This window comes from Clostridium sp., assembly GCF_036646415.1.
In the GTDB taxonomy this organism is placed as follows: domain Bacteria; phylum Bacillota; class Clostridia; order Clostridiales; family Clostridiaceae; genus Clostridium_J.
The window spans coordinates 1-57671 of record NZ_JAVXMF010000016.1; the positions used below are offsets into that span (position 1 = coordinate 1).

Genomic DNA, 57671 nt, shown 5'->3' on the forward strand with positions numbered 1-57671 from the left:
GTGAGTAGATAATTATAAGGCTAGTAGGGAGTAAAATCCTTGCTAGCCTTATTTTTATACTTTACATTATTTACTTATATTTAATGTAAGACCATATTTATACTAAAAGAAGGAATTTTGTATATTGTGTCGAACGTATAATAAAGTAAAAAATAAACCACTATGACGGCTAAATCAACAGTGGTTTAAGACTAAATATGCATTTATAATCTCGTTATCTCTATTATATAGAAATAAGTTTATGAGTGCAACAATATAATGGGGGAGTTTTATTATGAATTTTGAAGGAAATGTTATTATTGAGAAAGTTATTATTCATATATTAAATCATAAGGAAAATATACATAAATTAAGTGAATTTGAAATTTCACTTAATAACAAATTAAATTTCTTGTTACAGAGTTATATTAATGATTCAATAAGAAGTCCTTCTCGGGTGTTTGCTAAGTTTAATGATATAGATAATGTTGTTAAGAATAGTAGTATAAAGATTTTACAAGACGATAATGAGTTTATAGAAGAATCTAAAAAAATATCCAGGCAATTATTCAAATCTATGAAGGGAACTAATGCATCAGCTGCAAATTTGTTGGTAGTTAAATATAGACATGGATTAGAAAAGGCTATAGGAGTATTTAAAATAGATTTCAATGATAGTTTTTTAACAGAAGAAAAAGAAGAAAAAGGTAAGATTAAAATTGTAATAAATACAATGAATAATGGATTTAGTATTACTCAAAAACTACAAAAGTGTGTTCTTATTTATGATGATATAATAAATGAAGCGGATAGTAGTATATTGCTATTAGATAAGCAAGATGACAATGTAAGTGATTATTTTGTATCTAGATTTTTAGAGTGTGAATTATTAAATAATAGTAAAAAAAGTACTAAATCTATGATAAAAGGTATACTGGAAATTATAAATAATGAGTATGGAGATGACCCAATTGAACTGATAAATAAAACTCATAATTTAACTAGTTTATTTGATACAAGTAAGAAATTTAAACTAGATATAGCTATTAAGCAAATATTTCCTACAGAAAACTTACAGAAAAAAGCAACGGATATAATTAATAAAAAGAAAATAGATAATACATTTGATATTAATGAGGATCAAGTGAAAAAACAATTAAATAGAAGGTCTATAACAACAAGTAATGGAATAAAATTGAAGGGAAAGGCATCGTTGTTTAATACTAATGAAATTAGTGTAGGAGAGTCATATGAAGATGGTACTGTGGATATAATTATTAAAAAAGTGAAGATAATAGAAAATAAGTTATAAAATACTATATTTGAAGGAGGAAGGTATGGAGAAGATTTGTAATCTGTTTAGTTTACTACAAGATTCATGTGAAATAAATGAAGAAATGGATATTGTGTCAATAAAAACTGTGTATGATGAATATACATCAAAAATCTTTAATTATACACAACTAAAAGAGTTAAAAGAACTGTATAAATCTTTTTTAGATATTTTCGTTTCTTCAAAGGTTAATAATGAAATTAATATTTTTAATTTCTTAGACAATGAAGAAGAGCTGCAAGAAGAGATTAATGATATGAATTTAAATGAAACGTTAGTCACTATAACATTTAATAAAATAAAATATATAAGAAGTACATTAAATATACCAGATAATATTAATTTGATATTTGTTGTCCAGGAAAAATTCTTAGTAGAATTGTTAAAAAATAGCGTGCAATCTTTAGAAAATATAATGTTTTCATTTTCAAAAAAGACTGTTATAGTATTAGCGGATTCTGATATTGATGAAAGCAATGAATTTTATAATATAATCGGATTTAACAAATTAAGAAATAAAATTTATAGCATAGAAAGTTCATATGTAAGGAACACAAAAAGAGTAATAGATATTAGAAATGAATACTGTAATTGGATAACAAGTACTGAATATATAACCCCTGATGAGTTGTATATTAATTTTGCTAGCGGCGAAATTATTACACCAATAGAACAGCGCATATGCAAAATTACAGTAGATAGTTGTATAGCATTCTTAGCAAACTTTACAGGTACAATTCATGATGAATTTGTAAGTATTATTAATGGGACTAAAAAAATAAAGATTGAATATGATTTGTTGATAGAGGACTATACTAGGGAAAGCTATGAAAATATTTATAATATATATAAATGGGTGTACCATGAATATTCACCCAATAAGATTTACATATGTAGAAACGTAATCAGTATACTAATATCAGCTAAATGTCAAGGATCTGTATATAAGACTATACTTAATAATAGCGATTGGATATTAGAATCTATAAAGTCAAACTATGAAACTTTTTTAACAGAAAATGTAAATGATTTTTTTAAACAAAAAACTGCATTGGCTGAACAAATTAGAGAAAAGGTAGAAAATATACATTTTCAAATTAATGATATAACTAAAGTATTAGTAAACAATTTTACTTCTCTCATTGGAATTAGTATTACAGCAGTGCTTGGATATATTAGTAAGGGAAATTTAGGTTTAGTGAAAATTTTAGCTCTTTTATATTTAATTTACATAGATTTTAGTGCATCATTTAGTTTGCCGTTAGTTTTCATAAGATATAGTCAAGTTAAGAATGATTTTAATAAGAAAGAAAATGATTATGTAAAAACTTATATTGAAGATGAATTTACAAGGAATATAGAAAAAAGGTTTAGCTCAAATAAGAAGATATTTTGGTGGTACTTTGTGTTAATAATAATAAGTATTATAATATTAAATATTGCTATAATAACATTTATAGCAAGACCAGATATCTATAGGAATGTGCTTGAAAAATTATACATTACTAAGTAATGATATTTAGATATAAAATAAGAGCAAGGCTAAACACCTAAGCTCTTTTCTTTCGTGTAAATATTAGTAGTAATTTAAACTGTTTAATGTTATGATAATATAAATTAAAAAAACTGAATATAGAGGAGGTCTAGTTATGATGTCGAATAGGACACCATATGTTCTAGCAAAAATGGCATTGAGCTTATCAATTTTAAGCATGGTAAGCAACATTGTGACAGTAATGCTAGTAGCATTTATTATATCAAGGTTATTATAGTAAATGCATTACAGAAGGGAATCTAATTATATCCAAGAGGTATGTGAGGTAAAACTCACTTACCTTAGAGGATATAAGATATCATAACTAAAACCTACAATATATTAAAAATGTATTGTAGGGAAACTCCTTAAAAATAAGAAAAGCAGATAGATTTCTAGAGATAGAGATCTATCTACTTTTTATTTGAAACAGTTTAAACTGTTGATAATACTACTGTTAGGGTAATACATGTATGAGTTAATAAATAATAACTGAGTAAAAAATACAATTTGAAAAAATATCAAATTGTAAGATCTATAAAAGCGTTTAAGCTAATTTAAATAAATCACTAGAAATTATGGAAAAAGTTATATAGTAATAGTGCTTAAAATCAATAAATAAGTAGAGTTAGGGGTGTTTTAATCAAATAATTAAAATTTAATTTACAAAATATCAAATAAATAAATTTATTTATTTTACTTTAAATGCAACTAAAAAGCAGTGAAAATAATTTCACTGCTTTCTTATGTTCAGGTTCAATATGAAAAATAATAGTAAAAAGAGGAGTAGTACTTTTTACTTGGGTTACTATCTAAATTATGTACAGAAATTTAGAGTGTATACATTAATTATAAAAAATAAAATTAGTATGTAAATATTATTCAAATATTGACAAATTGTAAATGTATTATACAATTAGATATGGAATACATATTCAAGGAGGATAATTATGGGAAATAAGGTTAAAAAGAAATTTTATAAAAAATGGTGGTTTTGGGCTATAATAATTGTAATTGTAATTGCAGCTATAAATGGTAGTGGGTCTAGTAAGGATAAAGGTAAAGTAGCGACTGATAATAATACAAGTGTAGCACAAGGAGAAAATAACAAAGATACCGCTAAAGAAAACACACCTGTAGAAACACCAAAAGAAGAAGTTAAAGATACTAAAATTAAAGCCGGTACTTATAAAGTAGGCACAGAGCTAGATGCTGGTGAATATTTATTTATAGCAAAAGGTATGGGGTATATACAATGTTCTACTGATACCACTGGAGCTTTAGAGAGTATATTATATAACGATAATGTAAAAGGACATAGTTATATTACAGTTAATGAAGGGGAATACATTAAGGTTCAAGGTGGGGAAATGTACCCAGTAGCAGAAGCACCTTCAGTAGTACCAGCAGACGGATTATATAAAGCTGGAATGTATAAAGTTGGACAAGATATACCAGCTGGAGAATATAAAGTTGCACTGAAGGACACAATGGGGTATATAGAAGTAGCTACAGATAGTAGACATCAATTAGAAAGTATAGTTACAAATGAAAATATTCAAGCAGATTCTTATATAACTGTTTCTGAAGGACAATACCTAAAAATTCAAGGTGTAGAAATTCAAAAGTAGAAATTACAAAAGCCTAGGATTCGCTCCTAGGCTTTTTCTTTTGCCGTCAAAAATTCGTCAAAAATAATTACAGATTTTATTCTATATTATTCTAAAGATAAAAATAATAATTAGTATGAAATCATTGTAATTACTGTGGTTTGGCAAATTGTTCTTGAATTTTAATTCTTCGAACATATTCTTAAATTGAAAGTGGGTTTTAATAATTAGTATATTAAGAAAATTTCTATACTTGTTGAGGCTCTGAGTTTGCTGTATCAGTTTTTATAGCATATTCAAAGACATGATTTGTATCTTCATATTTCTTTATGTCAGGAAAAATTTCAGAATTATCACAGCTATAATTATTTTCTTCACTGTTATTAGAGCCTAAAATATCCTCGTAGTCATTGTCTAAAAAGTTACATTGGCAAGAATCAGATGTTTCATCTTCAGTAAAATCTTTATCAATCATAGATTTACTTATTGCTTCAGTACTTTTATTTGAAACCGCATTTACTACCTTATCAACAATTACAACACCACCAACTACGGCTAAAGTATTAGTTATTAATTTTTTTAAGTTCATACTATCATTCCTTTCTTAAGATTCTCATTTAGTTTGTGTATATAATGAGAAATTATGTTGTTATATTTATTGAAAACATTGAAAAAATTAGAAGAACTAGTTTTCACAAGCTTTAAGCTTTTTCATTATAGTTTCCAAAATAAACATCTGAGTTTGAAGTATATTAAGATTTTTTCCTAAGGATACATCCTTAGTTATTAGTGAGTTAAAAAGTTCAACTTCCTTCTCATTTAAAGATTTCTTAAATTCCAATTGTTTGTCATAGGGAAGTTTTTCAAAGACTACAACAATTTCATAACAAAATTCTAATAAGTTATTGTTAATACTAGTGGCTCTATTTTTATAGTTCTTCTTACACACTAAAAATCCAATAATAATTATAATGATTAATATAAGGTATTGATACATATTATAACCGTCTCCTTTTGTAATAATACATCATAATAAGTATAGTGTACATGACTACCAGTGTAAAGTTATTTATACTAGTATCTTTTAGATTATACAAATATAGTATTAAATATATGCTATGTAGATTTATTGAAGTTTCTAGAACAAGTTAATCTAGAGAATCTGGATAAGCATCTTTATTGCTACAGCTAGGGACATAGTTACAAATATAGGTTTAATAATCTTTGAACCCTTAGTAATTGCAAGTTTTGTGCCAAGCTTTGCCCCTAATATCATAAAGAAGCAAATAGGGATTCCAACTAGATAGTTGATTTTCCCACTAAAAGCAAAGGTTACAAGAGCTGCAATATTACTAACAAAGTTTAAGACCCTTGCGTTGGCAGAAGCTTTTAGAAAGTTAAATCCTAAGATATTTATAAGTCCAAATATCAGGAAAGAGCCGGTACCAGGACCAAAAAAACCATCATAAAACCCAAGGGAAAATGCAAGAATTATAGAAAAAGCTATATTTTTCTTAGTAAATCCCTTAAAATTATCTTCCGCACCTATAGATTTAGAGAAGAAGGTATAAACACCGATACATAAAACTAACACTAGAACTAGAGGCTGAAGAAAACTATCATCTAGAAGTAGTACTGTCTTAACTCCAAGGATTGAACCTATTAAAGTAAAGGGAGTTACTATCTTTAGAAACTTAAAGTTGCAGTTACCTGACTTTATAAAACTAAGGGAGCTAGTAAATGAAGCTGTAGATGCAGTAAACTTGTTAGTTCCAAGTACCATATGAGGAGGAAGTCCAGCCATCATATATGCAGGAACACTGATTATTCCTCCACCCCCTGCGATGGAGTCTACAAAAGCTGCTAAAAACCCAGCAAAACATAGGAAAATAAAAGTAAATGTATTCATAAGTCCTCCCTAAAATTCGAAATTATCATTAGCTTATATTATAAGGGTAAAATAGGTAAAATGGAATTGATTTTAGTAAAATCATATAGAGATGGTGCGTTTTAGAGGCTGGTTAACCTTAGTTACATGTAAATGATTTAATATAGAGTGATTTTTAAAAGCTTTAAATAAACAAAAACCCTAGATAAAAGCATGGTGATAATATATAATTAACTAAGTAAATTTTAACATTAAATATATAAGATAAGTGTAAGGAGATACAATATGAGAAAAAGAAAAGAATATGAGTTTAATATAGAAACTACAGAATTCCCTGGGAAAGGTGTTGCTTTCTATGAGGGAGAAAAGGTTGCTATAAAAAACACTCTACCAGGTCAAAAGGTTAGAGCGAGAGTTACAAAGAAAAACTCTAATGGAATAGAAGCAAAGCTAGTTGAAGTTTTAGAGGATGTAGATTATAAAGTTGCTCCAGCTTGTGAAAACTTTGGTGTATGTGGGGGATGTAGCCATGGAGATTTATCAATGGATACTCAACTTAAATTTAAAGAAGATCAAGTTAAAAGCCTTTTAGATAATAAGGGAATAAAGGATTATGAATATCTAGGAATTGAAACTAGTCCAGATGACTATGAATATAGAAATAAAATGGAATTTACCTTTGGTGATTTTGAAAAGGGCGGAGAACTAGAAATTGGAATGCATGCTAAAAATAAAAGCTTTGCAATTATATCAGTGAATAATTGTAAAATAGTAGACGAAGATTTTAGAACAATATTAACAGCAGCTATAAACCACTTTAAAGAAGCAAACCTTCCTTATTATAGAGTATTAAAGCATGAAGGATTCTTAAGAAACCTAGTGGTAAGAAAAGCTATAAACACAGGAGAAATTCTAATTAATATAGTTACTACAACTCAAGTAGAGTACGACTTTAAAGCTTTTGAGGAACTTTTAAAAGGATTGAAGCTTAAGGGAGAAATCACAGGAATAATCCACACTCTAAATGACTCTCTATCAGATGTAGTTCAAGCAGACTCTATAGAAGTTTTATATGGAAGAGAATACATAATAGAAAATCTTTTAGGTTTAAACTTTAAAATAAATCCATTTGCATTCTTCCAAACTAACACAAAAGGAGCAGAGAAGCTTTACTCAATAGTTAGAGACTTCATAGGAGAATCAGCAGATAAAGTAGTATTTGACCTATACTGTGGAACAGGAACTATAGGACAAATCGTAGCTCCAAAGGCTAAAAAGGTTATAGGAATAGAACTTATAGAAGAAGCTGTAGAAGCTGCAAAAGAAAATGCGAAAATGAACGGTTTAAATAACTGTGAATTTATAGCAGGAGACGTAGCAGTAACAATAAAAAATGTAACAGAAAAACCAGACATCATAATCCTAGATCCACCAAGACCAGGAGTACATCCAGTAGCGCTAGATTATGTTATCAAGTTTGGAGCAAAAGAAATAATATACGTTTCATGTAACCCGAAAACACTAGCTGTAGATCTAGAAGTACTAGTAGCTAATGGATATAAGGTAGAAAAAGTTAAGGTAATGGATATGTTCCCTCATACACCACATGTTGAGACAGTCGTTAAGCTTACGAAGAGCGCAGCGATGAAGTAAGCTTTACGAATGTCCATGCAAGGGCTCCCCAAGAATCCTAGCGAAGCGACGGATGATTGGCAGGAGACTACTGCTGAGACTAGTGTTTACAACGGTTCATGCACGGGTTCACCAAGAGGCATTAAATTCTTAGTAAAAACGAACGTAGTGAGTTTGAACTTAGAATTTAAGCCCATCTTACGACTGAAAGGAATAAGATGTTCCATAGAAAAAGAGGATGATTGGCAGGAGACTACTGCTGAGACGGTGGTTAAACTGGCATTGAACTTAGCGAGAAAGCCCGCATTCCGGAGCTTGTCGGAGGAATGTGTTCCTTTTCAAACAAGTCTGGTATCAAAGGTGTTAAAGTAAGAGTCGGTATTTGATAGGGAGTAAGGGGATATGTTGTTGTAAATTTAATATAAAGTAGAAAAAGACTATGAAGAGCTGTTATGGCTGAAACTTCATGGTCTTTTTGTGTTTTATAAGAGTGCATATTGGTAAATTAATGTTTATTTTATATGTTGATGTAAAATATAAATATAATGGAATATTTAGTGAAATTTAAAAGGTATAGATAGAAGTTTGTAGAATATTATAATGAATTGTTATTTTGAAGAAATAAGTTAGTAGGTAAAATTATCAGTTTTAGATAGTTGTTCAGTTATGTTTATAATGGGAAGTTGAATTAATTATATATCTCAGTAATAAAAAGTAATGAGACAAGAATTTATTGCAGTATTAAAATTACTTAAAGTGACACATTGAATAGCCGTTTGTTGGTGACAATATTGGGACTAGAAATAAAAAAGTTATGAAGGGGTGATGTAATAATTGTCATATAAGATTGAATCTACTGAGAGGTTGCGAAAACCGGGTGCTGAAATGGAAACTAAAGCACTGTTATATTTAATGAATTTTCGTAAAGATAGCGATGAAATACACTATTTTGTTGTTGATTTTTTTAATGATTTAACAGGTATGGATAGAGCATCATCAAAACTTTGGGATATGCAGTCTAAGGGGGCTTCTAACTCATCCCCCAAGTCCATAGGGAAAGAACTGGTAACTCTTTATAAAAACTATCTTAGCGATTTGACTTTTAGTTTTCTTATTCTTTTTTTGGGTGGGATTTCTAATACAGTAAGAATTGATGATTCTAAAAATACTTTTGGATTTGAAAACATAAAAGCAGATGCATTAAAAAAGGTAATTGAAGGTTTGAAAGAAGAAAGTGAAGCTAAAACATATATAGATTCAAGTAAAATAACAGATTCATCCATCAATGCTTTTTTAGAAAATGTAATTTTTGTTATTGACGACAAATCACCAGCTGAGTACGTTAAAGCTATTATAAAAGATCACCCTCACATTATACCTGAAGATAAAGTTCTTAATGCAATCTTTAATGAAATTAGGGATGAACAATCAAGCAAAAAAAACAGTCATGTTATAGAGGGCCTTATTATTTCTACAAGTGATGAAGCTTTGAACTGTTATCGGCATTTGACTAACAATGAAATAAGATTGATGACATTGCAAAGGATTATTAATCGTGATCCTTTAGCGCAAGGATTGCCTTTATCATTCATACCAATTTTAAACCAGTGTCCACCAGAACGACAAAAAGATATGATTGATGAATGCCAAAGCTCGTTATGTAGAGCATTATTTAATAAAAACGCAGCACAGTGTTTTTGGTCAATATTTGAGCAAATATATTTTATAATACTTAATAACCCTACTGATGACCTTCAGCATTTGTACAGAAAAGTAGATTCAGAATTAATTAAAAGTTGTCCTGATTTTGATACATTATCGGTAAAATACTTTATTTCAGTTGTAAAGGATGGGATTCAAGTATGATTATTAAAAAAATAGCTGTAGGAAATGTAGAAGAATCTTTTGTAGAAGATTCTTTTTCTAAAGGATTTAATATAATTTCAAGCGATGATAATAATAAAGGTAAAACTATAATAGTTCAGTCGTTAATGTACGCTTTAGGAAATGACCCAACATTTCCGTCGTCTTTTTCTTATAAGAATTATTATCATTTCGTTGAATTTGAGGTGGATGCAATTACATATTGCATATGTAGAAGAAATGAAGGCTTTGTGCTAAAAACTACATCTGCTCTTATGTTATTTGATAATGTCTCTGAGTTAAAAAGGTACTGGACAAAAAATATTTATAATTTGCCAGAAATACATAAAAATGAAATGTTGAGAATAGTAGATCCTGTTCTTTTTCTGCAATTGTTCTTTGTAGGTCAAGATAAAAAAGCTACCCACAATATTTCTAATGTAGGCTATTATAATAAAACTGATTTCATAAACTTGTTATTTAATTTTTTTGGTTTAGGATCCTCACATTTAAGTTTAGAAGATGTAATGATTACAAAAAAACAAATTTCTAAACTAAAGGAAGAACGGACTAATCTGCTAAAACAACATAAAATACTAAAATCATCTAAAACTGCCGTTAATTATTTAAGTGCAATTAGTGATAAAATATCTTTTAATGAAAAGATACAACAGTTAGATAAGATTAGTGCTAAAATAGCTGAGTTACGAAAAGAAAGAAATATTGCAGCAACGCGAAAATCAAGATGGGAAACAACCCTTAAGGAACTCAGGTCTTTAAATAGAACTATTGATTGTGGAGAATTGCACTGTATGGAATGTAATTCGACTAATATTTCTTTCAGTACAGCTAAGAAATCATCCTATACCTTTGATGTATCTACGGTTGCTATGAGAAATGAAATAATTACTTCAATAAATGAAAAAATTGCATCATATGATGAAGAAATTGAAAAGATTACTTCTTTAATAGGCAAAGAACAGGGATACTTACAAAACTTGATGTCTGATGACAACATTTCACTTGAATCAATAGTTGCATATAAGAATCAAATATTTGATTCGTCAGATGCTGAATATAAAATAAAGGAAATTGACTCACAATTAGAAATACTAAATAATTCCATTCATTCAAATGAAACTAGAACAAAGGAACAAAAGGAGCAACAGGAAAAATTGATAGATGCTATTGTTTCGATAATGAAAGAAATATATATAACTGTTGATCCGAATAGTAATTCAACTATTGATGGAATATTTACTAAAAAAGATGCAGTATTCTCTGGTAGTGAAGCTACGGTTTTTCATCTTGCAAAATTGTATGCCCTTCAGATAAACACAAGTCATAATTTCCCAATAATTGTTGACTCTTTCAGAGCTGAAGATTTATCAACATCAAAAGAAAAAATAATAATAGATTTATATAAAAAAATAGAAAACCAAAAAATTTTCACAACAACACTTAAAACAGAAGAACTTGGCAAGTATGATAATTTGAGCTATATAAATAGCATTGATTACAAAGAACATATGCCTAGTAAGATGTTAAATGCTTCCTACAATTCGGAATTTAGAAAGTTACTTTCAAATCTATTAATCGAACTAAGCTAAAAATGGATGTAAGCTTAATGGAGCTAATCATCTGAAAAGACTAAGCAAAAAGAACGGAAAGAAAATGAACCATGTTATAAACGAGTATTCAAAATCTTAGCAGGAGGAGAACATTCCTTAAAATTTCAAAGAAAGATTCTGTTTTCACTTTCGATTATGTTTATTATGTATGAACTAAAATGCATATTAGGAACAAGCTCTTAATGTCTATAATGGGAAGCTAAAAAAAATTTATTGAAGATTAAAGTACATGAATTATATTAAAATTATTTTAAGATGTCGATAGAGTAGATAAAGAAGTTATTGGAGAGAAATCATAGAGTTAATCAAACGAAAAGCCAAGGCAGAATTAAGTAATGCAATTACTTTACTTATGGGTAGAAGATTATAGAAGATTATAGAGGGGTGAAAAAAATTGGATTCAATTTTAGTCCAAGACATAGATTTGAATATATTATGAAGGATAGTATTATAAAATATCATCAGGATAATGAAATTGTGGATGTTTTTTTTAGAAAAGATAAAAATAGTGGTAGAAATGGAGTAGATAATTTAGCGCTAGTTATTGTAAATAATGGTGCAGGAAAGAGCACTCTACTTAACTTTATATTAGATGGTTTTACTATTGAGAATACATTAATTCAAGGAATATTTATATTTTCAGATGATAATAAAATTAAAATTTATTATAACATTCCAGATGAGGCGTGGTTAGAGTATTTTACAGACAAATATAAACGGTATAAAGTACTACAAAACATGATGGGAAAATTAGAAAAATATAGATTGAAAAACTTAGAATGTTTTGTTGGACACAATGATAAGGCTATTGACAAATGTATTAATGATTTACAAAAAACGCATTTTATATTTTACTCAAATATATTTACAGATAAGTATTGGCGGGTAGTAAAAGCTAAAGGAGTAAGCAATATATCTACAGTAGGTTTGATAGAAAGTGATATGAGCTATGCGTATGAGATGTGATTTATTAATTTAAATAAAAACCCAAATGTGAATTTTTTTAATCACGATTTTTTAAGGCAAATACAATTTGTTTATAATTATAAAAATCTTAAGGATCATATTCCATTTAATTTACCAGAATATGCTTATATAGAATTTGCAAATGTACAACCTATAATGAACAAAATACATAAAATTTTGGATTATAAATTTGATCTTAGTATGTTTAAAAAATATATTAATGAAAATGATAAGAACAATGACATTAAAAAAATTATTATGCAACATACTAAAAACTTACAATTTTATGAAAATTTTCGTTAAAAACCAATACGAATCAAAAAAATTATCTAGTGACGAAGTAGAAGTTCTCGATTTTGGAACTAAATTAATAAGGGGAATATTTACTGAAGTTTTATATAGTATTATGCTGAGAACAGTTGGTAGAAATGACAATAATAAATATAAAGATATTAACACAAGTATTAAATTAAAAATACTTGATAGTATTAACTCAATAAAAAACCTAAATGACTTGTTTGAAGTTGTGATAAATTTTTGTAAAGAGATACTACTAAAGTTTAATATAGATAGAATTACTCAATACATGGATTCTATACTTAAATTTAAAGAGTGTATGTCATTGGAGTTCACTAAAAGTATATTATATAATAGCCTTAATGGAATCTTTAAATTAAAGGTTAATAGAGAAAATAATGAAAAGCGAAAATGAATGATTTAGAAACATTTTTTGAAGTTTATAAACTCATCAAACAAAAACATTACACCCATAATCATTTTAGATGAAGTACAGTTTCTTAAAAATTCATCTCTACATATTATTATAGGAAAAACATCCTTTGGAAAATTTGTGTGTATTCCAAATTATAATGTTGGATGCTATTTATCAAGATTCAACGATTTATTTTGGAATAGTGAAAAATTATCAGAATTAATGGGGGAAGTAGACGGTGTAACAGCTGCTACAGCAATAAAATTTATAGAGCATAAATTATTACTTTGGGACTGTTTTTAGTCCCATTTTTTATTGCAAAGTAAAGATATAATAAGTTGACTTTTTATCGAAAATACATAAGTCAAATTAAAATATAATGGATAAAATATAGTAAATCAAGATAATTTAATTTGGCTTTTGAAGGCTGGAATAATTCGCCGTATAACAGCGTACTAATGTATTTTGCTGTGATGCAGGTAGCCCTTATCAAAAAGGAGCTATTGAAGTAAATCATGAATTAATACGAAGGATACTTCCTAAGGGTAGAAGTTTTAATAATCTTACACAGGAAGATATCAACTTAATGATGAACCATATCAATTCATACAAAAGAAAAAAGCTGAATAATCGCAGTCCATACGAAACATTCAGCTTTTATCACGGAGAAGAAGTTTTGCATAAACTTGGATGCGCACCGGTTACAGCCAGTGACATAATGTTAAAACCTACTCTTCTAAAAAAATAATAAAAATGCGTGCCGCCAACCACTAAGCTATCTAAGAAATTAAGGGGTGGATTCTCCGATTACAAAAAAATCGAGAGGGAGTCGGCCTCCATTTGGCATGCTTATTTTTAATATAATACTTCAATAAATGTGAAAAATCAAACTGCATTTTGGTTACAAAAAATGCATCTCATTTACAAAACATGCATTTCAGATACAAAAGTGGCGTTTCCCTTACAAATATTCAGTTGTCAATTACAAAGATTGCTTTTCAATTTACAAAGTGGCATCTTGTGTTACTATTGAGTTTTTGATTTTGGATTATATCAGAAAAGTGAAGAATATTCAACTATTAAGAAGATAAATTCTTGCATACGTGAAGAATATCTCTTGTTTTCAATGTAGAATTATGGTATGCTTACAGAATAACCTGAATAATAGTGTTCTTTTTATAATAGAGAGGTGACGACAATGGAAGTTAGTTATAAAAAATTATGGAAAATCCTCATTGATAAAGATATGAAGAAGAAGGATTTGCAATCAAATGCTGGTATTAGCTGGGCTTCTATTACAAAACTTTCAAAAGGCGAGAATGTGAGTATGGATGTATTAATTAAAGTATGTAAAGCATTAGAATGTGATTTTGGTGACATTGTTGAGCTAATTCCTACGGGGAATGATTCTTCAGAAATGTGAGGTGTTAATATGGCAAGTAGTAATAATTCAAAAACAATTAGTGATGCTCATCCTCATACAATCAAGAAGTTTGAATTAATTGAGACATACATAAAATCGTGGGCGCAGAAATTAATGTTAACTGAAGGTTGTATAGGAATTGTCTTTATTGACTGCATGTGCAATAGTGGTGTGTATAAGGATGATGACGGAGAAAATGTATACGGAACGCCTACACGCGTTGCCAAGGCTTTGCTTGATGTAGCTAGAACTTATCCAGATAAACAAGTACATTTGTACTTCAATGATTATGATAAAAAGAAGATCGAGGAGCTTGAAAGGCATTTACCTTCTGAAGAAAGAAACTACAAGATAATTACAACTACACGAGATGGAAATGAACTTTTGAAGTGGATAGGTCCGCAACTTAACCAAAATAGCCATATGCATTTCTTTTTACTATATGATCCTTATGATGCGTCTATTGATTGGGATGCATTATTGCCGTTTTTTAGAAATTGGGGAGAAGTGTTAATTAATCATATGATTTCAGATTCAGTACGTGCTATACCGCAAGTTAAACGAGAAGATAAAAAAAAGAAATATGAAGGAACATATCGTGTACATAATATATCTGAATTAGTCCCATATGGTAGCAACCAGGCTGCTTATGAAAAAAGAATATTAGAAATAATTGACTATATGAAGGGGTCAGCAGGAAGAGAATATTATGTATCTGCATTTCCGTTTTTTAACACAAAAAATGCATTGGTTTATGATCTTGTTCATTGCACTAGTCATGAAAAGGGATTTAAGTTGTTTAAGTCAACAGCATGGAAAACTTTTGGTGACAAATCTTCATCTAAAAATAAACAAGGAAACAATGGTCAGCTTTCTTTTGATTTTCTCACTGGTGAAGCAGTTAGTATTATTTCTGTTGATGAATACTGCTACGATGTATTAAATATGGCTGCATATGTGCAGAATAATTTCAAAGGTCAAATTGATGTTCCTTTAGAAAAAATATGGAGATTATTAGATGAACATCCGGTTTTTCCTTCGGAAGGATATAAGAAGGAATTAAAAAACATTTTGAAGAAAGATTACGGCGCAAAAGTATCAACAAAGAGTATTACTTTTGTGGATAGGAGAGGTTAATATGCCTGAAATAGAGGAATATATACAACGGAAGACTATGCTCTATAAAACAGGCGTAGAATACGGAGATTACACAATCAATTTTGTACAAGGGTGTTCGCATGGATGTAAGTATCCTTGTTATGCATATACAATGAAGAAGCGCTTCGGTGTTGTGAAATCTTATGATGAATGGTGCAAACCTAAACTAGTTGAAAATACACTAGAGTTATTGGATAAAGAAATCCCAAGACTTAAGGATAAAATTGAATCCGTTCAGCTCTGTTTTGCAACAGATCCTTTTATGTTTGGATATGAACAAATCAGTAATATGGCTATTGAAGCGATTAAGAAGCTTAATGATGCTTATATAAAATGCACTGTGTTGACAAAGGGAGTTCTTCCAATTGAACTAGCACAGTTTTCTAATGAAAATGAATATGGTATCACGCTAATTACATTAGATGAATCATATAGAGAAAAAATGGAGCCTGGTGCAGCAACATGCAGAGAAAGAATTAATGCTTTACGCATGATTCATGATGCTGGATGTAAAACTTGGATAAGCATGGAGCCGTATCCTACGCCCAATATACATGATCAAGATTTGCATGAATTACTAGAAGCGATAAGCTTTGCAGATAAGATTATTTTTGGAAGAACGAATTATAGCAAAGAAGCTAGCGCATATAAAAAGCATAAAGCATTTTATAATGAAAAAGCAGCAGAAGTAATACGGTTCTGTGAAGCGCGTGGAATAGAATACCACATAAAAGATAAGACAATTACGGAAGTTTGAGGTGAATGTTGTGGCATTATTACAAGATTTAATCCAACAGATTGATGATCCTGCTCTTAGGGATAGAATTCTGAAGGAAACAAATAAATTAGTAAAGAACAAAAAATTCGGTTTGGTATTCGAAGATCATTTACCAGAATGCACACCTTTATATGATGTGCCTATTCGAGTGGGTTCTAAGGTAGCTTTGAAAATTGGTAAAGTTAATGATTTTTATGTTGTTCAGCGAATTCAAGGCGAAGCTGTATATTGTGATCACAGGGAAACGCATGAAATAAAAACTTTTGCTATAAATGAATTAGTTGTTATTGCAGAGTTTGGGGAACCTATTTACCCTACGTTAAAACCAATAGATTATGTGGAAAATGCCCCTGAAAGTGATTTGTGGCATACTTTAATTGAGGCAGACAACTACCATGCATTACAACTTTTAGAGTATCTATATGCTGGGAAAGTAGATTGTATATATATTGATCCACCATATAATACTGGTGCGAAAGACTGGAAGTATAATAATGATTATGTTGATAGTAGTGATTCATATCGTCATAGTAAATGGCTTTCCATGATAGAAAAGCGTTTAAAGTTAGCAAAGAAACTTTTGAATCCGAAAGATTCAGTTTTGATTGTCACCATTGATGAAAAAGAATATCTCCACCTTGGTTGTTTGTTGGAAGAAATATTTCCAGAAGCCGCTACTCAGATGATTACAGACGTCATTAATCCTGGGGGAACAAATAGAGAAAATGAGTTTTCACGCGTGGAAGAATATTTGTTTATCTGTAGGTTTGGAGATTGTTCAATTACGAAAATGAATCAAAATATGTTAGGAAATACAGATGAAACTAATAAAGCTAGAGTGTGGTATTCATTTAACCGTGGGAACAATTTACGAGAAAGTGCTAATAACCAGTTTTTTCCGATTTATATAGACGAAAAAAGTAAAAAAATAGTGAAAATCGGTGAACCAATGCACCCGAATGCTGAAATAAATGATTTCCCTCAGTACCAGGGCTTGATATCAGCATTTCCGATAAATGATAAAGGAAAAGAGTGTATTTGGAGAGGTGTATCTAAAACAATTAAAGAGTGGACGGAAAAGGGATATATAAGAGTTAGCAAGTATGACGAAAAGTTGGAAAGGTGGACTTTGTTATATATTCCATCCGGACTACAAAAAAGAATAGAGTCAGGAGAGATAAAAGTTGAAGGAAAAAGAGATGATGGTTCTCTTGATATTAATCACATTGACTCGTCTAGTGAATTGGTTTCTCCGAGAACAGTGTGGAATCAGAAAAATCATAATGCAACAGATTATGGTGCTTCAGTGTTAAAGAAACTTGTTCCAAATCATCACTTTTCATATCCAAAATCACTGTATTCTGTAAAAGATGCAATTAATTTTTTTGTTTTTTCAAAACCCAATGCTTTAATTGTAGATTTTTTTGCTGGCTCCGGAACAACACTTCACGCAGTCAACTTGTTAAATGCTGAAGACAATGGGAGCAGAAGGTGTATTATGGTGACGAATAATGAAGTGTCTGATGATGAAGCAAAAAATCTTTCTAAAAAAGGATTTCAATTTGGTGATCCAGAATGGGAAAAGCTTGGAATTGCACACTATATAACATGGCCGAGAACAAAATACAGTATAAAAGGTTTTAGAGATGATGGGACAGAAATTGATGGAGAATATATATCAGCTACGACAAAAACAATTAATAAATCACGAAACGTTACTCAAATTGGATTTGTTAAAACGTTTTCTGAAATGAAACTTGCTGATAAGAAGCAATTATTATCTATTTTATCTAAAGGAAATGTTCCGCAAAATTTAATAGAAACAGATACACGTTTTATTGTTTCTGATGATGATAAACATATTGTTTCAGTATTATATGATGATACAGCAGCTGATGAATGGCTAGAAGCGCTTGAGGATATGAATCAAATTACTGAGTTTTATATAGTTACAGATAAAAAACAAAAATTCAATTCTATAAAACAAAAAATAAATGATTTGCTTGGGGATATAGTTTCACAAGAACAGATTAAGATTCCAATGAGAAACGGTTTTAAAGCCAATGCTAAGTTTTTTAAATTAAGCTTTTTGGACAAAACGTCCGTAGCTCTTGGTAGACAATTTAAAGAATTGCTACCAGTTCTTTGGATGAAAGGTGGAGCTGTTGGCAAATGCCCTGAGCTAGTAGAAAATACACTTCCTGAAATGCTGGTTCTTAAGGAAAATAAGATGGCAATTCTAATTGACGAAACATACTATCCAGAATTTGATGACAAATTAAAGGGGTGTCCTGATATTCAGACAGTTTATATTGTAACTGACTCTGAGAGTGCTTATAGAGAAATGATTCGTTCCCATGAAGATAAGGAATGCTATCAACTTTACAGAGACTATTTGGATAATTTCCGAATTAATACAGGGAGGTAATTATGAAAGTAGAATTATTTTCGTTTCAAAAAAAAGCCCTTGCTGATATGCGAATGAAGACAGCAGAAGCACTTGGTAGCTATCATAGGACACATGCGCCTCAGGTAGTTTCCTTTACAGCTCCCACAGGAGCGGGTAAAACAATTATAATGGCTTCTCTGATAGAAAGTATTTTTTTTGGTGATGAAACATATTCAGAGCAGCAAAATGCAGTGATTATTTGGTTATCTGATTCACCCCAGCTTAATGAGCAATCAAAGTTAAAAATTGATTCTAAAGCTGATAAAATCCGTTTAGGACAATGTGTCACCGTTACGGAAGATTCATTTGATAAAGAAGCTTTTGAAGATGGACATATTTATTTTTTAAATACACAAAAGCTTTCTAAAACTTCTAATCTAACGAAAAAAGGTGATGGTAGAAGTTATACAATTTGGGATACTTTAGATAATACAGTGCGAGAAAAAAGTGATAGACTTTATTTTATTATTGATGAAGCCCATCGTGGCATGCAGGGTAGAGAAGCTGGGAAAGCAACCACAATCATGCAGAAATTTCTCAAAGGAAGTGAAGAAGACAGCATCCCACCTATGCCTGTAGTAATTGGTATGTCTGCAACAACGCAACGATTTAATACGTTAGTAGAAGGTACATCTTCTACTATACATAAATCTGTCGTTTCAGCTGATGAAGTACGCGCATCAGGGCTGTTGAAGGATCGTATTGTCATTACTTATCCTGAGGAAGGTTCAGTCAATAATGATATGGCTATCCTACAGGCAGCTGCAGATGACTGGAAAGAAAAGTGGGATCACTGGTATCAGTATTGCTATGAGCAACATTATGCTTATGTAAATCCTGTTTTTGTAATTCAAGTATTAAATGGAAGTGGAAATAAAATATCGAACACAGATTTAGATGACTGTTTGCAGAAAATTGAGGAACGTACTGGTTTCCGTTTTGAAACAGGACAAGTTGTACACACCTTCGGCCAAACAAATGCATCGATACCTGTAAATGGGATTGATGTCCGTTATGAGGAGCCTTCACGTATTTCAGATGATAGAAATATTCGAGTTGTATTTTTTAAGGAAAATTTATCGACAGGATGGGATTGTCCCCGCGCGGAAACTATGATGTCATTTAGACATGCTAATGATGCTACGTATATTGCGCAGCTTCTTGGACGCATGGTAAGAACTCCTATGCAGAAGCATATACAAGTGGATGATGTTTTAAATGACGTACATCTATACTTACCATATTTTAATGAAAGTACGGTTAAGGACGTTGTTGAAGCACTTCAAAGTGCAGAGGGTGGGAATATCCCTACAGATATTTATGGTGAATCAATTGGTGGTAAGACATTTGAAACTTTAACGGTCAAAACTAGAAAGAAAAAAGAATATACTCCTGTTCCAGGACAATTGACACTTGATATATTTGGAACTCAAGATGAGACTCCTTTAAGTACCGATGAGGTATCACCTAGATCTGAAACATCGGATTTTTCAAACAAGAATGACAGCGTGCAAATTGAACAACAAAAACCAGAACTCCAAAATCAATCTGAAGTTATGAATTCAAACAGTCAAAATCCTATTGTAGATAATTCGAGTGTGGCAGACACAAATGATTATCAAGACGAATCTTCAAGTGAGGAAGAAGAGGATTTATTTGATAGAGAAAGTGTTATGAAATTTATAAATGATGCTGGTTTACTTTCCTATAATATAAGGTCGCTTAAAATTAACAATTATTTGAAGTCACTATTTGAAATGGTGCATTTACTTACAATTTCTGGTCTGTACCGAGAAGCAATTCGTGAAGTGCAAACAGAAATTGCATTAATGATTTCAGAATATATCGAAAAATTAAAATTAGAAGGAAAATACGAAGAGCTTGTAAATCTGGTAAAAGAATTTAAGTTGGCAACACAGATCTTTGATGCTTTTGGTGAGACTGTAGACAACTACTCAGTGCATGATTTATTTACTTCTACAGACACAGATATAGATAGACAATTCCGCGTAGCTGAAACGAAGCTTGGTAATGAAGGTATTGGTATGGTCTATGGAAATAAGTATATAGATATTAATAATCCTAGCGCCTTTAAAGTTGACGTGATTTTATTTGTCGCGGATGATGAGTGCATGAACAATTTGCATAATTATGCGCAAAAGAGATTCCATGGTTTGAATGATGATTATCGTAAGTATATTGCGACCGTTGACTATGATAAAATCCGTAGTAAATATGACCGGATTGTTTCAGATGGAGATGTTGTAAGTAAGCACAATTTCAGATTACCTGAAACTATTCAAGTCCCTCATGAAGATGGAGGAAAAGAATATAACAATCATTTATTTGTAAATGATATTACTGGTATAGCTAAATTAAAACTTAATACATGGGAAGCGGGAGTAATTGAGGAAGAGGAAAAACGTGATGACTTCGTATGCTGGATTCGTAATCCTTCTAGAGCATCATGGGCTCTTTGTATCCCATATGAAATCGACAATGAAACAAAACCAACATTTCCAGACTTTATTGTTGTTAGAAAAGATGAGCGTTTAGGTTATGTGATTGATTTGCTTGAGCCACACAATCCAGACTTCAAAGACAATCTTGGCAAGGCAAAGGGTTTTGCAGAGTATGCTAGACAGAATCCAGGCGTTGGACGTATTCAATTAATCCGCATGGGTAAAGATGCTGCTGGAAAAAACAAGTTTAAGCGTCTAGATATGTCAAAGAGTGCAATTCGTGATAAAGTGTCTCATGCTATGACTATAGATGAACTTGACCATATTTTTGATACAGATGGTTTCTTTGCGTAATTACTATGTAAATTTATGGATTTAACTTAATTAAGGAAAAAGACAACAGCACCGGTTAATTTTATCGGTGTTGTTGCCTTTTTCTTAATCCTTTTTATAAAATTCTGTTTCATATCCATCAGCTCGAAGTAAAATATCCGACATCCACGAAGGACTTCTTCCCATTTGATCACAAATAGTCTCTAGAGTAACATCTTTACTGCATTCAATAATAAGTTCATCGTGAACATGCCCAACAATAAAGCAATGAGAGAAGGTATGTATAGCGTTCATAAGTATATTTCGACTTACAGCTTGTACAATATTCTCCACAAACTTTGGACCATAGCTCTCTAAGCGTTCCCATTTCTTAGTGCTACCGACACCTTCATAAGTTACAGATTCGCTGCCAAATATATTCTCACTAATCTTTGGCTTAACGTAGGAAAGGTTTCTGCCAGAAGGAAGGTGAATAAATAATATACCGCTTTTATACATGAACTTTATGCCATTTACTTCTGTAAGCGTTCTAGTCTTGATGGTTGTTTTAACTGCAGAATCCACTGCCCACCAGAACTGTACGATGTTAGGGTTAGATGTACGCCATGCATCTACCAGTGGTTGAAGCTCATTTTCAGATAGACCCATTTCAAGAGCTCCCATTGCTTTTAAGGCACCAACGCTACCACCGTATCCAAGTGCTAATTCAGCAATTTTACCCTTTTGACGTAGCTGTGAGTTAATACCATGCTTCTCAACAGGAACATGAAACATCTGACTAGCACTGGCACAATAAATATCTTTTCCATCTTTGAAAACATTAGCTCGCCAGGATTCTCCTGCTAAATGAGAAAGGACTCTTGCTTCAATTGCAGAGAAGTTACTAACAATAAACTTGTACCCTGGTTTCGGAATAAACGCAGTGCGTATTAACTGTGATAGGGTGTCAGGTATATCATCATATAATGTTTCTAGCATATCATAGTTACCACTACGAACCAGTTCTCTTGCCTGCTCTAAGTCCGACATATGATTTTGCGGGAGGTTTTGTAATTGAATGATGCGTCCAGCCCAGCGGCCTGTACGGTTGGCTCCGTAAAAGAAGAACATTCCACGAGCACGGCCATCGCTACAGATTGAATTTTCCATAGCTTGAAATTTTTTAATGCTACTTTTAGCAAGCTTTTGTCGAAGGGATAATATTTCGGTTAACTCATCTGGTACAGTTTTTATTATTTCAGATACCGGTTTTTTATCAAGAGAATCGGTTTTAATTCCGTTATCACATAGCCATTCCTTCATTTGTAACGGTGAGTTGGGATTATCAATACTGGTCATATTCTTTATTTGGTGGGTAATTTCACTTTTGGAGCGTTCGTCAAATGCAATGGCGTGTGTAACCACATCCATATCAGTTCCTATCCCGCGGTCGTTTATTTCTTGATCTAGGTGATATTCTTCCCAGATAAATTCTGGTAATGGGAACTTGGCGAGCTTTTGTTTTATAGACATTTCTACTTCAACGTCACGAATGTTATAGGATTTAAAAAGCTCCCACTTATCAGGTGCGTGTTGTGGAAGGTTACGAATCCTACCACCATTTGTTTTTGTAGGTTTGCAAGGAATACAGAAGTAACGGATAAGGTCTTTACCTTCTTTCATTTTTTGTTCTTCTAAACCAAGTACAGCACCAACACCCTCCAGTGAAAGTGGTAATCCCATATAAGCGGACCAAACAAGAGTGCAGCGCCATGATGAAGGGTCCAGGTAATTTGTAACGGTATCTTCTGGTATGCTGTAGCTTCTGAAATATTCAGGGCAGTTCTTTCTTAACCAGTTAGATAAACAGATACGTTCAAAGGAAGCGTTGAAGGCCCATTTGATTACGTTGTCGTCAATAATAGCAGCAATGATTTCTTGAGGCAGCCTTTCACCAGAAGCCAAATCATAAACGGTTACAGGTCCAGCGTTAACTGACACTGCAAATAATAATATTTCAAAACTATCTGATTCCGAGTATTTGTATACCCCAGATTTTTTTATATCCACATCGGAATATGTTTCTAAATCAATTGAAAGTTCTTTGATTTCCATGTGATTGTCTCCTTATATAAAAATAGGGCAGCAGCAGGAGTGCCACCGCCCAGAATGTTAGTTGTTGTCAGCTTTTTTAAGAGCTTCTTTTCTTTCTTTTTCGCGTCTGTAGTCATCGCGGATGCTGGTATAAACCATGTGTCCAAAGCCGATGAATACAAGCACTAACCATGCAAACGCGCCGATTGTAAGAAATAAATCTGAAATATGATTGTCCTCGCTTTCTTAGATTTTCGCAGGTGGCAGCTTGGCCACCTGATTAATTGTCATTGGTTACTTATTGTATTAGCTTAAGAAATCGTCATCTGTATCAGTTACAAAGTCGTCTTCAGCTCTAGTTTTACCGGCAAGAGGCTCACCGTCAACAATACCAGGTGCAGAAGCAGAGTTGGCGTTGATAAAGTAGCTATTTGCATAAGCAGGGTCGTCAGGTCTTTCAACGTCACCGTCTCTCAAAGGGTTCTTGATAATAGAAAGTGCAGGTACGCTCTTTCCGTTACCTTTAAGCTTAGACTTGCCTTCTTCGTATGCAGCTTCGATAGCAGCATTGATTTTTGCAACAATAGTAGTGTCGTATTTAGGGATGACAAGGGATACACTGTACTTAGGCGCGCCTCCATTGATGGATTTTGCATCCCAGACATTTGCATAGCTCCAACGGGTATTTACTCCTGTGATTACTTTTGTAGGGTTCTGAATCTTAGACATATTATTTTTCCTCCTTAAAATTTTCCTTAAAATCGTCTTGTGCTGTATTTATCGCCGGTCTTATATCGGATTTCAGTACGAGTGCAGGTTTTCCAGGCGGTTTATATATGAGCTCGCCAAGCAGCTCTTCAAAACGTTTTTTACCAAGAAGTGTAGTCATGGCAGTAACGCCAAGGACTTTCTTTTCGTAAGGATCAAAGCCGGACTTAGTAACAGCATTTGCGACTACAACTTCGTCTGTATATTTGCGATTGCTACGGCCTTCCACAACTTTGAATCCCTCATAATGAGTGCCTGATTGTGCTTGTTGCAGTGCATAATCCTTGATGTCGTTACCCTAGGAGATTAACTGGTCAATCTTTGGCAGAATTGCTGCTATTTCAATATCATCCAAAGTGGCAGGCATTTCAAAGTCATATTTTGCAAGCTCTAGATTATGTTCTGCACGTTTGCGTCAGGTAGCTTTTACTTTGCAAAATTGGCAGTGGTCACCAGCATTAAATTCACCTTTGCCTTCATAGGCAAGTTTTGCTGTTGGTGCAAGGACTTCATTTGCCCATGTAAGAAGCTCGTCCTTACTAATAGAGAATGTATCAACGTTTCCACGTCTTGGCTGGAAAATACTCATCTTGACCTCATTGATGTCATAAATGCCATCGAAGATTTCTAATGCACCAATCGCATAACAGAAAAGTTGAGAATTGTTCTGGGCCTCAATTAAAATTCCAAGCTCATGTTTATAGTCAATTATGTGAAGAACATCATCAGCCACAATCACACAGTCGCCGGTACCAAAGCCATTCTCTACAAAACGAGAGAAGTCTAGTCTTTGTTCTACAATGACTTGTGGATCCTTGCAGTGGACTTTTGCTTCTTCTAACCGTTCCAGTACAAAGTTACAATACTCCTCTGCATAGTTTTGCATCTCTACATTGTAGTAGGAGAGATTCGGTGTAGGGTCTTTAACATCCTGTCCTAGCGCCTTTTCAACAAGGTAGGTACATAATTCATGACAGTCGGTACCTTCTTGAGCGTAGGTAGATGTATGATCTGGAAGTGCTTCACATAGCTTAGCGCTAGGTGGACAGTTTAACCACCTATGGCTAGCGGAAGCAGATAAAAAAGCATGTTTAGCCATTTTCGATTACCTCCGCTTCAGCTACAACAGCTGCATAGTCACTTGGGCTTAATGTACTAAGCTTGTCAGCACCATATTTTGCAAGTAGGGCTTTAACTTCTTTGCCATAACCACTTGCAGATTTACCAGATAAGATACCGTGCACGTCTTCTTTAGAGTATTTTTTTCTTCAGAATGCTCTTCCTTAACAGGCAGTGACCTTTCCCTAGCCATTGTTACAGCTTTGGGTTCTGGTAGGTTGCCTGTTGAAAACATATCTTTTAATTTTTTAGCTGCTATAATCATTCCTTCGCCACAGGTAGTTAAATCCTGGACTGCTTTCAGGATGCCTTCGCCGCAGATAATCATCTCATCGATTACCATAGATAATTCACTCATCTTACTCACTTGGGTTTTCCTCCTTTTTCTTATTTGGTTGTCTGAGTTTGTTGGCCAGTATTTTTGATACAACGCTTATGGCGATAAGAACATCAATGAGTTCTTCGTCGGTTGATGTATCAAGCTGGCTTTTGTCATTCATGTCTGACTGCATCTGCATCACATCCATTTCCGAAAGAATTTGTTTCCTTTCTAATTTCCTAAGTGGATTTGGGAGATCATTTTCCAGTTTAGTAGAAAATTTTCTTTAGTTTTCTGTGGACCCTGGATTTTTGAGCTCATCTCTTACACCTTCCTAAGTAGCTTGGAGAAGCAGTTTTCCGGTGAAAAATAAAAAAAGTCCGAGTCTGTTTTCGCTTATATAAGGAAGCGATAGCAGCTCGGATTATTTTTGATGAATACAAAGAAAAGGACCAGCAAGTGCCGGCCCCTAAAGGTTTATTAATACATAATACTATGAGGTTTATTTGGAAGTATATTTATGGTTCCGTCTATACATTTCATACAACTAATGTTGCCTGAGATTCTTTGCTTAGTTGTACTAAAATCATTAGCAAATGTAGCGATAATGAATCGCGTATCTTGTTTTCCAAATCGTTTGATGTACTTACGAATGATTCTTCTTATCATCTTGTTACTCATTGTTGTTCCCTCCTTATTTTAGTTTGTAAGTGGCTCTGCGTCCGTATTTACCCATATTTACAAATTCGATTCCTAGGTCTGGATTATCTTCGATGTAGTTATAGAAGTTTTTTCCAAAGACACCGGCTGGTCCACGTTCGATTGTCCACTCATCGCCATATACATCGGGGAGAGTGAACTCTTTGTTTTTGAAATCTCCTTGCTGGATTCTTTTTACAGCCTCTTCAGGTGTGAAGATGGTGTTTATTTGGAATAGAGTATTGCGAATATAATCTTGAATACTTAAATTTTCATCTTCAGCCATTTGCTTCAGTTTTTGATAATATTCTTCGTTTAATGCAAATCTGATTGTTGGCATAACGCACCTCCGTATAATTCATTACATTAAGAGCACTGCTCTATGATAACAATATAACATGCAGTGCTTTCAATGTAAAGTGGTTTTTGAAAAAAAAATTATTTGGACCAGAAAAAGCGTCACCACCTGTACTTAGGAAGTTAGAAGGAGTTTATCTTCTTACTTTCTATAGAAACGAGGTGAAGCTTTATGGGATAAGTTACAAAAATCATGAAGGCTATGCAGATCCAACAGCATACCAGGCTCTTACACAGATAGAGAATGAAACGAGAAATAAGCAAGTATTTTCCAAGGAAAATACTAAAACCCTGAGGGTTTTAAATGTTTCCAGAGACAAGCAGCTAATATAACTTGTGGGAAATTCCGACAAGTTGCAAACAATGGAAGTCAGTATAAGGATGAATTTTATATTCTAGAAATAGTTATAGACGTTGGGGTTATAGGAACATCAGTCGTTCCTCCATCAGAAATATCCCACAGTAATTCACCGTAGGCATATATGGTACATTTAAATTGTAGCTTCTTTTAGTTAATAGAATAGTTAAATTAAAAAATATAGAGTTGTCTCAAAATTAAATTTTGAGGCAGCTCTTTTTAAAATACAGACTTTAAATTTTATCATAGTTACTACTGCCTGATTCTTTAAAAAGTTTAATAGATATAAAAGTTCAAATAAATTATGAGAATCACAATGTTTTTATGTTCTTATGTTCTTATGTTCTTATGTTCTTGGAGGGTTCAAAGCTTAGGGGTAACTGGGGTTGAGGCTCTTAGAGAAAATTTAAAATTTGAAATTTTAAATTGCAAATTATTGCGAAAATCATTGTAAAAAAATCTCATAATTGCATATATAGTATTTGAATGGGTTTCGAGGGGAAAAATACATATTTTAAGGGGAGATCATTATGAAATATACAATTATGGGTTTTAGACAAGAGAAGTTAGTTCAATTGGGCCTTGATACTTTGGATGCAACTATCCTTAGATATTTTATTGATTTTAAAGAGTCTAAGGGGATGAAGGTTAAAATTGTAGATGGACAAGTTTATTATTGGATTCGCTATGATGGAGTTTTGAGGGAGCTACCTATATTAAATATGAAAAAATGCACTGTGCAATGTAGATTTTTCAAATTAAGAGATGCAGGAGTACTTACCCACCAGGTTATAAGAGAAGAATGGTACGTATTCCTACTTTGGCATAGGTGAAAAATATACAGAGCTAATAACTAGTGGTCTAAATATAGAAGATGATAATAGATTATTTGAACTTGCAAAAAAGAAACTTTTGATTTTCTAGGATTTACTCATATAAATGGTAAATCAAGATTGAATAAATATCTTGTAATCCATAGAATAAGCAAGAAGAAACTGAAAACTAAGAAACAAATTGCTAAGGAATGGATAAAAGAAAATATGCAAAGTCTATTATCAGAGATAATAGAAAAGCTAAACCGAAAATTAGTAGCTCATTATCGTTATCATGGGATAATCAATAATATAAAATCTTTAATACAATTTTACCGCTATGTAATTATTCAATTGTATAAGAAATTGTTAAGAAGAAGTCAACGAAAGAAACTAAACTTCAATAAGTTCATTAGTTTATTAAAGTGCTATGGTTTGGAAGAACCAAGGATATTTGAGTTAAGGTATAGGTTTTGCGTAGAAGGTATAAATACTATTACAAAATTAAATTCTATAACTCTGTTGATATTTATATAGAATATGGATATACTATATGTATAAAAAAATAGATATAAAATATTAAATCTATATTTTGGTGGTGAAAAAATGACTGATGAAAGAATTAAAAATATTAAAACTCTTTTTTATGAATATGGACCAATTATTAAGGCTGCAATATTAAGAGAAAACAAAGTGTGTAGTCGAGATATTATGGAGCTTATGGATAAAGGTTATGTGGTGAAAATAAAAACAGGATACTATTACTGGAACTCTGGATTTGACGACTTAAATGATTTTGAAATAGTGCAGTCAATAATACCAAGTGGAGTTATTAGTATGTTTTCAGCGGCAGTAATACATGAAATGACCACAGTTAATCCTATGGATATTAATATTACCATTGCATCTAGAATGATTAAACCGAAGCTACCAGATTATCCACCTGTAGAACTTTTTTTTACCTCAAATGAAAATTTAGATTTGGGAATAGAAGAGCATATAATGGAGCATATGAAGGTTAGGGTTTATAATGCAGAAAGGACGGTATGTGATTTTTTTAAATATTCCTCAAGAGTTGGAAATGATGTGGCATTGGAAGTTATAAAAAATTACATGCTTAGAAAAAATAAAAATTTACAGCTCCTTTTTGAATATGCAACAAAACTTCGAGTTAAAAAATATATAAAACCATATGTGGAGGTGCTTTTGTAATGAACTCTGATAGTATAAAGGCTAAATTAAAGAATATAGCAGTAAAAGAGGGAAAACAGTTTGATTATCTTCTTACTTTATATTTAATTGAAAGGTTACTATATAGAATATCAATATCAGAATATGCAGATAAATTTATATTAAAAGGTGGAGTGCTGTTATATATAGTCTTGGAGGAAAAGGCTAGAGCTACTAAAGATATAGATATGCTTGCAAGACAATTAAATAATTCATTAGAGAACGTAGAAGCAATTTTAAAATCTGTGTGTGAAATTAAAGAAGATGATGCTATTGAATTTGATTTGGATACACTTACAGTAGAAAAAATTAAAGAAGATGCTGATTATGAGGGGGTTAGGGTAAAGGTAACAGCTTTTATTGACCGTACTAAAAAAGTATTGCAAATGGATATTGGTTTTGGGGACGTTATAGTACCATGTGCTACTGAAATGGAGTATCCATCTCTTTTAGAAATGAAAAAACCGCTGTTAAAAGCTTATTCAATGGAATCTGTAATCGCAGAAAAATTTGAAGCAATGATATATTTAGCAGAAGCAAATAGTAGGATGAAGGACTTCTATGATATTTGTATTTTATCAGAAAAATACAATTTTGAAGGTCAAGTGCTTAAGGAAGCTATACAGACTACTTTTAATCACAGGCAAACACCCATTCAATTAGTTCCTACAGTGTTTACAAATGAATTTAGAGAATCTAAGGAAAAGAAACAGCAATGGAATGCATTCAAAAAGAGAATTTCGTCTAAGGAAGAATTAGAGTTTTTTCAGTGTATAGATAGGCTTACGATATTTTTAAAGCCAATTTATGATTCTATAATTGAGAGTAAAGAATTTTCGCTAAGGTGGAATTTACAAGAAGGTATATGGAGATAATGGAAGGCTATTAGGAAGTTAAGCAAGGGGGGTACTATAAAATTGCAAAATAGAAAGTTGAAGTTAAGTAACTACAAGGGTTTGTGGTTGCTTTTTTTATTGCCTAAAAGTTCATTGAAATGAGCAACTCATATGACTGATTATGATAAAGAGAAAATAAGAGAAAATAAGAGAATTAAGATTAAAAGGCATTGCAAGCCTTATAGGATTATCCAGGGATAGTGTTAGAGGGTTTTGTAAGCGCAATGGTTTAGATGGTAGTTCATGTGTTGTTGCTTTAAATGTTGAAGAAAAAATACAGAAAAATATACTTTGTAGCTGGTGTGAAAAACCTATTAAGCAAAAGCCACAAGGTAGAACTAGGAGATTTTGCTTCGATGAATGTAGGCGTAAATGGTGACCAATTAAGTATTAAAGCAATCTTGTCAAGGCCCACAGCGGGGAAGTTATGACAAAATAAATTGGATTAAAGGAGAAATGAAAGAGTGGAAAAAATAAAAAAACTTTATGGTGCATATGGCTCAAATATGAATTTGGAGCAAATGAGTCATAGGTGTCCTAAAGCTAAAGTTGTAGGAAATGGAACACTTGAAGATTATAAGTTAACTTTTAGAGGAGGATATAAAGGGGTTGCAAATATTGAACCTTGTAAGGGTAGAGCAGTACCAATATGGTAGCAGCTCCTATAGAATATTATTTTAACGTAATTGCTAGAGGGTATTCTGATAACGGAATTGATTTAAAACCACTACAGATTGTATATTCAGAATGCTTATCTGAATTAAGGTAGCGGAGGTAATTATGGATAAATTTTTTACTCAGAAAACATGTGATAGATGTGGTGGCTCTTTAGAGAAAGGCCGAATAATGTCAATGTTTAATAAGGATTGTATTTGCATGGATTGCTCTGAAAAAGAGAAAAAGGATAAGGATTATGAGAAGGTGGTTAAGGCTGATCATGAAGAAATCAAGAAAGGTAATTATAATTACAAAGGCATTAGATGTTAAATAGAAAGTTATGTTAAGGGTCTACAAATTGTAGGCTCTTTTCTTGCGATAAATTTTAAAGATTGGGGGTGAAACCTATGGCACAAAGAGGAAGAAAGCCAAAGCCAACGGCAGTAAAGGAACTTGAGGGCAATCCAGGGAAAAGACAACTTAATGAATTAGAGCCAAAGCCTAAGAAAAAAGCTCCGAAATGTCTGACTTGGCTTGATGCAGAAGCTAAAAAGGAGTGGAGAAGAATAGCAAAACAGCTTGAGGAACTTGGCATATTAACAGAAGTAGATATGGCAGCCTTTGCAGGATATTGTGAAGCTTATGCACGTTGGAAGGATGCAGAAGAGTTTATATCAAAGCATGGAACTATTGTAAAAACACCAAGTGGTTATTGGCAGCAAGTGCCACAGGTATCCATTGCTCAAACTTATCTTAAAATAATGATTAAATTCTGTGAACAGTTTGGACTTACTCCATCCTCAAGAAGTAGAATTGTTGCTGATAAAGGTTCTAATGATAATTTAGATCCTATGGAAATGATGCTAAGGGGAGAGATGAAATAATGTATGATGAAGCAAAAGCACAGCGAGCTGTTAATTTGCATACAAAAGGTCAATGGAGAGGTGTTCCATTTGATTTACTTCCTTGGCAAGATAAAATTATCAAAGATATATATGGTAATGTTAAAGAAAATGGATATCGTCAGTATAATACTGCTTATGTTGAAATTCCTAAGAAGAATGGAAAATCTGAACTTGCAGCGGCAATAGCACTACTAATGACTTGTGGTGATAGTGAATGGGGAGCTGAGGTTTATGGCTGTGCTTCTGATAGACAACAAGCATCCATAGCATTTGATGTTGCAGTTGAAATGGTGGAGCAATGCCCAGCACTGAAGAAAAGAATTAAGCCTATAATGTCAATGAAAAGACTGGTGTATAAACCTACTAACAGTTTTTATCAGGTGCTATCAGCTGAAGCGTATACAAAACATGGACTTAATGTACATTCTGTTGTTTTTGATGAACTTCATGCCCAACCAAATAGAGATTTATTTGATGTAATGACTAAAGGCTCTGGATATGCAAGACTACAACCATTGTTTTTTCTTATAACAACAGCCGGCACTGACAGGCATTCTATATGCTATGAACAGCACCAAAAGGTAGTAGATATAATTGAAGGGAGAAAAATAGATCAAACTTTCTACCTAGTTATTTATGGTATAGATGATAATGCTGATTGGGGGAGCGAGGAGAATTGGTATAAAGCTAATCCGTCCTTAGGTCATACTATTGATATAGAAAAGGTTAGAAATGCTTATAATAGTGCTAGAGAAAATCCAGCTGAAGAAAATATATTCAGACAGCTAAGATTAAATCAATGGGTAAAACAATCCACTCGTTGGATGCCAATGCATGTATGGGATGAATGTGATTTTAATATAGATATAGACTCATTAAGAGGCAGAGAATGTTATGGAGGACTTGATCTTTCAAGTACTACAGATATTACTGCTTTTGTTTTAGTATTTCCACCAAGAACATCAGATGAAAAATATATAATAATTCCTTACTTTTGGATACCAGATGATAACCTAAAGCTAAGAGTAAGAAGAGACCATGTACCTTATGATGTGTGGGAGAAGCAAGGTTTTGTAAAAACTACTGAAGGCAATGTGGTCCACTATGGATTCATAGAAGCTTTTATTGAAGAATTAGGTACTAAGTATAATATAAAAGAAATAGCTTTTGACAGATGGGGAGCAGTTCAAATGGTACAGAACCTTGATGGTATGGGGTTTACAGTAGTACCCTTTGGACAAGGATATAAAGATATGTCACCATCATCAAAAGAATTAATGAAACTAACTCTTGAGAAGAAGATAGCACATGGAGGGAATCCAGTACTTAGATGGATGATGGATAATATTTATGTTAAAACTGACCCAGCTGGAAATATTAAGCCTGATAAAGAAAAAAGTACAGAGAAAATTGATGGGGCAGTGGCTTTGATAATGGCATTAGATAGAGCAATAAGAAATCAAGGTAGTTGTGGAAGTGTTTATGATGATAGAGGGATTTTAATATTATAAATATATAAAATTTTAATTGTAGTAATAAAACAATTATTTCACAAATAGCTATATAATAATAGAATTTATATAGGAGGAGTGTGTTGAATGATATCAATACAAACAAACAAAATTTTAACAAAGTATGGAATGGAAGTTGTTGAGAAGGAGAATGGGGGATTTGCATTTAAGAAAAGTTATGATTTTTCTAAAGAACTTTCTGATTGGGAGAATACTACTTCACATAGTGAATTTTCTTTTATGAAGCGAAGTGACTTGCAAAAAATTTGTGAGTCTGAAAATTATATTTTAAATAGTAGGCATAATGAAAGTCCTACTATAAAAGAATTTATTAATATAAAAGAACAAATATTCCTTGATGGCAGAGTAGAAATGAATAATGGAAGCTTTTATATTGATATAGATGCAGTTCATATTCCACTTGAATATGATAATAATAAATTTAACAAAATATTAAATAGTATTGGGTATTGTGCAGATAGTATAGAAAAGAGAACTGAAAACTATAAAGATTATTTATACCTTTGGTGGGATTAGTATATAGTAATATACAAAATTTAACAATTAATTAAAGCATCTGCTAATAACAGGTGCTTTTTTCATACCCATTTTTAGGAGGTAAACATAATGAAAATACCAATAATATCAAGACTTTGGGAGCCTAGAGCAGGCCCTAAAAATAATTTTTGGGGTAGCACTTATAGTTTTTTCTTTGGTAGTACCACTAGTGGTAAAACAGTAAATGAAAGAACAGCAATGCAAACTACTGCAGTTTATGCTTGTGTTAGAATACTTGCTGAAACAATAGCTTCATTGCCGCTTCATACTTATAGATACACAGAAACTGGTAAGGAGAAAGCTTCAGAGCATCAAATATATCATCTTCTTGCAGATGAACCAAACCCTGAGATGACCTCATTTGTGTTTAGAGAAACACTTATGGGTCATCTTTTATTATGGGGAAATGCATATGCCCAAATTGTAAGAGATGGAAGAGGCAATGTGATGGCTTTATATCCGTTAATGCCAGATAAAATGGCTGTAAATAGAACTGATAACGGTGAAATTTACTACGTTTATAGCAAAGAAGGACAGAGTTATCCTCTTAGAAGTGATGAAGTTTTGCACATTCCTGGTCTTGGATTTGATGGTTTAATTGGCTATTCTCCAATAGCTATGGCTAAAAATGCAATTGGTATGGCAATAGCAACTGAGGAATATGGTTCTAAATTCTTTGCAAATGGAGCTAATCCTGGAGGTGTACTTGAGCATCCAGGGGTAGTAAAAGACCCCGCAAGAGTTAGAGAGAGTTGGAACAGTGTGTATCAAGGCAGTTCCAACGCACACAGGGTTGCAGTTTTAGAAGAAGGCATGAAGTTTCAAAGTATAGGTATTCCACCAGAACAAGCACAGTTTCTACAAACTAGAAAGTTTCAAATTAATGAGATAGCAAGGATATTTAGAATTCCACCACATATGATTGGAGACCTTGATAAATCAAGTTTTTCTAATATAGAACAGCAATCATTGGAATTTGTTATGTACACACTTGACCCTTGGGTTGTTAGGTGGGAGCAAGCTATTAAAAGAGCCTTGTTTACTGAAAGTGAAAAGAAACAGTATTTTGTTAAGTTCAATGTGGATGGATTACTTAGAGGTGACTACCAAAGTCGTATGAATGGCTATGCTGTTGGAAGGCAAAATGGTTGGTTATCAAGCAATGATATAAGGGAACTCGAAAATCTTAATAGAATACCAGAGGAGCTTGGTGGAGATTTGTATTTAATTAATGGGAACATGACAAAGCTTGCTGATGCAGGAGCATTTGCTAATAAAAGTAATACAGGATTGGAGGTAGGAAAATGAAGTTTTGGAACTGGGTAAAGAATGAAGAAGGCAGAACACTTTATTTTGATGGGTACATTGCACAGGATAGTTGGTTTGATGATGATATTACTCCTAAGCAGTTTAAGGCTGAACTTACAGCTACCGAGGGAGATATATCAGTATGGCTGAATTCTCCAGGGGGAGATGTCTTTGCTGCAAGTCAGATTTATAACATGTTAAAAGAGTATAAAGGCAAAGTAACAGTAAAGATTGATGGAATAGCAGCTAGTGCAGCATCAGTTATTGCTATGGCAGGAAGCGAAATATTAATGTCACCTGTGGCAATGATGATGATTTATAATCCATCTACAGTTATTTTTGGAGAAGCTGAAGATCTACAGAGTGGAATTGATATGCTGTCAGAAGTTAAGGAAGGCATAATTAATTCCTATGAACAAAAGACTAGACTTCCTAGAAATAAAATATCAAAAATGATGGATGCAGAAACTTGGTTTAGTGCTAAAAAAGCTGTGGAACTTGGGTTTGCAGATAAAGTGTTATATGAAGAATCAAAAGCAGAAGATCAATCAGCAGAAGGTTTTATCTTTGACAAGGTAACGGTTACTAATGCTTTAATGATAAAATTACCAAAGGCAAAACAAACACAGCCTGTTGCAGAGATTGGAACATCACATGAACAACTAATTAAAAGGCTTGAACTTTTAAAATATTAAATTTGGAGGAATGTATATGAATAAAGTATTAGAACTTAGAGAAAAAAGAGCAAAACTATTGGACAGCACAAAGGCTTTCTTAGATAGTAAAAGGAAGGATAATGGGTTATTATCAGCTGATGATACTGAGACCTATGAAAAAATGGAAACAGAGGTTGTTAATTTAGGAAAAGAAATAGATAGACTTGAAAGACAATCAGCACTTGATTTAGAACTTTCAAAGGCAACTTCTAGTGCCATAAGAAATAATCCAAATGCTAACTTCGGTGATGAAAAAACAGGTAGAGCGTCAAATGAGTACAATAATGCATTTTGGAAGGTAATGAGAAATAAGAATAGCTTTGATGTTCATAATGCTTTGCAAATTGGTACTGATAGCGAAGGTGGATTTTTAGCACCAGATGAGTTTGAAAAAATATTAATGGAAAGTCTACAAGAACAGAATATATTTAGACAGCTTGCAAATATAATTACTACATCATCAGGAGATAAGAAAATACCTGTTGTAGCAACCAAAGGTACAGCATCTTGGGTAGATGAAGAAGGTGTTATTCCAGAATCAGATGATTCATTTGGACAAGTATCTATAGGAGCATATAAATTAGCCACTATGATTAAGGTTTCGGAAGAGCTTCTTAATGATAGTATTTTTAATTTGGAGGGTTATATAGCTAAAGAGTTTGCTAGGAGAATTGGAGCAAGAGAAGAAGAAGCTTTCTTTGTAGGTGATGGTATTGGAAAGCCTACAGGCGTATTTAATGCTACTGGTGGGGCAACACTTGGAGTTACAGCGGCAAGTGCCACAGCTATAACCATTGATGAGATTATGGATTTATTCTATTCTCTAAAATCACCTTATAGGAAGAATGCTATATTCACTATGAATGATGCCACTGTTAAAGCTATTAGTAAGCTTAAAGACGGTAATGGACAGTACATTTGGCAACCATCGATTACAGCAGGTACTCCCGACACAGTTTTAAATAGACCAGTAAAGACATCTTCCTATGTTCCTACCATTGCCTCAGGAGTAAAGAGTATTGCCTTTGGTGATTTTGGATACTACTGGGTAGCTGATAGACAAGGCAGAGCCTTTAAGAGACTGAATGAATTGTATGCAGCAACAGGTCAAGTTGGATTCATGGCAACTCAAAGAGTCGATGGTAAGCTAATCATCATTCCTGAAGCTATTAAAGTTTTACAACAAAAGGTATAGATAAAATATTGGAGGTGGGTGTATGGTAATTTCATTGGAAGAAACTAAATTGTATCTAAGAGTTGATGGTGATGAGGAAAATACACTCATTACAAATTTTATAAATATGGCAGAAGAATTATGTGAAGGGATATTGAGATATCCTCTATCAGAGTTTATTGCAGTGCCAGAAACAGTAAAGCAGTCAATTCTATACTGTGTAGCTAATATGTATGAACAACGAGAAACCTTTGATGTAAAGGCTATTATTAATACCATGATAGGACTTTTATTTTCTTGTAGAAAAGATAGTTGGTGATAAAACTTATATTATTATAATATAAATTATGTAGTAATAATTTAAGGAGTTATTGGATGAAATATATTGATTTATATAATAAAATGATAGAAATCTTTCAAAATAAAAGGGAAAGCGGAATTAGGGCAAGGCTTAATCAATATTTTGAAAAAGAAAATAATGGGGAAGTAGTAAGAGATATAATTAGTAAGAATATGGATTTTAAAAATTCGACAAAATCTATTGAAAAGTTTATTGATGATTTTTATAATTGGGGAGGGATAACAGAAGATTCTTTTCAGGAATTTAAATGTTTTGTTAATGAAAATAAAAGACCTATTAATAGAGTTGTATTTGGAGCAGGTGATAAAATTGATACCACTTTAGATGTTTCTTATAATGAGATTATGATAGAAGAGGATACAAATAAGTATTTAGTTTACCAAAATGATTCATATGTAACAGTAACTTGGGATGACTTGTACAAAAAATTTGGTAGCGATTATTCTAGTTTAGTTGATAGAACATTAAAATACTCTGAAGTTATTGAAAAGAGGTTTTATCAGGCATATATAAATCACATACATGATTTATATATTAATGAAAGTGAATTTAATAAAGGCAAGTACCCTAGTTTGTTACCACAGTATGCTCTGAAAAATAGGATTAAAACTATAAAAGAAGATGGTGGACTAAGAAAAGTACTTCATAGGGTAGATTTTGCAATGATTTTAAATGGTAAGATAATATTAATAGAAATAGACGGTCCAGAGCATTATTCAACTATAAATAGAACCACTTACAGAGAGTATTATAATGCTGATTTTGATGTAATTGGTAATGAAAGGTGCATTGATAGGGAATTGACTCTAGAAGGGTATGAGATTTATAGATTTTTAAATAAGGATGTTACTAGTAAAACAGACCAAGAGTTAACTGAATACCTAAAAGTTTTCTTCGATAAATTATTTAAAAAGCATAATATTATTTTATAGAGAATTATAAAAAAGAACGGTTTATTTTAAACCTTTCTTTTTGTATTTAGAGGTGAATTTTGAAGATTGGAGACTTAAGGCATAGAATTACTTTTCAAAAATTTACTACAGCAGTAAATTAAAATGGATTTGAGGTTGAGATTTGGCAGGATTATAAAACTGTATGGACATCAGTTTCTAATTTATATGGGAAAGAATATTATCAAGCAGCAGCAATCCAGGTAGAGAAAACTGTAAAGTTTACAATTAGATATATTGAAGGCGTTGACCCAACTATGAGAATTTTATTTAGGGATAAGCAATATAACATAACTTCCATTGATAATATAAAGCATGCAAAAAAGTATATTGAAATAAAGGCTTTGGAGGTGGAGGGCAGTGGCTAATATTGAACTTAAAGGTATGGCTGAACTTATTGATAAAGTTAATAAGCTTGGAGCAAAGGGTGAAGTTATTAAAAAGAAGGCATTAGATAAAGCGGGAGAACTTGTAAAAAATAGCATGGAGATAAACGCACCAAGGTCTGAAGAAACTAAAAAACACATGGCAGATCATATTAAAGTATCAGATATAGAAAAAGAAAATGGTGTAGATTTTATTAATATTGGACCAAATAAAGGTGATAATTCAGAGTTTTTCTATAGTAAGTTTACTGAATGGGGAACTTCAAACATCCCAGCACAACATTGGGCAGAGAATTCAGTTCTAGAGAATAAAAGAAAAATAAATCAAAGCATTATGAAAGAATTGCAAAAGGGACTTGAGGAATGATAAATAAATTAATTATAGACAGCTTAAAGCTAATTAAAGCTCCAGTATCTTTTCAAAGATATAGAGGGAAAGCAGAAACCTATATTACTTTTCATGAATATTTAGCTTCAGGAGAAGAATATGAAGATGATGAAGAAATACTAACAGCACATTATATTCAGATTGATGTGTGGTCAAAAATTGATTACACCGAGATAGTTAAAAAGGTAAAAGAGCTCTTACTTAAGGTAGGGTTCAAAAGATTAAATGAAATAGATCTTTATGAGGAAGATACAAAAATCTATCATAAAGGTCTTAAATTTTATTATTTAGAAGAAAGGGAGAGTGATATAAATGGCTAGACAAGTAGGACTTAAGGATGTTCATATTACAATACTAAAAACAGATGATGCCACAGGAACAACTTATGACACTGAAGCAGAAAAACCAAAGGCTCAAAGTGCAAAGCTAAAGGGTAAATTTTATTCAAGAGATTTTGATGGAAACTATGGATTTATTGCTGATGAAGATATGGAAGGGGTGGATGCAGCTATTATTGGTGGGTGGTTTACTGCAGTGCCTAGTGAGCCTACTGTAGTATAACGACTTGAAATATCTTTGAGAGTTTAGTAGAATAAAATGGTAATAAAAAGTAAATAAGAATATAAAACTCATTTTTAAAGAGATTAATCTTAACAAATGAGTTTTTGTGGTAGGGTATAGAATTGAACTATAGATATAGTAGGTAAGTTGAAAAGAGGGATTATTATAAGTACGTTCACTAGGCTAATAAAACTTTATAAGAAACACAGGGAATCTGATAAAACGCCACTTGAAGATTATACGACTGAAATTCTTGTTGGAATACTAGAAGAAGATCAGCTTTTGTTAAAAAAGTTTGTCAATGAGATATTAGCTATACCTGGAGATTATTTTAATATTGAATCTCAAGAGAAATATTATTTAGAAGATGATATGGATTGTATAGTTGATATTGTTATTGAAAATGAAGAAATGATATGTTTTTTAGAAAATAAAGTAAATTCCAATGAGGGTGAAAGACAACTAGAAAGATATACTAACGTGCTAACTGGGATAAAAGCTGATAATAGCAAAGAAATATATTTAAGATATTGTACAAAATATTATGATAAAAAATATATTGAAGGAATAGATTTCAAACAATTAAGATGGAAAAAAATATATCAGTTCTTAAAAAATCAAGAGCAGAATGATATTGTAAATGAATATTTAGAATTTCTAAAAAGTGAGGGAATGGCAATGGCAGATGAGTTTAATTTTCAAGATATGATAACCTTAAGTAATTATTATTCTACAAAATCTAAAATATACGAATGTTTAGATAGTGTAAAAGAATTCTTTGAAAGTAATTTTGGGAAAACAAAAAGGTGTGAGAATAATAATGGATTTTGGTTATACAAGGAAAATCCATTTGGAAATGTAGATTCCGAAGTGTATATTGGATTTAGTCTATTTAACAATGGCAGTGAAGTAATACCTTATTTATCATGTGGTATATACAGTAAAAAAAACAATGAGAAATTCACAGTTTTTACAAAGCATATCACTAAAACTAATTTGTTTTCTAAGACTGACGTTCAAAATAACAGAGTGGATGGATACTTTGATGAACCGCTATCAAATCTAATATGTAATGATGAACAACTAAAAAAAATAGAAGAATGGTTTATTGAAAAGCTTGAAATTATTATGAAGTTTAAAGAATTAACAAAGGATTTGAATTGGGGAAAATAATATAATGTAGAATGGAAACTAAATATAAAAATATGGATTTACTTAATTGTAAGTCCTTTTTTTATACTCAAAATTCAGAAAGGAGCTGATAATTTGAAAGCATCAGAACTAAAAAACAAAGGAATTAAAATTACCATAGGAAAAAAAGACTATGAACTTAAATTTGATATGAACACATTTTGTGAACTTGAAGAGGTTTACGGGGATATTAACCAGGCCTTTTAGGATTTACAAAGTAGTAAGGTCAAAGCTATAAGGGCGCTTATATATTCAGCTATTAAGGCTGAGGATGAAAGTGTTACTCTTAAGGAAGTAGGAAGAATGCTAACACTAGATGATATGGAGAGGTTAGGTACTGCTATTAATGAAGCTTTGATTATTGCTATGCCGGAGATAAATGAAAACATGGGGGAATAGAAAGTCACACTAATTCTGAAGGATGGGATTGGGAGTGGCTTTTTTATTTGGGAACAAACCTATTAAAAATGACTGAAGAGCAATTCTGGAGAAGTACACCTAAGAAGCTACAAGCTCTATTTAATATATACAAAAGGGTAAATGGAATTGAAGAAGAGGAGGAACTTGATTATATAGACAATGTTATTTTCTAAGGACTGGAGGTGATGTAGTGGCGGTAGGTACAAGTACAGTTGTAGCAAGAATAGGTCTTGATGATAGAGGTTTTCAAGACGGAGTAGTTAAAATTCAAAGGGGTTTAAAGGTAGTCCAAAGTGAATTTGCAGCAGCGAGTTCAAAGTTAGGTGACTTTGGGAAATCTACAGATGGATTAAGACTTAAAGCAGATACCTTAAATAAACAAATAGGAATTCAAAAGGATAAAGTTGAAGCTTTAAATAGAAGCTTTCAGGAAAGTGTAGATAAGAAAGGTGCAGATGCTAAGGCTACTGAGAACTTAAAAATTAAACTAAATTATGCTATAGCAGAACTTAACAATATGCAGAGAGAACTTAAAACAACAACTACTGAGTTAAATACTAAGAGCTCAGCATGGTATAAACTTTCACAAAACATGGATAAAGCTGGAGAAAAGATGAAGGCTGTGGGCGATAAGATGTCCTCAGTTGGAACTAAGTTATCTACGGATATTACTTTACCTCTAATAGGAGTTGGCGTTGCTGCTACTAATATGGCTATGGATGCAATAGAGTCAGAAAATCTCTTTGAAGTAGCTATGGGCGATATGGCAGGAGATGCTAGAAAATGGTCTGAGGAAACTTCTAAGTCTTTAGGACTTAATGCCTATAACGTAAGAAAGAATGTATCAACATATAACTCAATGCTTACCAGTATGGGGCTTACAGGTGAGGAATCACTAAAGATGTCAGAAGGATTAACACAGCTTTCATATGATATGGCTTCCTTTTACAATCTCAAGCCAGAGGAGGCCTTTGAAAAATTAAAGTCTGGTATTTCAGGTGAAGCAGAACCACTTAAAGCATTAGGGATTTTAGTTAATGATAATACAATAAAAACATATGCTTATGCAAATGGAATAGCAAAACAAGGTGAAGCATTAACAGAATCACAGAAGGTTCAGGCAAGATATGGAGCAATTTTGGAGTCAACAAAGAATGCTCAAGGAGATCTTGGAAGAACCATGGACAGTCCAACAAATAAGTTAAGAATTATGAAAGAACAGGCACAGCAAATAGGTATTCAGTTTGGACAAATACTAATACCAATACTTGAAAATCTTATGGGGGTTATAAAACCTTTAATGGATAGATTCCAAGGGTTATCTAAGGAGCAACAAGAAACAATAGTTAAGATAGGTTTAATTGTAGCAGCAGTTGGACCTATTATTTTAGTTATAGGAAAAGTTATTACTATTATAGGTGCAATAGCATCAGCAATAAGTACAGTTTCAGGAGTTATAGCTACGGCAGGAGGTGTGTCTACGGCACTCGGTTCAGTATTTACAGCTTTAACTGGACCTATTGGAATTACAATAGCTGTGATAGCAGGACTTATTGCAGTTGGGATAGCTTTATATAAAAACTGGGATGTAGTAAAAGCTTCAATGATTGCAATATGGGAAGGGCTTAAAACTAGTATAGGAAGTGCAGTAACAGCAACAAAGACAGTAGTGGTTTCCACATGGGAATCTATAAAAGCTGTAGTACTTCCAATAGTTGAAGGTATAGCAAATGTTATTAAAACTATATGGGAAGGTGTAAAAACAACATTTGCTCTCATATGGGAAGTAATAAAGAGTATTTTCATTAGTGCCTGGACCATAATATCATCTATTGTTCAAACTTCTATAAATATAGTTGCAGCTGTAATTACAACTACATGGCAGCTTATTTTAACAATAACAACAACAGTATGGAATGCTATAACTAGTTTTATAAGTGCTGTTTGGAATGGAATAATGATTACAACAAAATTTATTTGGAACGCTATAGCAAGTTTCTTTACAAATATGTGGAGTGGAGTAACTACCTTGTTTACAAGTACAGTGAATGGCATTAAGAATGTTGTAACAAATGTATGGAATGGAATTTTAGGAGTAACAACCTCAGTTTGGGGAGGAATTAAATCAGCAATAATGTCACCAATAGGTGCTGCAGTAAATTTTGTTAAGGAGCAGATTGACAAAATTAAGAACTTCTTCAGTGGTCTAAGTATAAAATTACCACATATAAAACTACCTCACTTTAATATAAAAGGTGAATTTAGTTTATTACCTCCAAAGGTTCCATATCTAGATGTTAGTTGGTATGCAAAGGGTGGAATATTTAACGGACCAAGTGTAATAGGAGTTGGTGAAGCAGGACAAGAAGCAGTACTTCCTATAGATAGATTGGATGACTTAATAGCAAAGGCCATGGAGAAGGTTGGGGTAGGAAGTAGTAACAACAATAACAGAGGTGGACTTACACTTCACATAGAAAATTTCATAAACAATACTGAAAAAGATATAGAGCAGCTTGCCTATGAACTTGAGTTTTATAAACAAAGGGTAGCCATGGGAAAGGGAGGTATTTAGTATGTTAAGTTTCACCTTTAATAATAAGGACAGCTATAAGGACTATGGAATATTAATCACTAAAAGACCAACTATACCTTCTCCAAAACGTAGAGTATCCTTTGTGAATATTCCAGGGAGAAATTCAAATATAAAGTTTGATGAGGAAATCTATGAGGACATCAATATAGTAGTTGAATGTACTGTTAAGGATAAAATAAATCTTAGTGATAAGTTAGATGAGATTAAAGGTTGGTTATTACGTGCTGGAGAATGTGACCTTATATTTAGCTTTCAAAATAATAGAAAGTATATAGCACAGGTAGTAAATGCCATAGATTTTAAACCAGTCTATGGGGTGTTAGGTGTATTCCCCATACTATTTAGCTGTAGACCATTTAAGTATGACGTTGAAAATAAGGTTATAACTATTCAAAACTTAGGAAGTACTATAGATAATATTGGTACAGTAGAAAGTGAACCTATTATTACTGTCTACGGTAGTGGAAACATAACACTAACACTAAACAGTGAAGATATCATTTTAAAAGGAATATCTAATAGCATAACCATAAATAGTGTTATTGAAGATTGCTATAGTAGTTTAATTGAAAATCTAAATAGTAAGATGGAAGGCGATTTTCCTAAGTTAACAACCGGAATAAATACGATTAAGTGGGTAGGCAGTGTTAGTAAAATTGATATAACACCTAATTGGCGGTGGCTGTAGTGATTTACATTTATGATAGAAGAACATTAAAAGGTGCATTTAACAATAATGGATTAGGAAAGTTAAATGAATGTATCAAAATAGAGATAGAGCATCAGCTAAATGGAGATTATAGTTTATATCTAGAGTATCCAATAAACTCTAAAAGAAGCAAGTACTTAGAAGAGTTTAACATCATTAAAGCTGATGGTCAGCTTTTTAGAATATATAAGGTTGAGAAAAAACAAGAGAATAATTATGTAATGATGGTGTGGGCTAAGCATATTTTTTATGACTTAGCTTCTTACTTTATAGAAGATGCCAGAGCGGTACAATGTAGCATTAAAACTGCAATGGAGAAGAGTTTAGTTGATGATCTTCCCAAATACTATAAGGTGGACAGTGACATTATAATAAATAATACATTATATATGGTGGAGATAAATCCAGCAGAAGCCATATTTAAAATAATGGAGAGATGGGGTACTGGAGAACTTTATAGAGACAACTATGATATTAAAATCTTAAAGAGGCTAGGAAGCGAAACTGGTGTATTGATTAAGTATGGTAAAAATATTAAAGGTATCAAGGTAACAAGGGATGCTACCACCGTAGCCACAAAAATTTATCCAAAGGGTGCTAATGGAATAACCTTAACTGAAAAATATATTACAGTACCAATATTAGATAGTGATAAATATCCACCCTTTCATATTATAAGAAAAGTAGAATTTAGTGATGCTGGAGATGAACCAACTTTAAGAATAATGGCTACTGAATATGCAAAGACCATGGGACTTACTAATGTAAATATTGAAGTTGATTTCATAGAGCTTAGTAGAGCAAAGGAGTATGAAAACTTTAAAAATCTTCAAGAGGTTAAGGTGGGGGATCTAGTTATTGTTAGGCATAAGGAATTCAACATAGATGTGGTAGTAGAAGTGATTAAAACAAGAAGAGATTTACTAACAGGATACAATACAAAGGTTGAACTTGGACAACCTAAGACTTCTAGTAAAGATGACTTTACATCAATGCTCAATACGGTAAGAGATGAGCTAGGAAATAAGGTGGCACAAGCACTTACAAGTATGCTTTATTATGCAAATCCTCAAGAGGTAATAGTAACTACCACTGCAATCCAACCGGTATATGTAGGGGTTACAGCAGTAGCAAACACTAATTTAAGTGTAAACATGGCTATGTATTGTACAGCAAGTACATCATGTACTTTAACCATAGAAATATTACTTGATAATGTAGCAATACCTTTTAAACCAAAACAGAAATTGCAACAAGGTGACAATGTAATTGGAATTCCACTAGGGATACCACAGGTGGGCGCGGGTAATCATTATATAGGAATAAATCTAAAGACAGACACAGGTACAGTGACTATACCAATATACAATCTTCAGTGCATGATAGATGGTAGGAATCTACAAGGTGGAATGAGTTCAGAACCACCACATGCAGAAGTAGTACAGAGTATAGATGTTATTTATCCATCTTCACTAATACAAAATAATGGAGCGGTAGTTGTATTTGAGAAAAATATACAATCAACTATTAGCCAAAGTGTTGAAATAAATAATGAATTATATGTAGGTGTTCAAGGAAATGTTATTGTTGAACTTAAATAGAAAAGCAGAAAAGTAGATAGGTTATTAGAAAAAATATGGACAAACTATAAGGAATAGGAGGAGAAACATGGAGTATAGGGAGGTTATAGCCTACAATGAAGATTTACTAGATAGCAGTATTAAGGTATTGAAAAAGAAAAAACCTCTAAGTGATATGAAAGGAATAGCTACCATTGAATTATTTAACGCTGAAACAGGAGAAAAAATCTATAAGGCAGAAACGGAAAATTTAATAAATAATGCAGTAGGTAGACTTATGTTTTTTGAAGCATTTTATAGAAAACTTAGAGTTGGTGGGGGCGTCGATACATCATATGTAACATTTCCATTTAAAAGGATATATCTATCTAATCATACAGGGTTAGAAAATGCTGAAGAAAAATATTTTAAAGGTGAGGTTATTGGATATGCTGATAAAGATGAGACATATTCAGGCAGTAGTACACTAAGAGGTACGGTGAATTTATCTGAGAGCTATAGTGTGTTTACATCAGATGGAAAGATAAAACTACATTTCGTATTTGACTTCCCAACTCATGCAGCAAATGGAACATTTCAAACAATATATTGGTACCAGGGAGAAGGTAAAGATTCTATATATTCTACCTATGTAAATATATTCAATACATCATCTTTAGGAAGTGAATATAGTGTTATACGTGATTACGGTAGTTATTACTGTTCAGACTACGACAATACGGGCTACTATTTATATACGAAAAATATTTCTTCTGTTTATTATAGAGTGTTTAAAAGCTTTTATTTAGATACATCACAGAACAAGCAAGCTGATTTAGGTTATTTTTACAAAGAGGATGGATCAAAGTTGCGTGAAGGTGATTTCTATGTTAATGAAATTGATGCTGATGATAAAAATATATATTTGTATTATAACAAAGGTAGTAGTGTTGAACTTTACAAATTCACACTTGATGGTACTTGGGTAAGTAAAACCATACTAGCTGCAACTAGTTATAAAAATATTGGAGGTGTAACCCCGACAATAAAAACATTCAAAATTATTGATGGGGTACATTACATGTCAGTTTATTATGTAGTAAATGGTCAGAACGTATGTCACTTACTGAAACTAAATAGTGCTTATGCTATAGACAGAGATTACACATTAGAAACACCAAGTTATGCAGGAACTTCATGGGAAGTAAGTATAATTGGAAAAACAAAAGAGTATTGGGCTCTAAGTGATAGTAGTGGGGTTATTTTCTATGATAATTCCTTCAATGTAATTTTATCGAAGGTGTCTATGAGTGATGGAATTTCATCAAATAGTAAAAGATACTTTTTTAGTCGTAATCATAATTATGGATACTGCTTTGTAATTAGTAGCTCAAGTACGCCCTATTACTCTTATTATGTATTTGGACCATCCATAATAGGAGCACAAACACTACTTGCAGCACCAGTAACTAAAACACCAACTAACACCATGAAGATACAATATGATTTTATAATTGATAATCTATTAGACGGTATATTCTAGATGAAGGACAAGCTATACGGGTAAAATATAATTAAAGGGAGAGAGGTTAAATGAAAGAGATATACAATGTGTTTCAAACAATGTTTACGGTTGTTGGTGCATTTATAGGAGGAATTCTAGGAGGGGTTGATGGATTTCTTTATGCACTTATAGTTTTTGTAGTTATAGACTACATTACAGGAGTTATGGCTGCAATATTAGAAAAGAGACTTTCAAGTAGCTTAGGATTTAGGGGGATTTTAAAAAAGGTATTAACTTTTATATTAGTAGGAACGGCTCACATTATAGACTCAAAACTTTTAGGTAGCGGTAGTGCAATTCGCACGGCTGTTATCTTTTTTTATATCTCCAATGAAGGTATAAGTATCGTAGAAAATGCAGCTAAGATAGGACTTCCAATACCGAAAAAACTAAAAGATGTTTTAAATCAATTCAAGAAGGAGGATGAGACTAATGGCTAGATTGTGTTTTGATTATGGCCATGGAGGTAATGATCCAGGAGCATGTTACAAAGGCAGAAAAGAATTAAATGATGTATTTGATATAGGAAGGGAAATAGCAGCAGAGGTAAGAAGACATGGAGTTATAGTTGATGAAACCAGAACAGAAGATGTAACTACTAGCTTAGAAGAGAGAAGTAATTTTGAAAATAGAAACAACTATGATTACTTCATAGCATTCCATAGAAATGCTTATAGTCCAGAAAAGGCAACGGGTGCAGAGACTTATATTTATTTAAATCCAGGGCAAGCAGCAAAAGCAATGGGAGAAAAGATTCAAACTTCAATGGTAGGCTTAGGGTTTGTAAATCGAGGTGTAAAAACAAAGGATCTTCATGTGCTTAGAAACACTAAGGCTCCTGCAGTTCTCATTGAGATGGGATTTATAGATAATACAAAGGATAACAACCTATTTGATAGTAAGAGAAGAGAAATAATAAAAGCCATTTCCAAGGCAATATTATCACAACTAGGAATAACCTATAAGGAAGAAGTATCAAATCCAGAAGTCATATCAACCACATTATATCGAGCTATGGCAGGATCATATTCACTTAGAAGTAATGCAGAAAAACAAATAGAGAAACTTAAAGCAGCAGGCTTTGATGCAACAATTATGGTAGTTAATAGATAACCGTTACTTAAGGAGTTTTGGTAGCGGTTTTAATTTTATACACCTTGACTTTTATCACCTTCAGAGTGATATATAGTAGTACCAATTTGATGGAAAGGAGAAAAATAAATGCGTGTAAGGATTATAGAGCCTATACAGAAAATACAAAATATAAAGAAAAAAGTATGTGCATACGCTAGAGTATCAACGGATCATAAGAGCCAAGAAGAGTCTCTAGAAAATCAAATACACTACTATGAAAATATCATTTCAAATAATCCGGAGTATGAGTTTGTAGGAGTCTTTGCAGATAAAGGCATAACTGGAACTACTGAAAATAGACCAGAATTTCAAAGAATGTTAGAGTTTTGTAGAGAAGGAAAAATAGATTTAATAATAACTAAATCGATATCAAGGTTTGCAAGGAATACAGCTTTAGTGCTTGAAACAGTAAGAGAATTAAAAGCCATAGGGGTAGAGGTTAGGTTTGAAAAAGAAAATATAAATACATTATGTGGGGACGGTGAGTTAATGCTTACCGTCCTCTCTTCTTTTGCACAAGAAGAAAGCAAAAGCGTAAGTGATAACCTGAAGTGGAGAGCTAGAAAGAAGTTTGAACAAGGGGAACTAATAATTAATACCACAAGGTTCTTAGGGTATGACAAAGATGAATATGGAGATTTAGTAATAAATCGACAACAGGCTAATGTGGTAAGAAGAATTTTTGAACAATACCTTTTGGGGAAAAGTGTATTTACAATTGCTAAAGAACTCAATTCAGAAGATATTCCAACGGTAGGTAATAGAGCATGGAGGGAAAGTACAATCTTAGGAATCTTAAAAAATGAGAAATATAAAGGTCATGCTATACTTCAAAAATACTATACACCAGACCACTTAAAAAAAGGTTCAGTAAGGAACAATGGAGTTATTGATAGCTATTATATTGAGGATAATCATTCACCTATAATCTCAATAGAAATGTGGCAGCAGGTCCAAGAAGAAATTAAAAGAAGGTCTAAAGCTAAAGGAAATAATGAGGGAGATACTTATAAATACACAAAAAGGTATCAACTAACAGGGATGCTATACTGCAGTAAGTGTGGCTCCACATTAAAGAGAAGAACTTGGAACAGTAATAATAAAAGTAAAAAGATAGTATGGCAATGTAGCAACTATATTAAAAATGGAAAGAGCGCTTGCGTAGGAACAGTTGTAGGAGATGAAGTAGTTAGCAAGCTTAATATAAAGGAAAAAACTATTGTGAAGGAGGAAATTAGAAATGGCAAGAAGTATTACAGTTATACCAGCAAGGTCAAGCAGCAACAATCTAGCACAGAACCTAGAACCACAGAAAAAGAAAATGGCAGCTTACTGCAGAGTATCAACAGACCAATTAGAACAGTTATCAAGCTATGAAGCACAGGTTAATTACTATACAACTTTTATAAACAGTAATCCAGACTATGAATTTGCCGGGATATTTGCAGATGAAGGTATAAGCGGTACAAACACTAAAAAGAGAGAACAGTTCAATAAAATGATACAGGCATGCAAGGCTGAAAATATAGATATGATAATAACCAAGTCCATATCAAGGTTTGCAAGAAATACTCTTGATACTTTGAACTATGTAAGGAGCCTTAAAGAATTAGGTATTGGAGTAATTTTTGAGAAAGAAAATATTAATACCTTAGATTCTAAAGGTGAAGTTTTACTTACAATTTTATCCAGTTTAACGCAAGATGAAAGTCGCTCAATATCGGAAAATTCGACATGGGGTATTAGAAGAAGGTTTGAACAGGGTAAGGTGACAGTAAATCATAAAAAGTTTTTAGGATATGATAAGGATGAAGAAGGTAACTTAATAATAAATGAAAAACAAGCTAAGATAGTTAGAAGAATTTATAAGGATTACCTTGATGGAAAAGGTTCAAATAGAATTGCAAGGGAACTTGAAGAAGACGGTATTAAAGGGTGGAATGGCAAAGTTAAGTGGTATGAAAGCACCATAAGAGGGATACTAACCAATGAAAAATATAAAGGTGATGCCTTGCTCCAAAAGACCTATACAGTAGATTTTCTCACTAAGAAAAGAGTAGATAATAAAGGTGAAGTTCCAATGTATTATGTAGAAGAAAGCCATCCAGCAATTATAGATAAAAAAATGTGGGAGGCAGTACAGCTAGAAATGGAAAGAAGGCGGGAATTTGCTGAAACCTATGGTGTATATAAACTAGACTATGCCACATTAGATAATCCTTTTTCAGGAAGAGTTATATGTGGATGTTGTGGTAGTACATTTGGAAGAAAAACATGGCATTCCACAAATGAAAATCTCAAAAGAAAAGTTTGGATATGCAGCAATAGGTATAAAATAAAAGGTGACAAAGGCTGCGAAAATAAACACATTGATGATAAGGTTTTATACAAGACTTTTATAAATACCTTCAATGCAATTATTGAAAATAAAGATTACTTTAGGTTGAAATGGAAGGACGGACTTAAAAGTGAGAATGTTTTAGTAAGGTATAGGGCAAAACAGTTTATAAAAATTATTGAAAATGCAGAGCCAATAAAGGCATTTGATGTAAATTTATTTTTAAGGATAATAGAGAAGATGACTATATTTGGAGGGGAAAAGATTATTGTAAGCTTGCTTGATGGGACTGAGATAGAAGTTGTAATTGAATAAAGAATTTTAAAGGAGCCAGTTGGAGTGATAGGTATAGTCACTTTGACTGGCTCTTTATTTTTTACGAAAAGTTTCATAAAATGTAACAAATAATATTTTGGGGTTAAATAATGGAAAAATTATGTGCATTGGTGTATGATTAAATTATGTTTTTCTATGTATTACTAAATCGTAGGAAAATGTAAAATATTTTAATTAATGATAAGTATTTTTATGACAATTATTATATAACTAATTAAATGTAAACAAAAAATATAAGAGAGGCTAGGAAAGTTGATAATATGAGTAGAGAGTTAAATATTGGTATAAAATTAACGAATGCGGCAATAAATCAAATAGAAAAGGTACTTGGAATAGTAAGTGACTATGATTATTCATATAGAACGGCTGATATATTGGAACAAATATTTGAAGAAGAATATTATGATTATTATCTACAAAATGCAACAAGAGGAGAAGATGAAGAAACAAAAGTAAGAATATTAATGGCTAGTGATACAGACAATAGATTGAACTTAAGTTTTATAAGTACTAACGATGATAAAATATTAGCTTTAGAAGGAGTAAACATAGATAATAAAAATTTCCTAATTATTAATGTTAAGCTTCTCCCTAAAAATGTTGGCAGTGATTCAAATAAATCTATTTTTGCAAAAGTAAAATTTTATTCCAATAATAGTATTAAATCATCAGCAGTACCAGAGGATATAATAGCACAATTAGGAGAAATGCCTAATGCACAAGAATTATATAGAAAAGTAGATAAGAATATTAAGGACTGGGATAATTATCTAGCTATAATAGAAGAAGGTGCTAAGAATTCCCAAATTGAAATAGAATATACAGGCTTTAAACAAGAAGACTCATTAACTCACTGTGTTTTTCATTTTAATAAATTTAACTCTGAACAGATAGAAAAGTTAAAAAAATTCAGAAATGAAAGAGTAGTTTTATTTTATAAAAAAAAGATAAATGATGCAACTGATAATGCTGAAAGTTTTCAGCTTGAAGATGAAGAAAAATGGGAAGATATAGAAGATTTTATAGGAACAATAGATAAGATTAATTTTAAAAATAATACAATGAAGGTTGAACTAGAGCCAGAGTTTCAAGAATTTGCTTTAGAGGGACAATTGGATTTTCCACAGATAGGAAACTTAAGAATTTCTAAAATGGGTGATTTGGCTCAAGCACGTAATTTGAGGAGAGGATTAAATCTTCTGAGAATAGGACAAGCTCATAATCCAGATTTAGATGTTATTTTATTTAACTCTAAAACACTTGGAGATAATATAGAAAATAAAATTATATTAGAAGAGAGTAATTTGCTACTTAAAACATTAAATAACAAACAAAAAGTAGCAGTAGAAGGTGTATTGAATGCTAAGGACTTATTTTTAATCCAAGGGCCACCAGGTACAGGTAAAACTACTGTTATTGCAGAAATTTGCTATCAAAATGCAATAAGAGGAAAGAAAACTCTTATATCATCTCAATCCAATCTTGCAGTAGACAATGCACTAAGTAGATTGATACATAATCCCAAAATTAGGGTGTTAAGAAAAGGTAATCTATCAAGGGTTGAAAAAGAGGGCGAAAAGTATACAGAAAATAATGTTGTTGATACATGGTTAAATAAAACAGCGGATTCTTGCACAGTTGAATTTGAAGCAAAACAGGAACTTCTTAATAAACTAAATAATTTAGAGGGTAGATTAGATAATATATGTTCTCTATATTCAATAAAAAATAAGCTAGAAAATAGCATATTAGATATGGACAGAAATTTGAAATGTAAAAATCAAAAATTAGAGAAAATATTAGAATCACAGGATGTACTTAATCAATATTTCTCTGATGTGGAAGGGGAAATATGGTCGGCTAAGAATATTTACGGTTTTTCAAATACTAACAGTATTATTCTAAGTACATTGCAGAATATTGCAAAAACATTAAAAATTCAGGTTTCTGACAATTCAATGAAAGGTAATGTAGATTTAGTTCAAGATACATTACAGAAAGAATTTAAGACAATACACGAAGAAATAGAAAAAGGTTTAACAATAAATGAAGCTAAACAAGCTGATAAAAAAGAAGTAGTGAAAAATATAGAATGGCTTGCTAAAATTAAAAAGTGTACAGATAAAGGAAAAATAAGTGATATTAAAAAAGAAGTAGATAAATGCATATTAAAAAATAATGATGAGCTTATTAAATATATAGTTTTACTAGAAGAAGAAGAGTTAAACAAAAACATAATAGTAAGTAAAATAGCCTTATTAAAGGATCTAAAAAGCAAGATAAATAAGAATATTAGCATCTTAGAAAGATTAAAAGCTGAATATAAGATAAAAGATATAGTTGTAGTAGAACAAGAATTAAGTCAAGATGTTAAGCAGGAAACTGTTAATAAATTTGAAGGTGAAGTAGCAAGTTTATATAATTTTAAACCAAATAAGTTTATTCTATTATTAGGATTTAAGAAAAAGTGGAAAGTAGACGTTATAACAAAGTTAAGTAATGGAGTATCATATCTAACTTCATTAGCTAACATGATAGAAAAATTGCAAGAAGAAAAGAAGATATGTGAGGGTAGCATTCAATCTCACATTAGTAAATTTGTTAATTCTTTAAGTCTAATTGATATTAGCTATAGACAAAAATTAGGCTATGTGGAAAATGAAATAGATTTAAATGTTAACAAAATACTAAAATTTGAAACACAATATCAAGAAAATAAGGAGAAAATATTAACTGAAATAAAAACAAAAGGTTTAATATATAAATTTAGTTTATTAATATATAAAGCTAGTATGGATAAACAAGTAAATGAAAAAAGCACAATTACAAATGAAATACAAGCTTTTAATAGCGATATCAATCAAATATTTAATAAGAAAGTGAACCTGGAGGAAACAGCTAAGTTCAAGGATGTAAGGAATTTCTATCTAGATATGTTAGTTCCTAAAAAGGAAATAATAGCTAATTATGTTGAAATAGTAGGTGAATGGATTAGTCGTATAAAACAAAAGAAGTATGGAGACAGAAATGAGTTAAAGGATTTATATATAAATACAGCAAATGTAATAGGTATAACGTGTGTGCAATCTGGGAATAGAGATTTTACAGAAAAGTATCCGGATTTTGATGTTGTAATAGTAGATGAAGTAAGTAAAGCAACACCACCAGAACTGGTACTTCCGATGCTCAAGGGTAAAAAACTAGTACTTGTTGGAGACCACAAACAATTACCCCCTATGATAGGATCAGAAACATTTGAAGAATTAAAAGTATTAAGTAATCAAGAAGTGGCAGTAGATTCTGAAGTAGATGATTTAGAGTATATGAAAAAGAGTTTATTTGAAGAATTGTTTATTAATGTAAGTGAAAAAAATAAGGTTATGTTAAATACTCAATACAGAATGCATAGCTCTATAATGCATACAATAAATCAATTCTATATTGACTCTGAAAATAGAGGTTTGATTTGTGGAGTAGAAAATGAAGAAATTACAAAAAATCATAAGTTAAATATGCATTATTTAAGTGAGAAAAATAATTTGATTTGGGTAGATATACCACTTCATAACAACTACAAGGAAGAAAAGAATGGACAAAATAGCTGCTATAATGAAACAGAGATTGAAGTTATAGATAAAATGCTTAAAGATATTAATGAGAGTTGCGAGGTACTTGGTCAAAAGAAAGAGGTTGCTGTAATAACTTTTTATGGCGCTCAGGCTAGATTATTGCAAAAGGAATTAGTGTCAAGCAACAAGTATAGGAATCTAAAGTTAAGAGTTGGTACAGTAGATAGATTCCAAGGGATGGAGAGAGAGATTGTAATTGTTAGCTTTGTTAGAAATAATAATAAAGGTGACATAGGATTTGCAAAAGATCCGAAACGTATAAATGTTGCTTTATCAAGAGCACAAAATTTACTTGTTATTGTAGGGTGCAGTGAATTATTCTGTGAGAAAAACTATCATAAAGAGGCAAGAGAAAATTATAAAAACGTGTTAAGAGTCGTTGATAGTTATAATGGAATAATAGATGCAAAAGAAATATTCAATTAAAGGGAGTTAAGCATTGATGTTTGAGATAGAAAGTAAATACTCTAAAGAAATACAAGAGCTTATTAATGAAATAGAAGAGAAACAAATAGGGGTGCAAGTAATCAAGGTAAAAGATTGGGCATTACCAATTAATAAGTACAATTTAGAACTAGAAATTAGTAAAGCAAAAAACTTAAATATAATAGAGGAATTTATAATTAAGATAGCTTTAGCTAACATGGGATATGAAGTTACAGAAGAGGTAATCCAATCAATGTTGGGACTTGATGAGGTTTTTACATCCCAATATATTAATAGGTTAGCTGATGCAGGAGTTATTGACAAAAAGGAACTTCCTAAACTACATGTAACTAAATTGGGAAAACAACAATTTGAAAAAGGACAAGTTCTTACTAAGGATAGAAAAGAAACAATAACTGCATTTATACAACCTAAATTTAAGTTGTTTTATAGCAAAGTGCATGATCAAAAATCAGTGTATCCATTGATGCATCTGGAAGATAATGAAACACTATTAGCAACAACAATAGAAAATGATTCAAAGCTTATGAATCAAGTAATAGATATAGCTAAAGAAGATAAAATAATTGTAAATAGAGAAAGTGTAAATCAGTTTGTTAGTAAGATTAATTCGGTAATTCCTATAGGTAATCCTGTAGGAATAAACTTCATAGAATTTTGGATATATGATATTATTGAAGATAAGCTATACTGTAGAGTTTGGGATTGTCAACAAGGCAGATATAACAATGAACTTAGCGAATACTTAATGAAAACTAAACCTTTAACCAAGAATGATTTTGAAATCAAGAATGAAGTATATGATACAAAAGATACTATACCAAATAAATATGAGGAAATATTTAAGGAAGAAGTTAAGGCTCAAAGAAGTGAAGGTACATCATCTAAGCTAACCTTAAGAATGGTTAGAGGTGGAGAGATAAAGAAAGAATTTGATAAGTGTTTGAATGCAGTAAAAAAATACTTATACATACAATCTCCCTGGATATCAGACTATGTTGTTGACAATAAGATGATAGAAGTATTTAAAAATTTAGTAAATAAAAATTGCAAGATATTTATATCCTGGGGAATTGCAAGGGATATAAATAAAGAGGATAGAAAACCAGCACAAGAGTTAATAGACCAATTAAGAAGTATAAAAGGACCTAATGGCATGCCTGGAGTATTTATTTATTGGGTAGGTAACCATCATAACAAAGAAATCATAGTGGATGACAACTCACACTTAGCAGGCTCCTTTAATTGGCTTTCATACAGAGGTGATTATTTACCAAGAGGAGAATCAGTTTATATAACTAATGATAAAGCAGCTATTCATGATGCTAAAATGTACTGGGAAGAACAGGTGTTTAACAAAGTATCTACAGAGATATGGAAAGAAGACTACATTAGAGAAATTAATGCTTTAATAAACTTGGAAACAACGGAGGTTAAAGCAAGAACAGTAATATTAGAAGAAATTAACAATCTATTTAAGCAGAAGGATAGCGAATCAGAAGTAAAGTTATATAATATAGCTTTAATATACTTTAGAAACCAATTGTTTGATGATGTGTTTATAAATATTATTTCAAACTTAATAGAGAAAAATAAATATCTAAGAGAAAGTTATATTATGATAAACTATCTTAAAAAGAACAATAATTCTAAGATATATGAAGGTATAATTGAAAAATATAAAGACAAGTTTATTGAATCTCAAATTATTAATGATAAACTTAAACCGCATAACTCTTTAAATAAAAAGAATATTGCAAATGAATTAAAATTCAAATAAAGTTCGGTTTTCAATTCAATCTGAGATTAAAATATTTAAGCAATCAAAATTTTCAGTGTAAAGGCTGTAAAGGTATTGTAGAGTGAGAGGTGGATCATGAAGTTAATTTTA

The 57671-nt window shown here is 31.8% G+C and carries 54 protein-coding genes and 4 pseudogenes (1 of these 58 running past the window's edge); 48 read left to right on the forward strand and 10 right to left on the reverse strand.

The features are described 5' to 3' along the window. Window positions 1-274 precede the first annotated feature (274 nt). The 4 genes from RSD37_RS11235 to RSD37_RS11250 all read left to right on the forward strand — a co-directional run bounded on the left by RSD37_RS11235 (window position 275) and on the right by RSD37_RS11250 (window position 4477). Window positions 275-1291: a nucleoid-associated protein gene (locus RSD37_RS11235; RefSeq protein ID WP_346946836.1), complete on the forward strand. Its 1017-nt coding sequence runs from the start codon at window positions 275-277 to the stop codon at window positions 1289-1291. Between the two features lie 25 nt (window positions 1292-1316). Next, on the forward strand, window positions 1317-2825 hold the full coding sequence (locus RSD37_RS11240; protein ID WP_346946837.1) for a hypothetical protein: 1509 nt from the start codon (window positions 1317-1319) through the stop codon (window positions 2823-2825). Between the two features lie 136 nt (window positions 2826-2961). Then, window positions 2962-3084, forward strand: a complete 123-nt coding sequence (locus RSD37_RS11245; RefSeq protein WP_346946838.1) for a hypothetical protein — start codon at window positions 2962-2964, stop codon at window positions 3082-3084. A gap of 712 nt (window positions 3085-3796) precedes the next feature. Beyond that, window positions 3797-4477 (forward strand): hypothetical protein, encoded by a 681-nt coding sequence (locus RSD37_RS11250; protein ID WP_346946839.1) that lies wholly within the window; start codon window positions 3797-3799, stop codon window positions 4475-4477. Between the two features lie 226 nt (window positions 4478-4703). On the opposite strand, the gene RSD37_RS11255 is transcribed toward RSD37_RS11250, so the two are convergent. The 3 genes from RSD37_RS11255 to RSD37_RS11265 all read right to left on the reverse strand — a co-directional run bounded on the left by RSD37_RS11255 (window position 4704) and on the right by RSD37_RS11265 (window position 6365). Next, window positions 4704-5045: a hypothetical protein gene (locus tag RSD37_RS11255; protein WP_346946840.1), complete on the reverse strand. Its 342-nt coding sequence runs from the start codon at window positions 5043-5045 to the stop codon at window positions 4704-4706. Window positions 5046-5141: 96 nt separating this feature from the next. Beyond that, window positions 5142-5453 carry a hypothetical protein gene (locus RSD37_RS11260; protein WP_346946841.1) on the reverse strand — a complete coding sequence of 104 codons (312 nt, stop codon included), beginning with the start codon at window positions 5451-5453 and terminating at the stop codon, window positions 5142-5144. Between the two features lie 156 nt (window positions 5454-5609). Further along, window positions 5610-6365 (reverse strand): TSUP family transporter, encoded by a 756-nt coding sequence (locus tag RSD37_RS11265; protein WP_346946842.1) that lies wholly within the window; start codon window positions 6363-6365, stop codon window positions 5610-5612. Between the two features lie 264 nt (window positions 6366-6629). Here RSD37_RS11265 and rlmD point away from each other — a divergent pair, with 264 nt between their 5' ends. The 12 genes and pseudogenes from rlmD to RSD37_RS11325 all read left to right on the forward strand — a co-directional run bounded on the left by rlmD (window position 6630) and on the right by RSD37_RS11325 (window position 21772). Continuing rightward, window positions 6630-7997, forward strand: coding sequence for a 23S rRNA (uracil(1939)-C(5))-methyltransferase RlmD (rlmD, locus tag RSD37_RS11270; protein ID WP_346946843.1), 1368 nt, complete (start codon window positions 6630-6632; stop codon window positions 7995-7997). Window positions 7998-8810: 813 nt separating this feature from the next. After that, entirely contained in the window at window positions 8811-9842 is a 1032-nt protein-coding gene (locus tag RSD37_RS11275; RefSeq protein WP_346946844.1) for a hypothetical protein, read from the forward strand. Continuing rightward, window positions 9839-11449: a hypothetical protein gene (locus tag RSD37_RS11280; protein WP_346946845.1), complete on the forward strand. Its 1611-nt coding sequence runs from the start codon at window positions 9839-9841 to the stop codon at window positions 11447-11449. Before RSD37_RS11275 ends, RSD37_RS11280 begins: the two co-directional genes overlap by 4 nt. 405 nt (window positions 11450-11854) lie before the next feature. Further along, the gene (locus RSD37_RS11285; protein WP_346946846.1) at window positions 11855-12436 is read left to right on the forward strand and encodes a hypothetical protein; all 582 of its coding nucleotides are present in this window, start codon (window positions 11855-11857) and stop codon (window positions 12434-12436) included. 238 nt (window positions 12437-12674) lie between these two features. Next, window positions 12675-13148, forward strand: a complete 474-nt coding sequence (locus tag RSD37_RS11290) for a hypothetical protein (protein WP_346946847.1) — start codon at window positions 12675-12677, stop codon at window positions 13146-13148. Window positions 13149-13166: 18 nt separating this feature from the next. After that, complete coding sequence (locus RSD37_RS11295) at window positions 13167-13451, forward strand: DUF6618 family protein (RefSeq protein WP_346946848.1); 285 nt, start codon at window positions 13167-13169, stop codon at window positions 13449-13451. 148 nt (window positions 13452-13599) lie between these two features. Beyond that, window positions 13600-13896: pseudogene (locus RSD37_RS11300) on the forward strand (IS30 family transposase); the annotation flags it as partial. 450 nt (window positions 13897-14346) lie between these two features. Then, window positions 14347-14571 carry a helix-turn-helix transcriptional regulator gene (locus RSD37_RS11305; RefSeq protein WP_346946849.1) on the forward strand — a complete coding sequence of 75 codons (225 nt, stop codon included), beginning with the start codon at window positions 14347-14349 and terminating at the stop codon, window positions 14569-14571. Between the two features lie 9 nt (window positions 14572-14580). Further along, complete coding sequence (gene tcmP, locus RSD37_RS11310) at window positions 14581-15708, forward strand: three-Cys-motif partner protein TcmP (RefSeq protein WP_346946850.1); 1128 nt, start codon at window positions 14581-14583, stop codon at window positions 15706-15708. 1 nt (window position 15709) lies between these two features. Then, the gene (locus RSD37_RS11315) at window positions 15710-16486 is read left to right on the forward strand and encodes a radical SAM protein (RefSeq protein ID WP_346946851.1); all 777 of its coding nucleotides are present in this window, start codon (window positions 15710-15712) and stop codon (window positions 16484-16486) included. Window positions 16487-16496: 10 nt separating this feature from the next. Next, a complete protein-coding gene (locus RSD37_RS11320) occupies window positions 16497-18935 on the forward strand; it encodes a DNA methyltransferase (RefSeq protein ID WP_346946852.1) in 2439 nt (812 codons plus the stop codon). Between the two features lie 2 nt (window positions 18936-18937). Continuing rightward, window positions 18938-21772 (forward strand): DEAD/DEAH box helicase family protein, encoded by a 2835-nt coding sequence (locus RSD37_RS11325; protein WP_346946853.1) that lies wholly within the window; start codon window positions 18938-18940, stop codon window positions 21770-21772. Between the two features lie 84 nt (window positions 21773-21856). Here RSD37_RS11325 and RSD37_RS11330 read toward each other — a convergent pair whose 3' ends face one another. From RSD37_RS11330 to RSD37_RS11360, 7 genes and pseudogenes are all read right to left on the reverse strand, one after another. Next, entirely contained in the window at window positions 21857-23839 is a 1983-nt protein-coding gene (locus RSD37_RS11330; protein WP_346946894.1) for a DNA polymerase, read from the reverse strand. A gap of 291 nt (window positions 23840-24130) precedes the next feature. Beyond that, window positions 24131-24553, reverse strand: coding sequence for an ssDNA-binding protein (locus RSD37_RS11335; protein ID WP_346946854.1), 423 nt, complete (start codon window positions 24551-24553; stop codon window positions 24131-24133). A 1-nt stretch (window position 24554) separates the two neighbouring features. Next, window positions 24555-25691, reverse strand: a pseudogene (locus tag RSD37_RS11340) (DUF2800 domain-containing protein). A gap of 48 nt (window positions 25692-25739) precedes the next feature. Next, window positions 25740-26078, reverse strand: coding sequence for a hypothetical protein (locus RSD37_RS11345; protein WP_346946855.1), 339 nt, complete (start codon window positions 26076-26078; stop codon window positions 25740-25742). Further along, window positions 26071-26223 carry a hypothetical protein gene (locus RSD37_RS11350; protein ID WP_346946856.1) on the reverse strand — a complete coding sequence of 51 codons (153 nt, stop codon included), beginning with the start codon at window positions 26221-26223 and terminating at the stop codon, window positions 26071-26073. The genes RSD37_RS11345 and RSD37_RS11350 overlap by 8 nt, the downstream gene beginning before the upstream one ends. Before the next feature lie 287 nt (window positions 26224-26510). Then, window positions 26511-26711 (reverse strand): hypothetical protein, encoded by a 201-nt coding sequence (locus tag RSD37_RS11355; protein ID WP_346946857.1) that lies wholly within the window; start codon window positions 26709-26711, stop codon window positions 26511-26513. Between the two features lie 13 nt (window positions 26712-26724). Further along, window positions 26725-27069, reverse strand: coding sequence for a DUF1413 domain-containing protein (locus RSD37_RS11360; protein WP_346946858.1), 345 nt, complete (start codon window positions 27067-27069; stop codon window positions 26725-26727). A gap of 86 nt (window positions 27070-27155) precedes the next feature. Between RSD37_RS11360 and RSD37_RS11365 the strand changes: the two genes are divergently transcribed. The 32 genes and pseudogenes from RSD37_RS11365 to RSD37_RS11520 all read left to right on the forward strand — a co-directional run. Next, complete coding sequence (locus RSD37_RS11365; protein ID WP_346946859.1) at window positions 27156-27419, forward strand: hypothetical protein; 264 nt, start codon at window positions 27156-27158, stop codon at window positions 27417-27419. Window positions 27420-27974: 555 nt separating this feature from the next. Further along, window positions 27975-28277, forward strand: a complete 303-nt coding sequence (locus RSD37_RS11370) for a hypothetical protein (RefSeq protein ID WP_346946860.1) — start codon at window positions 27975-27977, stop codon at window positions 28275-28277. Between the two features lie 585 nt (window positions 28278-28862). After that, window positions 28863-29468: a hypothetical protein gene (locus RSD37_RS11375; protein ID WP_346946861.1), complete on the forward strand. Its 606-nt coding sequence runs from the start codon at window positions 28863-28865 to the stop codon at window positions 29466-29468. Continuing rightward, the gene (locus tag RSD37_RS11380) at window positions 29468-30361 is read left to right on the forward strand and encodes a nucleotidyl transferase AbiEii/AbiGii toxin family protein (protein ID WP_346946862.1); all 894 of its coding nucleotides are present in this window, start codon (window positions 29468-29470) and stop codon (window positions 30359-30361) included. The genes RSD37_RS11375 and RSD37_RS11380 overlap by 1 nt, the downstream gene beginning before the upstream one ends. Before the next feature lie 527 nt (window positions 30362-30888). Beyond that, window positions 30889-31032: pseudogene (locus tag RSD37_RS11385) on the forward strand (gamma-glutamylcyclotransferase); the annotation flags it as partial. A 130-nt stretch (window positions 31033-31162) separates the two neighbouring features. After that, complete coding sequence (locus tag RSD37_RS11390; protein WP_346946863.1) at window positions 31163-31369, forward strand: gamma-glutamylcyclotransferase; 207 nt, start codon at window positions 31163-31165, stop codon at window positions 31367-31369. Window positions 31370-31446: 77 nt separating this feature from the next. After that, complete coding sequence (locus tag RSD37_RS11395) at window positions 31447-31923, forward strand: phage terminase small subunit P27 family (protein ID WP_346946864.1); 477 nt, start codon at window positions 31447-31449, stop codon at window positions 31921-31923. Further along, entirely contained in the window at window positions 31923-33455 is a 1533-nt protein-coding gene (locus RSD37_RS11400; protein WP_346946865.1) for a terminase TerL endonuclease subunit, read from the forward strand. The genes RSD37_RS11395 and RSD37_RS11400 overlap by 1 nt, the downstream gene beginning before the upstream one ends. An 87-nt stretch (window positions 33456-33542) precedes the next feature. Next, on the forward strand, window positions 33543-33992 hold the full coding sequence (locus RSD37_RS11405) for a hypothetical protein (RefSeq protein ID WP_346946866.1): 450 nt from the start codon (window positions 33543-33545) through the stop codon (window positions 33990-33992). A gap of 96 nt (window positions 33993-34088) precedes the next feature. Next, window positions 34089-35321, forward strand: coding sequence for a phage portal protein (locus tag RSD37_RS11410; RefSeq protein ID WP_346946895.1), 1233 nt, complete (start codon window positions 34089-34091; stop codon window positions 35319-35321). Continuing rightward, complete coding sequence (locus tag RSD37_RS11415) at window positions 35318-36016, forward strand: head maturation protease, ClpP-related (protein WP_346946867.1); 699 nt, start codon at window positions 35318-35320, stop codon at window positions 36014-36016. The genes RSD37_RS11410 and RSD37_RS11415 overlap by 4 nt, the downstream gene beginning before the upstream one ends. 16 nt (window positions 36017-36032) lie before the next feature. Beyond that, window positions 36033-37232: a phage major capsid protein gene (locus RSD37_RS11420; RefSeq protein ID WP_346946868.1), complete on the forward strand. Its 1200-nt coding sequence runs from the start codon at window positions 36033-36035 to the stop codon at window positions 37230-37232. A 22-nt stretch (window positions 37233-37254) separates the two neighbouring features. Further along, window positions 37255-37530, forward strand: coding sequence for a head-tail connector protein (locus tag RSD37_RS11425; RefSeq protein ID WP_346946869.1), 276 nt, complete (start codon window positions 37255-37257; stop codon window positions 37528-37530). Window positions 37531-37586: 56 nt separating this feature from the next. After that, the gene (locus RSD37_RS11430; RefSeq protein ID WP_346946870.1) at window positions 37587-38504 is read left to right on the forward strand and encodes a hypothetical protein; all 918 of its coding nucleotides are present in this window, start codon (window positions 37587-37589) and stop codon (window positions 38502-38504) included. Between the two features lie 137 nt (window positions 38505-38641). Continuing rightward, window positions 38642-38890: pseudogene (locus tag RSD37_RS11435) on the forward strand (phage head closure protein); the annotation flags it as partial. Next, on the forward strand, window positions 38883-39275 hold the full coding sequence (locus RSD37_RS11440; RefSeq protein WP_346946871.1) for an HK97-gp10 family putative phage morphogenesis protein: 393 nt from the start codon (window positions 38883-38885) through the stop codon (window positions 39273-39275). The pseudogene RSD37_RS11435 and the gene RSD37_RS11440, both read left to right, overlap by 8 nt. Further along, the gene (locus RSD37_RS11445) at window positions 39272-39616 is read left to right on the forward strand and encodes a hypothetical protein (RefSeq protein ID WP_346946872.1); all 345 of its coding nucleotides are present in this window, start codon (window positions 39272-39274) and stop codon (window positions 39614-39616) included. The genes RSD37_RS11440 and RSD37_RS11445 overlap by 4 nt, the downstream gene beginning before the upstream one ends. Next, window positions 39609-39857: a hypothetical protein gene (locus RSD37_RS11450; RefSeq protein ID WP_346946873.1), complete on the forward strand. Its 249-nt coding sequence runs from the start codon at window positions 39609-39611 to the stop codon at window positions 39855-39857. The genes RSD37_RS11445 and RSD37_RS11450 overlap by 8 nt, the downstream gene beginning before the upstream one ends. A gap of 147 nt (window positions 39858-40004) precedes the next feature. Continuing rightward, window positions 40005-41030 (forward strand): PD-(D/E)XK nuclease family protein, encoded by a 1026-nt coding sequence (locus tag RSD37_RS11455; RefSeq protein WP_346946874.1) that lies wholly within the window; start codon window positions 40005-40007, stop codon window positions 41028-41030. 93 nt (window positions 41031-41123) lie between these two features. Further along, window positions 41124-41255 carry a hypothetical protein gene (locus RSD37_RS11460; RefSeq protein ID WP_346946875.1) on the forward strand — a complete coding sequence of 44 codons (132 nt, stop codon included), beginning with the start codon at window positions 41124-41126 and terminating at the stop codon, window positions 41253-41255. Window positions 41256-41494: 239 nt separating this feature from the next. After that, entirely contained in the window at window positions 41495-41641 is a 147-nt protein-coding gene (locus RSD37_RS11465) for a hypothetical protein (RefSeq protein ID WP_346946876.1), read from the forward strand. Between the two features lie 17 nt (window positions 41642-41658). Continuing rightward, entirely contained in the window at window positions 41659-44043 is a 2385-nt protein-coding gene (locus tag RSD37_RS11470) for a phage tail tape measure protein (protein WP_346946877.1), read from the forward strand. Between the two features lies 1 nt (window position 44044). Next, window positions 44045-44752 (forward strand): distal tail protein Dit, encoded by a 708-nt coding sequence (locus tag RSD37_RS11475; RefSeq protein WP_346946878.1) that lies wholly within the window; start codon window positions 44045-44047, stop codon window positions 44750-44752. Further along, entirely contained in the window at window positions 44752-46374 is a 1623-nt protein-coding gene (locus RSD37_RS11480) for a phage tail spike protein (protein WP_346946879.1), read from the forward strand. The genes RSD37_RS11475 and RSD37_RS11480 overlap by 1 nt, the downstream gene beginning before the upstream one ends. 67 nt (window positions 46375-46441) lie before the next feature. Further along, complete coding sequence (locus RSD37_RS11485) at window positions 46442-47875, forward strand: hypothetical protein (RefSeq protein WP_346946880.1); 1434 nt, start codon at window positions 46442-46444, stop codon at window positions 47873-47875. 50 nt (window positions 47876-47925) lie between these two features. Further along, window positions 47926-48336, forward strand: a complete 411-nt coding sequence (locus RSD37_RS11490; RefSeq protein ID WP_346946881.1) for a phage holin family protein — start codon at window positions 47926-47928, stop codon at window positions 48334-48336. Then, window positions 48329-49009, forward strand: coding sequence for an N-acetylmuramoyl-L-alanine amidase (locus RSD37_RS11495; protein WP_346946882.1), 681 nt, complete (start codon window positions 48329-48331; stop codon window positions 49007-49009). The genes RSD37_RS11490 and RSD37_RS11495 overlap by 8 nt, the downstream gene beginning before the upstream one ends. Before the next feature lie 108 nt (window positions 49010-49117). Further along, a complete protein-coding gene (locus RSD37_RS11500) occupies window positions 49118-50407 on the forward strand; it encodes a recombinase family protein (protein ID WP_346946883.1) in 1290 nt (429 codons plus the stop codon). Beyond that, complete coding sequence (locus RSD37_RS11505) at window positions 50352-51683, forward strand: recombinase family protein (RefSeq protein ID WP_346946896.1); 1332 nt, start codon at window positions 50352-50354, stop codon at window positions 51681-51683. The genes RSD37_RS11500 and RSD37_RS11505 overlap by 56 nt, the downstream gene beginning before the upstream one ends. Window positions 51684-51964: 281 nt before the next feature. Then, entirely contained in the window at window positions 51965-55759 is a 3795-nt protein-coding gene (locus RSD37_RS11510) for an AAA domain-containing protein (RefSeq protein ID WP_346946884.1), read from the forward strand. Between the two features lie 16 nt (window positions 55760-55775). Continuing rightward, the gene (locus RSD37_RS11515; protein WP_346946885.1) at window positions 55776-57560 is read left to right on the forward strand and encodes a hypothetical protein; all 1785 of its coding nucleotides are present in this window, start codon (window positions 55776-55778) and stop codon (window positions 57558-57560) included. Window positions 57561-57656: 96 nt separating this feature from the next. Then, window positions 57657-57671 carry the beginning of an N-acetyltransferase gene (locus RSD37_RS11520; RefSeq protein WP_346946886.1) on the forward strand. Its footprint extends 435 nt past the window's final position, so only the first 15 of its 450 coding nucleotides appear in the window; the start codon lies at window positions 57657-57659; the stop codon falls past the right edge of the window.

What these genes read in the sequence shown, in the direction of transcription:
- RSD37_RS11235 (WP_346946836.1), top strand. Translation starts at nt 275, where the DNA reads ATGAATTTTGAAGGAAATGTTATTATTGAGAAAGTTATTATTCATATA.
- RSD37_RS11240 (WP_346946837.1), top strand. Translation starts at nt 1,317, where the DNA reads ATGGAGAAGATTTGTAATCTGTTTAGTTTACTACAAGATTCATGTGAA.
- RSD37_RS11245 (WP_346946838.1), top strand. Translation starts at nt 2,962, where the DNA reads ATGATGTCGAATAGGACACCATATGTTCTAGCAAAAATGGCATTGAGC.
- RSD37_RS11250 (WP_346946839.1), top strand. Translation starts at nt 3,797, where the DNA reads ATGGGAAATAAGGTTAAAAAGAAATTTTATAAAAAATGGTGGTTTTGG.
- RSD37_RS11255 (WP_346946840.1), bottom strand. Translation starts at nt 5,045, where the DNA reads ATGAACTTAAAAAAATTAATAACTAATACTTTAGCCGTAGTTGGTGGT.
- RSD37_RS11260 (WP_346946841.1), bottom strand. Translation starts at nt 5,453, where the DNA reads ATGTATCAATACCTTATATTAATCATTATAATTATTATTGGATTTTTA.
- RSD37_RS11265 (WP_346946842.1), bottom strand. Translation starts at nt 6,365, where the DNA reads ATGAATACATTTACTTTTATTTTCCTATGTTTTGCTGGGTTTTTAGCA.
- rlmD (WP_346946843.1), top strand. Translation starts at nt 6,630, where the DNA reads ATGAGAAAAAGAAAAGAATATGAGTTTAATATAGAAACTACAGAATTC.
- RSD37_RS11280 (WP_346946845.1), top strand. Translation starts at nt 9,839, where the DNA reads ATGATTATTAAAAAAATAGCTGTAGGAAATGTAGAAGAATCTTTTGTA.
- RSD37_RS11290 (WP_346946847.1), top strand. Translation starts at nt 12,675, where the DNA reads ATGACATTAAAAAAATTATTATGCAACATACTAAAAACTTACAATTTT.
- RSD37_RS11305 (WP_346946849.1), top strand. Translation starts at nt 14,347, where the DNA reads ATGGAAGTTAGTTATAAAAAATTATGGAAAATCCTCATTGATAAAGAT.
- tcmP (WP_346946850.1), top strand. Translation starts at nt 14,581, where the DNA reads ATGGCAAGTAGTAATAATTCAAAAACAATTAGTGATGCTCATCCTCAT.
- RSD37_RS11315 (WP_346946851.1), top strand. Translation starts at nt 15,710, where the DNA reads ATGCCTGAAATAGAGGAATATATACAACGGAAGACTATGCTCTATAAA.
- RSD37_RS11325 (WP_346946853.1), top strand. Translation starts at nt 18,938, where the DNA reads ATGAAAGTAGAATTATTTTCGTTTCAAAAAAAAGCCCTTGCTGATATG.
- RSD37_RS11335 (WP_346946854.1), bottom strand. Translation starts at nt 24,553, where the DNA reads ATGTCTAAGATTCAGAACCCTACAAAAGTAATCACAGGAGTAAATACC.
- RSD37_RS11350 (WP_346946856.1), bottom strand. Translation starts at nt 26,223, where the DNA reads ATGCAGTCAGACATGAATGACAAAAGCCAGCTTGATACATCAACCGAC.
- RSD37_RS11355 (WP_346946857.1), bottom strand. Translation starts at nt 26,711, where the DNA reads ATGAGTAACAAGATGATAAGAAGAATCATTCGTAAGTACATCAAACGA.
- RSD37_RS11360 (WP_346946858.1), bottom strand. Translation starts at nt 27,069, where the DNA reads ATGCCAACAATCAGATTTGCATTAAACGAAGAATATTATCAAAAACTG.
- RSD37_RS11370 (WP_346946860.1), top strand. Translation starts at nt 27,975, where the DNA reads ATGAAATATACAATTATGGGTTTTAGACAAGAGAAGTTAGTTCAATTG.
- RSD37_RS11375 (WP_346946861.1), top strand. Translation starts at nt 28,863, where the DNA reads ATGACTGATGAAAGAATTAAAAATATTAAAACTCTTTTTTATGAATAT.
- RSD37_RS11380 (WP_346946862.1), top strand. Translation starts at nt 29,468, where the DNA reads ATGAACTCTGATAGTATAAAGGCTAAATTAAAGAATATAGCAGTAAAA.
- RSD37_RS11390 (WP_346946863.1), top strand. Translation starts at nt 31,163, where the DNA reads ATGGATAAATTTTTTACTCAGAAAACATGTGATAGATGTGGTGGCTCT.
- RSD37_RS11395 (WP_346946864.1), top strand. Translation starts at nt 31,447, where the DNA reads ATGGCACAAAGAGGAAGAAAGCCAAAGCCAACGGCAGTAAAGGAACTT.
- RSD37_RS11400 (WP_346946865.1), top strand. Translation starts at nt 31,923, where the DNA reads ATGTATGATGAAGCAAAAGCACAGCGAGCTGTTAATTTGCATACAAAA.
- RSD37_RS11405 (WP_346946866.1), top strand. Translation starts at nt 33,543, where the DNA reads ATGATATCAATACAAACAAACAAAATTTTAACAAAGTATGGAATGGAA.
- RSD37_RS11415 (WP_346946867.1), top strand. Translation starts at nt 35,318, where the DNA reads ATGAAGTTTTGGAACTGGGTAAAGAATGAAGAAGGCAGAACACTTTAT.
- RSD37_RS11420 (WP_346946868.1), top strand. Translation starts at nt 36,033, where the DNA reads ATGAATAAAGTATTAGAACTTAGAGAAAAAAGAGCAAAACTATTGGAC.
- RSD37_RS11425 (WP_346946869.1), top strand. Translation starts at nt 37,255, where the DNA reads ATGGTAATTTCATTGGAAGAAACTAAATTGTATCTAAGAGTTGATGGT.
- RSD37_RS11430 (WP_346946870.1), top strand. Translation starts at nt 37,587, where the DNA reads ATGAAATATATTGATTTATATAATAAAATGATAGAAATCTTTCAAAAT.
- RSD37_RS11445 (WP_346946872.1), top strand. Translation starts at nt 39,272, where the DNA reads ATGATAAATAAATTAATTATAGACAGCTTAAAGCTAATTAAAGCTCCA.
- RSD37_RS11450 (WP_346946873.1), top strand. Translation starts at nt 39,609, where the DNA reads ATGGCTAGACAAGTAGGACTTAAGGATGTTCATATTACAATACTAAAA.
- RSD37_RS11475 (WP_346946878.1), top strand. Translation starts at nt 44,045, where the DNA reads ATGTTAAGTTTCACCTTTAATAATAAGGACAGCTATAAGGACTATGGA.
- RSD37_RS11485 (WP_346946880.1), top strand. Translation starts at nt 46,442, where the DNA reads ATGGAGTATAGGGAGGTTATAGCCTACAATGAAGATTTACTAGATAGC.
- RSD37_RS11490 (WP_346946881.1), top strand. Translation starts at nt 47,926, where the DNA reads ATGAAAGAGATATACAATGTGTTTCAAACAATGTTTACGGTTGTTGGT.
- RSD37_RS11495 (WP_346946882.1), top strand. Translation starts at nt 48,329, where the DNA reads ATGGCTAGATTGTGTTTTGATTATGGCCATGGAGGTAATGATCCAGGA.
- RSD37_RS11500 (WP_346946883.1), top strand. Translation starts at nt 49,118, where the DNA reads ATGCGTGTAAGGATTATAGAGCCTATACAGAAAATACAAAATATAAAG.
- RSD37_RS11505 (WP_346946896.1), top strand. Translation starts at nt 50,352, where the DNA reads ATGGCAGCTTACTGCAGAGTATCAACAGACCAATTAGAACAGTTATCA.
- RSD37_RS11510 (WP_346946884.1), top strand. Translation starts at nt 51,965, where the DNA reads ATGAGTAGAGAGTTAAATATTGGTATAAAATTAACGAATGCGGCAATA.
- RSD37_RS11515 (WP_346946885.1), top strand. Translation starts at nt 55,776, where the DNA reads ATGTTTGAGATAGAAAGTAAATACTCTAAAGAAATACAAGAGCTTATT.